Source organism: Acinetobacter sp. OYA S30 (assembly GCF_033599315.1).
In the GTDB taxonomy this organism is placed as follows: domain Bacteria; phylum Pseudomonadota; class Gammaproteobacteria; order Pseudomonadales; family Moraxellaceae; genus Acinetobacter; species Acinetobacter baumannii.
The window spans coordinates 1-57,671 of the sequence record NZ_JAWVAV010000008.1; the positions used below are offsets into that span (position 1 = coordinate 1).

Genomic DNA, 57,671 nt, shown 5'->3' on the forward strand with positions numbered 1-57,671 from the left:
TTTGATTGGCGCATGGACTAAATCAATGCAATGCCACATTTATATGAATGTGGCTACATTGAGGTGTGGAGGATAGGGTGCAATTAGAGAGGTTTATCGATAGAGAGCCTAAGCAGTTTGCATATTTTCATCGTTTGATGGGATATTCAATTCTGTCATTAATTTTAGTGATCTATGCTTTTACCTCACCTAATACAAATTATCAGATCTATGTTCCACCTTTTTTCCTATTCTTGCTTTTTATTAGTTCGAAGTTAGAACATTGGCTTCAGTACCAATTCGATAAAAAAACTCAAAAAAGTGTTTTCTTTGCAATCGATGCAATTGTTGTAGCCGTTACATTGGCTGGTCTGCATCTTAATTTAGTGCCTACATTTATTGCACTTTTTGCCTTGTTTTATTCAGCAATTAATAGTCGTATTTCTTTCGCAGTCATTTGTTTGACGAGTTTGTTAGGCGCGATTATTTTTTATTTAAGTACTTTCTTTTTATTTGGTTTTTATACATATTTTGAGCCTACTAGCCAAGAGTTGACTGTAATTACACTTCTTGGCTTGGTTATGTTTATTACTATCGGAAACTACTACCAGCATCGTTGGGTTAAAAAAATCAGTCAGCAGCGTCAACATTACTATGATCAAATGACCCGCTATATTGCTTTTGCTAATCAGTTAAGCCGTTATGCGCCATTACAGTTATGGCAGTCTATTATGCGCGGTGAAGCTGAAGCAAAGATTGAATATAAGCGTAAAAAAATGACGGTGTTTTTTTCTGATATTCAGGGTTTTACAGAGTTATCAGAAACTTTAATTCCAGATGATTTAGCATTCTTGCTTAATGATTATTTAAGTCATATGACGGAAATCGCTAAACAGTATGAAGCTACAGTTGATAAATTTATGGGTGATGCCATCCTCATATTTTTTGGTGATCCAAATTCACAAGGCGTGGAGCAAGATGCTAAAGCATGTGTAGAGATGGCAATCGCTATGCGTCAGCAAATGAAACTGCTGCGCGAGCGCTGGAAAAAAATGGGTTACTCAGCATTGCATATCCGAATGGGCATTAGTACTGGTTATTGCCACGTAGGAAATTATGGGGCAACCCATCGTATGGCTTATACGATTGTAGGTCGCGATGTAAATTTAGCGGCACGTTTACAGTATGCTGCTGAAATTGATGAAATACTCATTTCTGATGATACTTATCAATTGATCAAAAGTGATTTTCTATGTGCGCCTAAGACCCCAATTTATTTAAAGGGTATTCAAGGGGCAGTAAAAACATGGCAAGTCATGGAAAAATACACAGGAAATAAATCAGATCATCAACAATGGTTTGATTATGAATATAAAGGTTTCCATTTAGTTTTAAATTTAGAAGAAGTACAAAACTACGAATACCCTGAGTTGGTTGAAGTGCTTGAAAAAATGATTCAGCGCATTAAAGTTCAACAAACTTTGGTTAATACTCAAGGTGTTGCTCAGCTTAGACTTGAGGATGAAGTTAAGCCTATAAATATCGATGAAGAACAAGATCAGGTATAAATTATATAAATAAAAAAAGCTGCCTAAGCAGCTTTTTTTATTATTTATTAATGATTTTCCGAAGCGTGGTTAATTGTGTATTTCGGAATCTCAATTTCAAGATCTTCATCTACAACTTTAACCTGACATGAAAGACGTGAGTCAGGCTCCAACCCCCAAGCACGGTCTAGAAGATCGGCTTCAACATCATTCATTTCTTCTAAGCTATCAAAGCCTTTACGAACGATCACATGACAAGTTGTGCATGCGCAAGACATATCACAAGCATGTTCAATTTTGATTCCTTTGTTGAGCAAACTTTGGCAAAGATTTGCATTTTGTTCAACCTCAAATTCTGCTCCTTCTGGGCAAAATTGAGCGTGAGGAAGTACTTTAATACGTGGCATATTGATCACCTATACCTTTTAATTTGATTTTGACCAATCATCGAGCTTCGTGCCTTTTAAGGCATGGTCAATATGTCGATTCATCCGTAGTGCTGCAAAAGCATCACTATGTACTTTAAGTTGTTGAACTGCTTGCTCAATTGCTTGGATATCACTGCCTTCAAGCTGAGCTTTTAGTGATTCCTTAGCAGAGTTGAGTGCTTCAAGCTGCTTTTCATCAAGTAAATCCGCATCTACTTTTAATGCTTGCTCAAGAGCCTCAAGCTCACGTTCTGCTTCAACTTTAGTTTCTTTTAAATGACGAAGATTTTTGTCCTCTTCGGCATGTTGGAAACCTTCAATTAATAAGCGTTCCGTATCTGCCTCAGATAAACCATAAGATGGTTTGATATCGATATGAGCTTGCACGCCAGAAGTTGCTTCACGAGCAGAAACGGTGAGTAAGCCATCTGCATCAACTTGGAAAGTGACTTCAATACGAGCTTGGCCTGCAGTCATTGGTGGAATGCCATGAAGTACAAATCTACCTAATGAACGGCAATGTTCAACTAAATCACGTTCGCCCTGAACTACATGAATTAACATAGCAGTTTGGCCATCTTGATAGGTGGTGAACTCTTGACGACGTGCAACAGGAATCGCTGTATTACGAGATATCAGACGCTCAACGAGTCCTCCCATAGTCTCTAGACCAAGAGAAAGAGGGGTTACATCTAAAAGAAGAGAGCCATCTTGGCTATTACCGATTAACTGGTTGGCTGTAATAGAAGCGCCAATTGCCACCACTTCATCCGGGTTGATCGTGCAAAGAGGTTCTTGGGCAAAAACTTCCCGTACTGCTTTTTGAACAGCATAAGAGCGAGTAGAACCACCTACCAAAACAACATTTTGAATATCGGTTAACTCAAGTTTTGCATCACGCAGTACACGCTTACAAACACTAATCGTTTTATCTAATGCTACTTGAATAATGCTTTCAAATGTAGGGCGATCTAGTGTGAGAGTTGCTTCGAGTAACTTTAATTCAACTGAATCTTGAGTTGATAATTGTTCTTTAGCTTGACGTGCTGCCACAATAAATACGGCATAATCTTCATCGCTTAATACATCGATATTAAGCTGTTTTTTAGCCCATTTTACGATTAGACGGTCTAAGTCATCACCACCTAAAGCAGTGTGACCGCCAGTCGCTAAAACTTCAAATACGCCTTGTGAAAAACGTAAGATAGATACGTCAAAAGTACCGCCACCCAAGTCATAAATTACATAATTACGGTCGGTCGCTAAATTACTTTCTTGATCTAATCCATAAGCTACAGCGGCAGCTGTAGGCTCATTTAATAAACGTAATACATTTAAACCGGCAAGTTGAGCTGCATCGCGAGTTGCTTGACGCTGAGCTTCATCGAAATATGCAGGAACTGTAATTACTGCTCCATTAACAGGATTTTGTAAACTGTCTTCAGCGCGATCTTTTAATTGTTTTAAAATTTCAGCTGAGATTTCTACTGGTGTTTTGCGTCCAGCACGGGTTTCAAAAGCAGGCATTTCATTTTCTGAGCCTACTAATTCATAAGGGTGTTGAAATTTAATATCTGCCTTTGAACGGCCCATAAATCGTTTAACAGAAACAATTGTATTTTTTGGATCTGCAATGATAAACGGTTTAGCTTCTTCACCATAATGAGTTGTATTGTCCCCATAATGAACGATAGAAGGAAGTAATCTTCTATTTTGAACATCATTGAGTACTTTAGGTTTGCCTGATAACACTGTCGCAACTAATGAGTGTGTTGTTCCTAGGTCAATACCAATCGCAATGCGATGTTGGTGTGGGGCACTGGATTGACCCGGTTCAGCAATTTGCAAAAGTGCCATGAGTTAAATCCCTTGAAAATAAAGTAGAGAAAGCAAAATTAAAAATCGTCGTCTAAATCAAAACTGTCTTCATCATCTAACAGTTGATCTTCTGCTTTATCAATATCGTTTAAAACACGTTGAAAGAAACGTAACTTACGTACGGTATCGCGTGCTTCTGCCCAGTCTTCTTCACTGTAATCAATTTTGAATTCACGGACCAAACCATCAATCCATTGTTGTACTTCTAATCTTAAAGTACGTAAATGTTCAGATGATGTCGCTTCATCAAGTTGTTCACGAAGTTCTAAAGCGGATTGTAGAAATTCGAAATCACTAATAGATTGATCAAGATGATGATCTTGCTTTTTAAGAGCTAAAAGATAAGCAGCGCGGCTATCAACTTGAGAAAGCGTTTTAAAAGCTTGATTGATTTCACTTGATTTGATCAATGCTTGATCTTTATCTGCGGCTTTATCTGGATGATATTGTTGTTGCAAACTTAAGAAATTTGATTTCAAGCTTGCCAAATCGATATCGAGTGCCACAGGTAAATTGAACAACTCAAAATGATTCATTAGAAATGAGGTCCACATTAATTAAATACATTAAAACAGTGCTGTTAAAAGGCACTGTTTTAATGAGAAAAAGGAAAGGAGAGGATTAAACAGTGAATGACTCACCACAACCACATTCACCCTTTTTATTAGGATTGTTAAATTCGAACCCTTCATTAAGGCCATTTTTAACATAGTCCATTTCTAAGCCGTCTAAGTAAACTAAGCTTTTAGGATCTACAAAAACCTTAACACCGAATTGTTCGAAAATTTGATCATGTTCATCGATATCATCTACAAATTCGAGAACATAAGCCAACCCAGAACAACCAGAAGTTTTCACACCAACGCGAATGCCTTCACCCTTACCTCGGTTTTTAAGGTAATTGCTAATATGAGTCGCAGCATTTTCAGTTAAATGAATCATGAAAACTCCAACGTTTATAATGGTAACAAATTAAGCTTTTGATTTTTTACTACGATAATCTTCAATCGCAGCTTTAATTGCATCTTCAGCTAATACAGAACAGTGAACTTTTACTGGCGGAAGAGCTAGCTCAGTTGCAATATCAATGTTTTTGATTGCTTGAGCTTCATCAAGAGTCTTGCCTTTTAACCATTCTGTTACAAGTGAACTTGATGCAATTGCAGAACCGCAACCATAAGTCTTGAAACGTGCTTCTTCGATTACACCGTTGTCATTTACTTGAATCTGTAAACGCATTACGTCGCCACATGCAGGTGCACCCACCATACCTGTACCAACATTCTCAGAGTTTTTGTCTAAAACACCAACATTACGTGGATTTTCGTAATGATCAATTACCTTTTCGCTATAAGCCATTTCGCTTCTCCAAACCTCGGGGTCAGCCTAATATTAATATGAGGGTTAAAACACTAATTTCAATAATTAGTGTTCTGCCCATTCAACTGTAGAAAGATCGATACCTTCTTTGTACATATCCCAAAGCGGAGAAAGTTCACGTAATTTCTCAACAGCGGCTTTGGTAATTGTAAGCACGTGGTCAATATCTTCTTCAGTCGTGTATTTACCAAAACTAAAGCGAATTGAGCTGTGTGCTAGCTCATCAGATAAACCTAATGCGCGAAGAACATATGAAGGCTCTAAAGTAGCAGAAGTACAAGCAGAACCACTTGATACAGCAGCGTCTTTAAGCGACATCATTAAAGATTCACCTTCAACAAAGTTGAAGCTGACATTTAAATAGTTAGCAACGTTTTGAGTTGGGTGGCCATTTAAGAACACTTGTTCAAGGTCTTGTAAACCGTTCCAAAGTTTGTCACGAAGTTTACGAATACGTTCTTGTTCTGCATGCATTGTTTTGCCTGCAAGTTCAAAAGCTTCACCCATACCAACAATTTGGTGAGTCGCTAAAGTACCAGAACGCATACCACGTTCATGTCCACCGCCATGAATTTGTGCTTTTAGACGAACACGTGGGCTACGACGTACATATAATGCGCCGATACCTTTTGGACCATAAATTTTATGAGCAGAGAAACTCATTAGGTCAATTTTCATAGTAGATAAGTCGATATCGACTTTACCAGCTGCTTGTGCTGCATCTACATGGAAAAACGTTTTATTTGCACGTGTTAATTCACCGATCGCTGCTACATCTGTAACTGTACCAATTTCATTGTTTACCATCATAAGTGAAACAAGAATAGTATCTGGGCGAAGGGCAGCCTTAACCATCTCAGGAGTAATTAAACCTGTTTGTGGTTCTGGCTCTAAATAAGTGATTTCAAAACCTTGTTCTTCCAATTCACGGCAAGGATCTAGAACAGCTTTATGTTCAATTTTACTTGTAATGATATGTTTGCCTTTAGATGCATAGAATTGAGCAACACCTTTAAGAGCAAGGTTGTCTGATTCAGTTGCACCAGAAGTCCAAACGATTTCACGTGGGTCAGCTTTAATTAAGTTTGCGACTTGCTCACGTGCATATTCAACTTTTTCTTCTGCCTGCCAGCCATAAGCGTGGGAACGAGATGCAGCATTACCAAAGGTACCGTCGAAAGTTAAACACTCCATCATACGTTCTGCAACTTGCGGATCTACTGGAGTGGTTGCTGCGTAATCAAGATAAATTGGACGTTTCATATCAAATACCTGTACCCGATAAAAGAGCTGAATCTGTGCCAGTTACATTTTGGCGTAATGCAACAGTTTGAACGTTGTCTCGGCTAATGAGGTTGGCAAGAGTGATTTTAGCTAAATAGTCGGCAATATGATGAGAGAGTTCTTGCCATAAATCGTGAGTAAGACACATTGCACCATTTTGGCAGTTGCCTTTATGGTCACAACGCGTTGCATCAACGGTTTCATTTACGGCTTCAATGATTTCTAACACAGTAATTTCATCAGCGTTTCGAGCCAAATGGTAACCACCATTTGCACCGCGAACACTAGAAACTAACCCATGACGCTTAAGTTTTGCGAACAACTGCTCTAAATAAGCAACTGAAATAGATTGACGTGCGGCAATTTCGGCGAGCGTGATCGTTTGTTCAGTTGGCTGCAAAGCTAAATCAAGTAGAGCAGTCACTGCGTAGCGACCGCGAGTTGTAAGGCGCATGATTCGATACACATGTTAAGACTAGATAATAGGATTTTATGAATCCCGACTAAAATAGTCAAGTTTTTTTATTTTTAATTCAAGTGCAGGATCAAATTAGAAAAAATAAGTTAAGCTACCCACAAATTATATATGAAATAAACAATAAATATTAGGCTAATTATACCAAAGCACAAGTTAATGTTCCGTTGGCGCTGTTGTAAACGTGCAATTCGGTTTTGATACTGTTTAATTTCGACATGCAACGAATTTATTTCTGAGCGTTGTTGGTCGATTTTTTCAAGTAATGGAGCAATTTTTTTGCGAGAGGCTAGGGCTTCGGCTTCATCATCTGGTGCGTTGAACCACTGTTTCCAGTCTGCTAGAAGCTTAGGTAAAGTGAGATGCGAAATTAAATCGATAAGTTCTTTTTTAGTCTCTGCATCCCCATCAATTCGCATGTTATTCAGGCTACGTTGATTTGAAAAAACAAAAATTTTGATAAGGTCAACGAGAGTACTATTAATTTCTAAATCAATCCGACGGTCATATGAGTGAATATCAAATAGCAATCCTTTTTCCGTAAACTGCACATAGAAGTCGAAAAATGGCAAATAGCTATTAATACGGATTGTTATTTTATTGGCGATAAACTTTTTCGCTTGCAAGCGAAGAACACCATCGTGGGTGAGAATAAATGAGAAAAAAGTTTCTAAAATAATTAGAACAATATTCAGCAACAGACGTGGATGTTTTTGTCTTTGTTGCGTTTCACTCATAAAAGTTTATCCTTAAATATTAGAGATTAATTGAGAGAATGAGACATCCTATCTCAAACTTAACACAATGTCCTGTTAAATATATTTACATGACATGATTGTTTTGTAGAACAGTTTCATAAATGTATCAAGTCTTGACTTTGTTATTATAAGAATATTTTGTGGTTAAATAACACTTCGTCTCTCTCATCCGATCAGGAGCTTAGATCAATGGATAATGCAAACATAGAAACACAAGCAGAAGAGCAAGGAGAAAAAAATAAATCAAAATCAAAAAGTTCTAGAAAATCTGCATTAGATTTTAGAAAGTATACTAAACAAATCTGGTTGGCAGGTTTGGGTGCTTTTTCTCGTGCCGAAGAAGAAGGGAATAAACTATTTGACTCATTAGTCAAAGTAGGGGAAGAGTTAGAATCTAAAACAGGTGATTTAGCAGATACAACTGTTGGTAAAGTAACCGAAAAAGCAAAAGAGTCGGTTTCTGATACAAAAGACAAGGTCGAGAAAATTTTAGATACGAGTGTAAACCACTCTTTAAATAGAATAGGCTTGGTCACTCCGAAGGATTTACAGCACATTGAACAACTCCTAGTTCAACTGCATATAAAGGTAGATGCTTTAATTGAAGAAAATCAGAAATTGAAGGCAAAATTGAATGAAAAGTAAAAAAATGTAGGGATTTAGCAAATATATAACAGTTTTTTAGCATTTATTTTTGCTAAAAGCTCTGCTCTAGTATTGCGTTTTCCCCCAAAGCATTGCTATAAAGGCGTCATGGCCTTTTAAACTATAGCCTTGGACCTTAAACAAACGATATTAAGAGGATGTTTTATTCATGAATAAATCAGAATTAATCGATGCAATTGCTGAAAAAGGGGGAGTATCTAAGACTGATGCAGGCAAGGCACTCGATGCGACAATTGCGTCAATTACTGAAGCACTTAAAAAAGGTGACACAGTAACTTTAGTTGGTTTTGGTACTTTCAGTGTTAAAGAACGTGCTGCACGTACTGGTCGTAACCCTAAAACTGGTGAAGAGCTTCAAATTAAAGCAACAAAAGTACCTAGCTTTAAAGCTGGTAAAGGTCTTAAAGATTCAGTTGCTTAATCTTTTAAGATGATTAAACGCGCCAATATAGGCGCGTTTTTTATTAAAAATCTGAATTGACCAATATTGCTCATTCATTCATTGTGGTTTTTCAGTTAAAATTCTCCTCGAAATAAAATATTGGAATACTTATGGAATCGTTTCGTACAGTCATTAAGGGTTGGCTCGGCAAAGTCCTTTTAGTTTTGTTTTTGACCCCTTTAGCGCTTGTAGGTATTGAAGGATATTTTAATAGGGGAAACAAGGCAGATGTCGCAAAAACTGTAAATGGACAGGACATATCAAAAAAAGACCTTGAAACTTTAACGCAAAGGTATAAAGAACAATATTTAGCTGCTGTAAAGGGTGATGAAAGTTTACTTAATTTACCGGTAATTCAAGCCAAAGCTCTTGATATATTGGTATCCCGTAATTTGCTCATTCAACAAGCTGAAAAATTAGGTATTTCTTTAAGCGATGCTCAAATCGAGCAAATGTTAGCTCAGCAGCCAAGTTTGCAAGAAAATGGCCAGTTTTCACAAAAATTATATGAAAATTATTTGCGTTCGATTGGTATGACAAGCGAAGGCTTAATCGCTAGCTTACGTCAAGATCACGCTTTAAAAATGTTGACTTCAACTTTTGCAGATTATTCTTTAGTGAGTAAAGTTGATTTAATGCAAATTGCGAATTTGCAAACTGAACAGCGTACATTGCATTTGGCTAGTATTAAGTTAGACCCTTATAAAGCTGGTTTAACTGCATCGAACCAAGAGGCTACTGATTACTACAACAAACATCAGAATGAGTTTAAACAGCCTGCTTCTGTTGATGTAGATTATGTTGTTTTATCTCCGTCTTTAATGGCTAAGCCAGCTCCAGCCACAGATGCCGAGCTTAAACAAGCTTATGCAAAGTTCGTAGAAACTCAGCAAAAAGATGCTAAACGCATAGTGAAACATATCCTTATTACGACAGACGCTCGTGATGATGCGGCAGCTCAAAAACTTGCTAAAGATGTATATGCAAAAATTCAGGGTGGACTTTCATTTGCTCAAGCAGCAGCTCAGTTCTCTGAAGATCCAACTTCTAAAACGAAAGGTGGATTAGTTGAAGCATATGCACCTGGTGTTTTCTCTGATGCATTTGATAAAACTGTTTTAAGCTTGAAAAATGGTCAAATTTCTCAGCCAGTAAAAACACAATATGGCTATCATATTATTGAAGCGGAGACTCAGGCGAACCAAATTCCTTCATTTGAAGCTGAGAAACCACGTTTAATTGCAGAAGTTGAAAAGAATAAAGTTGCATCTGTTTATTCAGATACCGTAAATAGTTTGAATGAAACGATTGTTGGTAATGATTCTTTAGATGCTGTTGTACAGCAGGTTAAAGGTACAAAAATCGAATCATTAAATGGTGTAACTTTAGCTACTCAAAATCCATATTTAAGTGATCCTAACGTAAAAATTAAATTGTTTAATGATGATGTGAAAAATGGCGATCGTAATGCTTCATCTAATATTCAATTAGCGAACGGAGATACTGTTTGGGTTAAAGTACGTGACTATCATGCGGCTGGTGTTAAACCACTTGCCCAAGCAATGAATGAAGTAAAAGCTAAAGTAATTGATGAGAAAGCACGTAAAGCAGCTCAAGCGAAAATCGCTACAATGCTGACAGAATTCAAAACTCAGCCAGCTGAACAAGTTGTCGCGAGAAATAAAGTTGCTTTTGAATCAGCGGGTGTATTTACTCGTTCACAAGGTTTAAAACGTGCAATTGAGCGTGCAGCATTTAGTGTTCCTGCGCCAAAACCAGGTATGTGGTCTGTAACTACCGCGAACTTACCAAATGAGTTAGTGGTGGTGGCTGTTTCTAATGTAAATTCAGCTGCTGTTAATGCTATGCCTGCTGATCAATTGCAACAATTAAAACAGCTTTACCGCCAATCTCGTGGTCAACAGATACTTGAAGATTACAGCGAATACTTAAAGTCACATGCTAAAATCAAATAAAATCTATGTAATAAACAAAGCGCTTCGGCGCTTTTTTTATTATTCATCGAGATTAGTACCAATATAATTTTGTCTATATTGTTTAGGTGATAAATCAAATACTCTTTTAAATGCCTGACTAAATGCGGTTTCGGAAGAATAGCCCACTTTATTTGAAATTTGTTGTATTGATAAATTACTTGTGCGTAGATATTGGCTAGCTAAGCGGAAGCGATAATGCTGTAAATAAGTAAGAGGTGGTTCACCAATAATACTATTAAAAAGATTGGCAAACTTAGATCGTGACATGCAGCATTGTTCAGCTAATGATTCAACAGTCCAGCTTATTTCAGGTTGACTATGAATTGCGGATAAAGCATTACTTAATTCAGGATGTGTGAGGGCACCTAACCAATTTTGTTGATCTGACATTTGTTGAATATGATCACGAATACATTCAATTAAAAGAATACTGACTAAGTGATCAATAATTTTGTCATGACCTGGTTGGATTTTTTGTGTTTCGACCGCTAAAAAGTAGAGACCTATTTGCAACCATTCAGGAGGAGTGGCTTGGTTCTCATGTTGAATATGCATAATAGAGGGTAATGCATTAATAAGTGGCCCTGCCATATAAGTATCGACTTGACAGCGCAAGCAGAGTAATAGGGTATTTTCAGATGTTGATGAGCCTAACTCAATTGGATCGTGGCGATGTCCATTAAATAATGGGGTAATATCGACTGGATCTACAAGTTTACTCGCAGTAGCTTTTGAGTCTGTAGCATGATGCGCTTTTCCAGAAGGAATTAAAATAATATCTCCAGCTCTTGCTGTTATTTTCTCTGACACATTTAATTGGATATATACAGAACCCGTTAAAACGATATAAGCCAGTAAAGCAGATTGATCTTGTGTTTTAAAAGCCCATTCACCTTGTGCTTTTATATAAATATATTCAGACTTATTTAAGTGGATATCATCAAAAAATTTACTTAGTGCATCCATGTTTACGTGATCAATCATTATTTTAATAAAATTATAGTGAGCTATAAGAATAGATCAACATGTGTTTTTAGGACAAAAAAGTGGAAGAAAATGCCAAAGACTTTGAAATAGGTTTTTTGGACGGTTACAACTGTTAAGAAAATAGTATTTCTTTAACTATATAGATATATAGAAAAAGGAAATATGACTATGAATGCACCAGTAAATGTTCAGCAAGAACTTATGCCAGTGCCAGCGTCTATGCGTGAGATAGATCGTAAGCGCTATTTATGGATGATTAGTCCGGCTCTACCTGTAATTGGTTTAGGTATTTTAGCTGGATACCATTTTGGTCCACGCCCATTAAAGAAAGTATTTGCTTTAGGTGGCCCACTTTTATTACACGTTGTGATTCCTGCAATTGATACAATTATTGGTAAAGATGCGCGTAATCCAACCGATGAAGAAATTAAACTTCTTGAGAAAGATCCATATTATTCGCGTTTGGTAAAAAGTTTTATTCCATTACAGTATGCGGCAAATATTTATGCATGTTATTTAACAAGCCGTAAAGATACTTCATTTATTGACAAAATTTTGCTTGGTATTTCCATGGGTGCCATTAATGGTATTGCGATTAATACAGCCCATGAATTAAGTCATAAACATGATCGTATAGACCATATTTTATCTCATCTTGCTTTAGTGCCTACAGGTTACAACCATTTCCGTATTGAGCATCCATATGGCCATCATAAGCGTGCAGCTACTCCTGAAGATCCGGCATCTTCACGTATGGGTGAAACATTCTATGAATTTTGGCCACGTACAGTTGTTGGTTCTTTTAAATCAGCAATTGAAATTGAGAAAAATCGTTTAAAACGTAAAGGTAAAGAGTTTTGGTCACTCGATAATGAATTGCTGCAAGGCTGGGGTATGAGTGCTGCTTTCCATGCTTCTATGGTAGGAATTTTTGGTAAAGGTACGATTCCTTATTTAGCAACACAAGCATTTTACGGGATTAGTCTATTCGAAATTATTAACTATATTGAACATTATGGCTTATTGCGTCAGAAAAAAGAAAATGGTCAATATGAACGTACAATGCCAGAGCATAGCTGGAATAATAACAATGTAGTGACCAACTTATTCTTATATCAGTTACAGCGTCACTCAGATCATCATGCTTATCCAACTCGTCCATTCCAAGCGTTACGTCATTTTGATGAAGCACCAGAGTTGCCAAGTGGCTATGCAAGTATGCTGCTACCAGCCATGATTCCTTCATGGTGGTTTAAAATGATGGATAAGCGTGTATTTGATCACTACAAAGGGGATTTAAATAAAGCAAATATTTCACCAAAACGTCGTGCAAAAATCTTCAAAAAATTTGGTGTAGTCGATAAGTCCTTAGAAGCTACACAGGCTGAATAATTAAAAAATATATTCCTGAAATACCGAACCCTCTAATCATGTGATTAGAGGGTTTTATTTTTGCCGATAAATCATGGTGCTAAAAAGCAAGGAAGTTAAAAAACTCCCTCGCAATATTTCTATTTTAGTTCACTTGAAGATTTTCCAAGCTCACGTCGAGCAATAATAAGTTGCTGGATTTGTTGAGTACCTTCAAAAATATCAAGAATTTTTGAATCACGTGCCCACTTCTCAAGTAGTTCATCTTCGTTATAGCCAACACTTGCTGCTAACTCGACACACTTCAAAGTGATTTCATTGCCTACACGACCTGCTTTTGCTTTAGCGATGGAAGCTTCTTTTGAGTTTGGTTTTTTGTTGTCTGCCATCCAGGTGGCTTTCAGCATAAGTAACCGTGCAGCTTCCCATTCGGCTTCCATTCGGTAAATTTGTGCAGCAAGGTTGGAAGTTTGCAAATATGGAGTCGAGTAATTAGGGTCTAACTGGTCTTTAAAAATTTCTTTAATACGCTCTAAAGAAGCCTTGGCACAGCCAATTGCCATTGCTGCGACTAATGGACGTGTATTATCAAAGGTTTCCATTACACCGGCAAAACCTTTTGCAACATCAATTTCAGGGTTACCGAGCAAGTTTTCAGCCGGAACACGACAGTCAGTAAAACTAATAACGGCTGTATCAGAAGCTTTGATACCTAACTTATGTTCAAGTCGTTCAACCTTCATTCCGGGTGTACCCTTAGGCACTACGAATGACTTGATTGCTGCACGTCCAAGTTTTCGGTCAAGTGTAGCCCATACAACTACCGAGTCCGCACGTTCACCAGAAGTTACGAAAATCTTTTCACCATTTAAAATATAGTCATTGCCATCTTTAGTTGCCGTAGTACGGATCGCAGCAGAGTCAGAACCACAGCCTGGTTCAGTAATCGCCATAGCTGCCCAAGTACCTTTAAAACGTTCTAGTTGCTCATCATTTGCGACCGCGGCAATTGCAGAGTTTCCTAAACCTTGACGTGGCATGCTCAGTAATAGTCCAGTATCGCCATAACACATTTCAATGATGCCTAACGCTGTTGACATGTTGGTTCCATTACGGACTCCTTCATTATCAGTTTCACCACGTTTTCCTGCACCGGCAGCACCTGCATTAATTCCTTCACCACCTTCATTCATGCCATCAATGAGTGAAGCAAGCATATCCAGTTCTTTCGGATAAGCATGTTCTGCTTTATCGTATTTACGGGAAATAGGGCGTAATACATTGATCGCCACATCATGTGCCTGATCAATCATCATTTTGAATTTTTTTGGATTTTGTAAATTCATGAAAATATCCTCTGATTGATCTTAAGCATGTAGGCCAGAATGTAAAATTGCGGTTGCGCGTAAATCACGATACCAACGTTCAACAGGGTGTTCTTTTGTAAACCCATGACCACCTAAAATTTGTACGCCATCTGTTCCTATTTTCATGGATTTTTCTGCGCAAAGAAGACGAGCTAAATATGCTTCACGATGGAAAGGTTTACCTGCTTCGGCAAGACTTGCGGCATTTAGAATTAGCATGCGCATAGCATCAATTTCAATTGCCATATCTGCAATCATGAATGCGACACTTTGACGATGCGAAATTGGTTCTCCGAAAGCAGTTCGCTCATTGGCATATTTAATACAGTAGGCTTTTACTGCTTCACAGGTTCCTACAGCCATTGCACACCACATTAAGTTGCCTAAATCTAAAAAGGCGGTGTAATCAAAATCTGTTGTACCTAGTCGTAGAGCGGGTGTATGGCTGAATTTTAAAGTAGCTGTCTCTGTTGCTTTGAGACCCATTGCTGGAGTGTTCTTAATGGAAATAGTGTCACCCACTTGCACTACAAATACATCTGGTTTGCCATTAAAGTCAGCACTCACTAAGAACACATCAGCCAGATCACCTAAAATGACTAAGGTTTTTTCACCATCTATAAAATATTGATCATTTTCAAGAGAGGCTTTTGTTTTTAAAACATAAGGGTTGAATGCTGGAGTTGCTTCTTGTACTGCAAATGTTGCGGTAATGTCTGAGTCTTCAGCAAAGCAAGGCAGATACATTGACTGAACTTCAGTAGAGCCCCACCGTGTAATGGCATTAATAACACTAAACGTACTTAAGAGCCCTGCTGTAAGACTAAAATCACCTTCAGCTAGTTTCTCAGCAATCAATAAGTTACTTACAATATTTTGTTCAGCGGCGACACCACCTAGTGCTTCTGGAAGAGCGTAATAGTTTAATCCTAAATCTTCTACATATTGCCAAAGGCTTTCTGGAAATTGAGCTGTCTGATCAGCATCATGAGCTAATCCCAATAAAACTTCTTGAGCAAATTGAGACATTGCCTCTGAAGTCATCTGTTGTTCTTCAGTTAGGCTTAAATCAAATAGGTTTTTCTTCTGTTGAGGCAGACGTTGTTGGGGAATTTGCTTAGGTTTAAATGCTTTCTGAGTCTGACTTAATGCTCTAAAACCAGCTTTTGAACCTTGGTAAAGAGACCTTTCAAGAAATTTACGTAGTTTGAGTTGATCAAGTACATCGCTTCCAGCTAGTTTTGTGATCAGCGATAAACCCAACCCTTGGGCTTTATTGATCATATTTGTCATGATTATGGTGTCCTAACACATTGTTATTGTTTTATGCTGACACGCTGTATAAGAAAAAACTATGTCGTTGCTGACATTCAAAAAATGAGTAGATAAATGGTAAAAGCAAAAAAGGTTTTATTCTATATTTTTGATTTTATAAAATAAAATAAGTTTTTAAAAAGAACTATTTTGTTTGGATTGACTAGAATGACACGGAATCATTCTAGTCTTAATAATATTAAGCAAAGTTACGAATCATACGTCGTACATTTGTTTTGGCATCAATAACAGTCATAAATGTATATGCGCCAATAAACTTACGGCTAATAAACATAAATTCTTTTGGAGGAACCGAGAAATATCGAGACGCCATTGATTTGCTTGCTTGCTGCATAACACGACTATGTAACTGGCTTTTTTTCCAGTCATAACGTTCATGTTCATCCATCAGGCCTGCTGGCATATCTGGATTATTTGCAGGGGTACTGAATGCTTCTGTCGCAAGTAAAAATACATCGGCCATGCCTGGTTTAATACTTTCAGGCATTGCATCGAAAAACTCATATCCAGTCATTGCTTGGACCATCGCATGTTTATCATGCTGATAACCCGCTTGTATTAGATTACGCGCAACTGAGAGTAAATGTTCATTGAACTGACGGATCGCACCAAAGTCTAATAGTACAATTTTATCCTGAATATCTTGGCCATTACCTAAACGAACAAGGTAGTTACCAAAGTTAGGGTCAGTTTGCATTTCGCCCCATTCAAAAATCTCACGAACTGCAATCTCTAGTGAAGCTTCACCGAGCTGATTGCGGCGTTCTTGAGGAAGGGAAAGCATGACTGGACTATTGATAGGTACGCCACGTTCAAAGGTCATACATAAGACTTGATCGGTACAGTATTCATCTACAATTGTAGGGACGATATAGCGCTCATCATCTTTTAAACGCTCAGCAAAGCGACGTGTTGTGGCTGCCTCTACGTGATAATTGACTTCACGATGCATCATTTCACGTACTTCATCGAACCACTGATCAAACTCACGAGTTTGAGGAACCATACGTGTAAGCTTAAGCATGTTTTTAAACAGGCTCATATCGGAGTCAATTGCATTCGCAACACCAGGGTATTGAATTTTTAAAACTAACTCTAAACCGTCTGACTTACGTGTTGCGCGATGAACTTGTGCCAGAGAGGCCGTACCAATAGGCTCATGATCAATTGTTAGATCATTTAACTTAGAACCTAATTGTTCTTGTAAATGAGGTTTAATTGCTGGCCAGTCTAAAGCAACAGTTTGGTTATTTAAGGTATTTAAAGCTTGAGTAATTTCTTCAGGTAAAAAATGTTCACCATAAAGCGCCATCATTTGGCCAATCTTGACAATAGAACCTTTTAGTTTGCCAATTTCAGAAACAAGATAATTAGCTTGCTCGCTCATTGCCTTTTTACGCTTCTTCTCTTTTTCTTCTTCACTAGAAAAGAGGGAAGAGGCACTTGCAGTAGCCCAACGTGTTCCTGCCAGTAAAGAAGCTTTCGCGATTGATAAGCGTCGATCCATGGAAGAAGTTTTTAAACTCTTAAGCTTATCGTTCTGATTTGACATGAAAATAGAATCCTATGCGCATCATGCAGCCAAACGCTGGTGATCTAAAATTGTAACGAATATTACATGTTTTGAACGTATTAAAATAGTTCCCTCAGACTGAATGGTGAGTTGAAAGTCTCATTTTAGATTTTAATTTTCTAAAAATAGCCTAAGCGTTAGAGAGAAAATTAAAATATCCACCACTCAGAAAAATAAACCACTATAAAACGTCGTATCAGATGCTAACCGTAAAATTACATTTTAAACTGAATTTTCAATTCAGCCTTTTGCATTAAATGCATACGATTAGCTTGAATATGTTGAATAACCATTTGCTTGACGGAATCATGCATAAAACCAAGCGCATGAGCCTTTACAATAACGATGCTAGGCAGTGTATAGAAAAAGTACTTAACATCATCAAAAGTCGCATTATTAAAAATGCCTTGTTCGATTAAGGTCTGCTGTAAAAATTGCTTTTCATTTAATACATGATCTGAAGACTCATCCCAAAAACGGTGACGCATTGCCATCAGATTATTGTGTTTGTAACTCATAAATTCGCCAGTTCAGACTTTAAATCTCAACTAAATATATTGGAGTCATCTACTCAATATCAAGTTTAGATTGTTTTTTGTTCGGTGTAGGTTTGATTTTTCATGTAAATGATGTAAATAGCCTAAGCAAATTTTAAACTTTTCTTAAAATAAATATAATCAATATCATTTCATTAAAATTTAAACTCCTATGACTCCTGCATGTAGACTGTTAAAAAGTAACAAAATCGAATTTTCTATCCATGAATATGAACATGACGCAAATGCTAAAAGTTTTGGCTTAGAAGCTGCTGAAAAATTAAACCTTAATGTAAATGAGGTGTTTAAAACACTTCTGGTTACCGATGAGAAAAATTATTTTGTTGCGGTTATACCAGTTAACCATCAACTCAATTTAAAAAAAGTAGCTACGGCAGTGGGGTGTAAAAAACTACAGATGGCAAATCCTAAAGATGCCGAACGTTTAACAGGGTACTTAGTGGGCGGAATTAGTCCTTTAGGCCAAAAGAAACGTTTGAAGACAGTAATTGATGCCTCTGCACAAGAGCTCAGCAAAATTTATGTAAGTGGTGGTAAGAGAGGGTTAGATATTGGTGTAAATCCTAAAGATTTAGCACAAATATTAACGGCGCAATTTGTAGACGTACTTGATTAATTAAAAGTAGGGTATTATTAAGTTGACATCTTAAATGAAAATGATTATCATTATTAAGTATTGTTTGGTTCTACCAGAAAATAACAAGAATTATAGAAGTTTCTGGTATAGGTAGACCTGCAAGACATAATAAAACAATGCAGGTTTATTTAGCAGTAAATGGACCTAAGAAAAATAAACATGATCAGCGCATAAAAAGAAGAAGCAAAAGTAGTAAGCGAGGAAGGCTTGCTACTTTTGTGTTTAAACTCAGTTTCACAATTATCTATATTGTTCAACCTTTTTGAGTGTTTAACTCTTCTCAGTAACAGATTGCTTATATTTTTGATTAAAAAATAACCACTAATGTTTCATTTATTATCATCCTACCTTTTTTAGCAATTTTTTGTATACCCTGAATAAAACATGATCAAAAAAGAGGTAAAAACGTGCTTATTTTTCATGGAAAACCTGTTCATGGAGCTATCTTCGATATGGATGGGACAATGTTTGATACTGAACGGTTGCGGTTTCAAACATTGCAACAGGCATCTCAAGAACTCATTGGGCAGGAGTTTTCACACGAATATTTAATGCAATGTTTGGGGTTAAGTGCGACTACAGCGGAAAAGCTTGCACAACGTTTATACGGAGTAGATGTTCCATATAAGGAAATTCGAAAACGTGCCGATGAGATGGAACTAGAACATATTCGAAAACACGGCGTGCCTATTAAAAAAGGTTTGGTTCAAGTTCTAGAGCGTTTAAGAAAATCTGGTTTAAGAATGGCTGTGGCTACTTCAAGCCGCAGAGCAATTGCCGAAGAATATTTAATTAATGCAAATGTTTATAAATTTTTTGATGTCATTACTTGTGGGGATGAAGTAGAACAAGGGAAGCCACATCCAGAAATCTTTTTAAAAGCGGCTAGTCAACTTCATTTAGACGCTAACCAGTGTCTTATGTTTGAAGATTCGGAAAATGGTTTAACTTCAGCACATACATCGAAAGGTTTAACGATTTTATTAAAAGATATTAAAGAACCAAATGATGAAATGCTGGAAAAAGCGCATTTTTATTATGACCAGATGTATGACTTTTTAACCGACCTTGACCAATTTATTTCCGTTATGGATATGCCAGAGATACAGGAACCTTTTCCGCAAAGTCTGAATCAGCTTACTGTTGGAATACATGGTTTCGGTGCTATTGGCGGTGGTTATATAGCGCAGATCTTGTCGCATTGGGATGGATATACGAAACCAAAACGTATAATTGCGTCAACACGAAATAGTCTTTTCCGCGAAGCTGTAAATGCGTTTGGAACCTATAGTATTCGCTATGGGCAATTTTCTTATGATGAACGTATTGAGAATATGACCATTGTTGATTCTGACAATGAACAACAAATGTTAGAGATGTATACTCATTCAAGTTTGATTGCATTATGTTTGCCTGAGCAAGCGATCAAATCTGAATCAAAGATAATTGCAAAAGGGTTATATGCGCGTTTTAATTCGCAACTTGAAACATGTATAGAACCTTTAACCTTTCTAATTATTTTAAATAAGGTTGGTGCGAAATATTTGGTTATGAAGCATCTTAAAGAAGCTCTATTAGAGTTAACCAACGATGAAGATGTAACCGAGCATATTTTAAAAGAGCATTACTTTTGCGACACCGTAGTTAATCGCATGGTTTCAAAACTTTCTAATCAGAATTTATATCGTCAACTTCGTATTAAGCATAATTTTCTTGAACAGCATTTAGAAGATGTGGAGCAAGAAGACCAAATTGAAATTGAAGACTGTAATAAACTAACTCCAGATCAACTAAATCAGGCTTCTATCTATGTTGATAACATGCGCCGTAATTTCCAGCCGGGACATATCTTACAAAGCATGGATTTAATCTTGTTCCATAGTGAAACTGATATGCCAATCTATGTAGAGAAAGGCAGTCCTTTACTTGAAAAGTTGCGTCAGGTGGTATTGGTTGACCAAATTACTGACATTCAACTCATTAAAAATCGTTTATGGAATGGTGTACATGCGATGCTTGCTTGGTATGCATCTTTAATGGGTTATGAATCTATTGGTGTTGCCATGGGTGATCATTTAGTTAAAGCATTTGCAGAGAACTTAATTGCAGAAGTGAAGCAGGGACTTGCTATTGTATTACCTAACTATGCAAAAGATTTGGATCGAATGTCACAAAGTTTTCTAGACTCATGTGAATATGCATTTAAAGATCCTTGTCAACGCGTAGCTAGAGATCCACTACGCAAACTCAATCATAATGAACGTGTCATGGCATCAATTGCTGTGAATATTCGTCATGATTTGCCTTATAAGAACTTATTAAAAGGTGCTGCTTTAGGTTATGCCTATGCGATTCAATTTTTAGAAATTGAAGAGACTAAAGCTGTTGAACATCTGCAGCAACAAATTCAGAACCTAGACTTGAGTACAGCTCAAAGAAGACAGTTTGAAGCTGAATTGGTTCAACTTATCCAATATTTGTTTTCTGAACAAGGTAAACAACCTTTGGACATTAAGCTGAACAATACCAAAACTACATCAACTCAATATGTTTGAGCTTGCTTATTGAATTAACCTCAACAATTGAAAGGCAAACATGTTTTAATACAAAACTTGAATGATTTTGAATTAAAACTGTGCTGTTAAAACCCTCCACACTCATGGTGCCAACACCTATACGGGATTATCCCGAATGGCACCTTGGGCGTCAAAATTACACATTGTGGTATCTAGAAATTAATGATCAGAAATTAGTTCATTATCTAGATCAATTGCGTGCGTATTTTTCAGAATTTCTAGTAGAACCTAATCACCGTCAATATCATGTCACGCTGTTTATATGTGGATTCTTGACCCATGAAAATAAAGTTCATGGTGATGACTTTTGTTTTAGTGACTTTGTGCAGCAAAGGGAAATTTTAAGAAAAGAAGATATTGCACCATTTCAATTAAAAATTGGATCAGTTGATAGTTTTAGTAGTGCTTTATTTGTAGAAGTCCAAGACACCGAAAAGATCTTATCTCACATACGGCAAAAATTAGGCACAGTTTCTAATGAAATTGCCGCTTTAGATTATTGCCCGCACATTACATTGGGTTTGTATAAGAAAGACTATAGTAGTAATTTGATTTTACAAAAAATTTCTCAATTACCTGTACAATACACACAGGCTGAATTTGATCTTAAAGTTGAGCATTTAAGCTTTGGCTATTATCAAGCTCAAATTTTACAAGGTCAGCTGTATCCGTATCAGCATTTGTTTTTAGGTGATTCATGTTGCAATTGATTTTAGGTGGTGCCCGTTCTGGCAAAAGCCGATTGGCTGAACAAACGGCCATATCTATGCAATTAGCTGTCACTTATGTGGCTACGGCGCAAGCGCTTGATCCAGAAATGCAAAGCCGAATCGTCCATCATCAAAATCAGCGTCCTGCTCACTGGTCTTTGGTTGAAGAACCATTATTTTTAGCAAAAACTCTGCAAGAAATTGATCGACCTAACCAAATTATTCTGGTGGATTGTTTAACACTTTGGCTAACCAATTTGTTACTTTTAGAAGATCAAAACATTCAACAATTTGAGTGTGAGCAGCTGTTAAAAGTTTTACCCACACTCGAGTCAGAAATTATTTTAGTAAGTAATGAAACGGGGTTAGGCGTTGTGCCACTTGGTGAAATTAGCCGCCGTTTTGTCGATGAAGCAGGCAGACTACATCAAGCTCTAGGGCAAATTGCAAATAAGGTTGTGTTTTGTGTGGCTGGTTTTCCAATGATTTTAAAAGGTGAGAAATAAAAATGAACTGGTGGTTACAATCTGTGCAGCAACCTAATTTAGATACAAAACAACAAGCTGAGCAACATCAACTCCAACTTACCAAACCTACAGGTGCCTTAGGCGATCTAGAGCAAATTGCAATCACACTTGCCAGTTTACAGTCAAATGCTCACCCACAAGTTAGCCACCCATGGATCGCAATTTTTGCTGGTGATCATGGCGTAGTTGAAGAAAATATCTCTGCATATCCTCAAGCTGTTACTCGTCAAATGTTGCAAAACTTCACAACTGGCGGTGCGGCAATTAGTGTCATTGCTAAATATCATCAAGCTCATTTGCAAGTGATTGACTGCGGTACAGCAGGCGAAGCATACGAATATGCAGGTGTTGAACGTCAGTGTATTCGTGCCGGCACAGCAAATTTTGCTAAACAAGCTGCAATGAATGCTGACGAGTGTCGTGCTGCCTTAGAGTTAGGGAAAAAAAGTGTAGATACTGCTAAAGCGAATGGAGCAGATATTTATATTGCGGGTGAAATGGGGATTGGAAATACCTGTTCTGCCTCTGCTTTAGCATGCCTTTTATTAAATGATACTGCCGAGCAATTGACTGGAGTAGGTACAGGAATTGGTGCTGATCAGTTAAGACATAAAATTGAAGTAATTGAAAAAGCAATTGAACTTCATCATAAACATGTCATTGGTGATGTCTTCAAAACACTATGTGCTGTAGGTGGTTTGGAAATTGCGGCAATTGTCGGTGCTTACATTCGCTGTGCGCAGGTGGGTTTACCTGTGATTGTAGACGGTTTTATTAGTTCTGTAGCCGCTTTATGTGCTGTGCGGATGAATCTTCAAGTGCGTGACTGGATGCTTTTTGGTCATCAATCGGCTGAATATGGACACCGCCGTATTTTACAAGAACTCAATGCTGACCCAATTTTAAAAATGAATTTGCGTTTAGGTGAAGGTAGTGGTGCTGGCGCTGCTTTGGCATTGGTTAAAATGGCTTGCGCTTTACATAACCAAATGGCTACCTTCACTCAAGCGGCTGTAAGCGGAAATAAAATTGGCTAAATTTAGGATTGATTTGCTTAGACATGGCGAAAGCCAGTATAGCCATACTTTACGTGGCCATTTAGATGATGAGTTAACGGCAAAAGGTTGGCAGCAAATGCAGTCAACTATTGAGCAAGTCACAAACCAGACATGGGATGTCATTGTAAGTTCTTCATTAAAACGTTGTGCTTGTTTTGCCGAGCAACTGGCCAAAACAGCAGAACTCCCTTTACTTGTAAATCATGACTTAAAAGAAATGTATTTTGGTGAATGGGAAGGCGTCTCAACTCAGCAAATTTATGAAAATTCACCCGAATTACTGGCAAACTTTTGGCAAAAACCAAGTCAATATTGTCCACCTCGCGCAGAAACATTAAACCAGTTTCAAACAAGGGTTCTTAAAGGTTTTCAGGATTTGCTGGGGTATATGCAAAAGCAAAACTTACAGCATGCTTTAGTTGTTACTCATGGCGGTGTGATTAAGCTATTGGCTTGTTTAGCCAGACAACAGCCTCTAGATGACTTACTTAAAATGCCAGCAGAGCTTGGAAAATTATATTCACTCGAATTTTCTGAAACAGATGGTCAAGTAACTTTTAAGTTAAGATAGTAGTTTTATATTTTTATACACTTGTAAGTTATTATTTTTAAAATGTTATTTTAGCCTGTGTAATAGAACTGTCATTGCTAGTATCTAAGCTATTGGCATTTCTTATTAACCATACATCTGGCTTATGAATATTTTATTTAAAACAACTGTGCTTGCAGCATCATTATTACTCGCGGCTTGTAATAACAATGATGATCAAGAAGCTCAAACTGCACCATCTACAAACCCATCAAAATATTATCAAACGAAAACGCCTTACCAACCTCAACAAAACTTAAAAAGCTATGAACAAGCGCCGACTGGGTTCCAGCCAGTTTTTACAGAGTTAGTGGCACGTCACGGTTCGAGAGGTTTATCAAGTCTGAAATATGATTTAGCACTTTATAATTTATGGAAACAGGCGAAAGCTGAAAATGCCTTAACGGCACTAGGTGAGCAATTAGGTGCTGATTTAGAAGCAATGATGAAAGCGAATATTTTGTTAGGTTATGGTGTTGAAGGGATCCGTCAGTACGGTTATGGAAATGAAACCATGACTGGTATTTTAGAACACCGCGGTATTGCTGATCGATTATTACAGCGCTTACCAACTCTTTTAAATGCGCAGGCGTCTATATTGGTACAAAGTTCTGGAGTAGACCGTGCGGTAGATAGTGCTAAATTTTTCACTGCTGAACTCATTAAAAAACAACCCCAACTGAAAGATAAAATTGTTCCATTGTCTTATACCAATTTATCGAGTGAAAGCGTGCCAAGTGTTGAAGATGGTGGCGTTGATCGTTTTAAACTTTATTTTCATAGTTTGAATGCAGACGAAGACTTAGCTCAACCACTGAGTGATAGCCAACAAAAAATTTATGATGCAAGCCAGGCTTATCAAGATTTTGAAGAAAATAATAAAGATTTAGCTCAAAAGTTAGATGAGTTAACAAAAAATACTCAGGCTGAAAAAACTGCCCAACTGGTACTCAGCCCAATTTTTAAAGCTGACTTCATTAAAAAGCTCGGTACCACTGGTTATAGCTTTAGCAATACCGGATCATTTACAGTAACTTCGCCGAAAGGTGAGCAAATTACAGAAAAAGGTAAGGGGAAAAATACAATTGCCAGCGCAGTTGATGCAGCGGCTTATATTTATGAACTCTATTCAATTTCTGGTGGTATGAAAGATGAGTTAAAAGGTATTGATTTTGATAAATATATGCCTTTGGAAGCCGCAAAATTTTATGCTGAATTTAATGATGCCAATGATTTCTACGAAAAAGGTCCAAGCTTTACAGAATCAAATCAAGTCACCAGTGAAATCGCCCAAGGACTTAAACAGGATCTGTTCCAACAAGTTGATGCTGTGGTGAATAAAGCCCAGCCTTATAAAGCAGTTTTACGTTTTGCCCATGCTGAAATTATTATTCCTTTAGCAACCAGCCTAGATTTGCATAATATGATGCAGCCGTTACCACTACGCCAGACTTATAATTACTCGACAAGTGCATGGCGTGGTGAAGTAGTTTCACCTATGGCGGCAAATGTACAGTGGGATATTTACCAAAATAGCCAAGGCAATACTTTGGTAAAAATGCTTTATAACGAAAAAGAAACTTTATTTAAACCTACATGTAATTATGCACGTTATACACCAACCAGTTTTTACTATGACTACATGAAATTGAAACAGTGCTATCAAATGCAATAGATTTTCAGTTTTTGAAGTCTTTAATGGGAATAGGGATTGCTATTCCCATTTTTATTTCTTCATAATTCAATTTGTTTTTAAATATAGACCAGTTAGAGACTTGGATATGACACCTTTTTGGATAGCATTGCAATTTTTAACTGTTCTGCCTATTGAGCTAAAAACAATACCAACGGCGCAACAAAATAGTCGAGCTATTCTGTTTTATCCTCTAGTCGGTCTGATTATTGGGGGCATACTTTTTCTTGTTACCTGTATTTTTGTTAAATTACCCGCTCTTTTACTTGCGGCAATCGTACTCGCTTTATGGATCTGGCTAACGGGTGGATTGCATTTAGATGGGCTAGCAGATACTGCCGATGCGTGGGTAGGTGGTTTTGGAGATAAACTACATACTTTACAAATCATGAAGGATCCAAGTTGTGGTCCAATTGGAGTCCTCAGCTTAGTTATCATATGTTTGCTCAAATTTGCACTAGTTTATGTGTTGATTGAACAGCATCAATCTTTATTTTTAATATGCATTCCTATCCTTGGGCGTGTGGTGCCATCTATTTTGTTTTTAACTACACCATATGTCCGCGAAAGAGGCTTAGGCCGTTCTTTGACAGACCATTTACCCAAAACTGCTTCATGGATAATAACTGGGTTCGTTCTGTTGTTACCTTTGTATTGGGAGTGGCAAGGGCTTATTGCCATCATTAGTTTTTTAATCAGTCTTGTTTATTTAAGACATGTGTTTATAAAAAGGATTGGCGGTATTACAGGGGATACCGTCGGTGCAGCGATTGAAATAGGAGAAACTGTACTGATGTTTACTTTTGTCGTAAGTTATTTTTATTTAGTTTGATGTTAAATTCCACCTCAATAAAATAAAAAAAGCCCTCAAAAAATGAGGGCTTAATTTTCAATCTCAAAAAGATGAATTAGCGGTTTGGTAAAACTTCTTTTAAAGCTTCATGCATTTCAAGCAATGTCTTTTCAGTAGTTTCCCAGTCAATACAACCATCAGTTACTGATTTACCATATTCAAGGTCACAAAGATTGTCAGGAATATCTTGGCGGCCGCCTTTTAGATGGCTTTCAACCATAATACCTACAATTGACTTATTGCCGTCTAAAATCTGTTCAGTAATGTTTTTAAGAACAAGCGGCTGTAAGTAAGGGTCTTTATTCGAGTTAGCGTGGCTTGCATCAATCATAATTTTGTTGCTCACTTTTGCTTTCGCTAAAGCGTTTTCTGCTTCTGCAACAGAGCCAGCATCGTAGTTTGGTTTACCATTACCGCCACGTAATACCACGTGTGCATAAGGGTTACCTTTTGTATTAATGATTGAAACCTGACCATCTTCATTTAAGCCTAAGAAACTATGGCCATATTTAACAGACTGCATGGCATTGGTTGCAACAGTTAAACCGCCGTCTGTACCATTTTTAAAACCTACTGGTGATGATAGACCAGAAGACATTTCGCGGTGAGTTTGGCTTTCGGTTGTACGTGCACCAATCGCAGACCAAGAAATTAAGTCTTGATAGTACTGTGGAGAGTTAGGGTCAAGTGCTTCAGTTGCACAAGGTAAACCTTTTTCATTTAACTCAAGCAAAAGTTTACGGCCAATACGTAAACCTTTTTCGATGTTAAATGAGTCATTCATATCCGGATCATTAATTAAGCCTTTCCAGCCAATTGTGGTACGTGGTTTTTCAAAATAAACACGCATAACCAGATATAAAGTATCTTTAACCTTTTCGCTTAGCGCTTTTAGGCGATCAGCATATTCGTGAGCAGCTTTTGGATCATGAATAGAGCAAGGACCAATAACGACAAATAAACGTTTATCTGAACCATCTAAAATATTACGAATAGTTTCGCGGCCTTTTAGAACAGTTTGTGAAGCAACATCAGATAACGGAAGTTCTGATTTAAGCTCAGCTGGTGTTACAAGAGTTTGGATGCTTTTAATGTTAACGTCGTCGATATCTGGCTTGGAAACGGAATTTGAATGTGTAGTCATTGCTGTCACTGGTTCGATCATACTAAAGGTTGTTTTGTGTACTGAATATACCATGAAATAATTATGAAAATACTACATCTCATGGCAATTCAGTTTGGAAAAATCCCATTGATTTTACTATCTTTCGGTCGAGTTGCCTGTTTTTTCAGCAACTACTGCTTGTTGTTGTACCACAGCTGCTTTTGGTTTGGCTTTGACTGGGTGGACCATAAAGTTAACACCAAGAGCAAATAGTGTAATACCCAAAATTTTACGAATTAAACGTTCCGGCATACGTGAGCTAATTAATGTGCCAATAATAATTGCCGGAATTGAACCTACTAATAACCACATAAGCAGCACAAAGTCGACATTACCGGCACTCATATGCCCAAGACCTGCGACTAGGGTTAAGAGTACAGCGTGTACGACATCGGAACCAATAATACGAATCATTGGTAAGTTAGGGAACATGATTACAAGTGCCATAATTCCAAAGGCACCAGCGCCGACTGATGATAGTGTTACGAATACACCCAAAATAATACCCATAATCACAATATAGGTGCGCTTATTTTGAACAGCTAATTGCTCATTTTCAGTTTGAGTATTCTCTTTATTTCGGAATTTATTAAAGAACTTTTCAATACGAGTACGGAAAATGATGGAAACACCAGTTAAGGTCAACATAAAGCCTAATACCATGGTTAATACAGCTTTATAATGAGTTGACTGACTTAAATAATGCTCAAGTACCCACGCAGTACCAAAAGATGCAGGAATACTGCCGACGGCTAGCCATAAAACAATCGGCCACACGATATTAAGTTTTTTTGCGTGAACCATCGATCCACAGAACTTAGAGATCGCGGCGTAAAGTAGATCAGTACCAATTGCGATATGCGGTTCAATCCTAAAAAGACCAATTAAAATTGGTGTCATTAATGATCCACCACCAACTCCTGTAATACCTACACAGAAGCCAACTAACATACCTGCCAAGATAAATTCAAAAGCACCAGACATCTTTATCGCCACTTATCACGAAACGCAGATATCTTATTCCTTTTAGAGATAAACAGTTGTCATGAATAATGATTTACTTATGCAAAAAAAAGCTAAGCAATCAAAATCATGCTTAGCTTGAGGAAATTTTATTCAAATTGATGACTTAGAGGAAGTTTTTGATGGCTTGAGCGGATTAAGCCAAAGTATCAGCAAAAAGGTTAAGGGTGTTGCAAAGATCCACCAGCTGACAAAACCAATTGAAAAACCATATTTTTTGATGAGAATAAACCCGCTCAACGCAAATAGTAAAAAGGCCAATATCCTCAACAATGAATAATATTTTTGAGCTAAAGGTTTGAAATGACCAGTTGATTTCGGTGAGCGATATTTTTCAGTCGATATGAATAGTAAATACATGCCTAGTAAAGTCAGGATAAACACAAAGAACATCATGAATTCACCTCAATATTTAACTTACTCAGCTTTTTTTGAATTTTATCTGAAGCTTTATTTTGAATAGGCTTAATTTTAAGAAATATAAAAAAGGCTAGAGCTGCAAATAACCAGAAAAATATATCTATACATGCAAAATCCCAATAACTACTAAAGTTTTGAATATAATTATTTTTCAGTAAATAACTTATATTCAAGATAGGGAGTGCAATACTAAGCAGAATAAAAATACCTAACTGAGTTTGCCATAAATATTGTTTTTTAGTGATGAGCGCAATAATAAAGCTCATGAGCCACACGAAGAAGAAACTATAAATTTCATAATTAACAGTGGTGGCCGTGACAGTAAACAATCGATTCGCATACAAATAAGCAAGAGTTGCACAAGGCAAACCTACAAAGGTAGCAACATTTAAACGGTCAACTAAATAGTACCCGAAATGAAACTGACTATTTTTACTTTGAAGTTGGCGTTTAAGACTCCAAAGCAACAAGCCAGAGGCAATCATTACACACCCTAAAATGCCAGAGAAAAACAATCCTAAGCGAAGTAGAGGCTGAGCAAAAGTTGCCATATGGAGGCCATATACTCCCGCATAAAGTGTGGCAATAGGACTATGATTACGTGTATCACCCAAGACTTTAGCATTTGTAGCATCTAATGTGATTTGTGCTTGATTACGGGTAATAGAATGGTCTTCTTGCTGAATAAACGTAATTTGAGCCTGATTCGTATTTGGATTTTTAACACTCATAATTGCTAAAGTTTGATTTCCCCAACGCTGTTTAAGTTGAGCTAATAGCTTTTCAACTGGTAAATTCTGTGCAGGATGCGGTGTTGTACTTTCTGTGACCGTTTTTGTACGAATATCATTGAAATATTGATATGGATTCTCTGGATAGAGTTTTTGCATTCCCCAAGGTAAATATAAATAGAAGAAAATAGCCAAGCCAGTAAAAGTAACTGTTAAAAAGAAGGGCAGTGCAATAACAGATGAAATATTATGAAAATCTAACCATGAGCGCTGCGATTTAAAGGTACGCAAGGTAAAAAAATCGGTGAAGATTTTTTTATGAGTAATAATGCCTGAGATTAAGGCAATCAACATAATAAAAGCTGCTAAAGATACGACCAACCGCCCAATTAATATCGGGACACCAAAAAGTTGATAATGGAAACGGTAGAAAAAGTCACCTCCTTCAGTCGCAGAAAGTTTTAATTCTTGACCAGTGTTTGCATCGAGGGTTGCATTCCCATAACTACCATCTGGTTTTTCCCAATACATCGTATTTACCGGACTTTCAGGTGTAGCAACAGTTAAATACCAAGATTTAGCATCTGAAGCATGTTTTTGTAAGTATTGATATGCTGTTTTAATTGCCACATCTTGTTTTATTTCAAATTGTGCAAGGGGTGGTTGCATCCACAAATTAATTTCATGGCGGTAATAAGACAAACTTCCCATTAAAAAAATAGCAAATACGAGCCATCCAAAAATTAAACCAGTCCACGAGTGGAGCCATGCCATAGATTGACGTATACCTTTATGCATAACCTACCGTCCGTGTCACAATAAAGAAAAGGGCAAATAATGCGATTGATAAAATGGTCAGTCGCAATAATGATTGGATGCAGAAACCAACAATCACGAAAAATACATAAAACAAAATAGAAATAAAGGCCGCCAAATAGATAGCTTCTGGTTTGTCTAAGTTCAAATGGAAAATTTCAGTTAGTCCAAGACTTAAGTACACCATACAGGCATAACCCATACCGAAAACAACTAAGAATCGATAGAAAACTTTTATGCGATATAACATGGGAAGATTTAAAGTTTTGGACATATTTACTGACACATAAAAAAATAAAAAGAAAGCCAACCCCAAAATTGGGATTGGCTACGCTATTAATATTTAAACTTTACAGCAACTGTATAGTTGGCTGGGGCACCATAGTAACCCTGACCACCAGATAAACCTGTCAAATACTTTTCATTTGTTAGATTATTGCCATTCACTTGGAACATTACATGTTCGTTTAAATCATAGCTGGCCATAACATTAAGCAATGCGTAAGCATCTTGTTTTACAGTTGAATAAGAGGTGTCATGTATATCATCTTGCCATTTAATGCTTGCACCAACTTTCAATTTTGGAATTTGGGGAACAGTATAAGAAGCTAAAACGTTAAGTGTTTGAGTTGGGATATTTGGTCTACCTCTTTCACCTGATTCCATATTTTTTAGACTAAATGTTGAGAAACCAAAAACTAAATCTAAGTTATCAGTTAATTTTCCAGTTAATCCAACTTCAACCCCTTGCGATCTAATCGTTCCTATTGGTGACGAGTATTTATTATAGAGCGGATCCCATAATGGGTTTAGTGCAAAGTTATCTTCGTCTGTTCTAAAGATAGCGATATTTCCAGTTAAAGCACCATCTAACCAAGAGCTTTTTACACCTACTTCATAACTTTCACCCTCTACTGGTACAGCGGTTTGTTTAGTAGAAAGATCGATAACCGTTTGTGGCCTAAAAATAGAGGTATAACTCATATAACCTGTGTATTCAGGAGTAAAGTTATATGTAATACCCGCATACGGGGAAACTTTATTCTTTTTATAATCCAAAGTTTCGATTTCAGTATAGTTAGCACCTAAGATAAATTTCAGATCCTCACCTAAATGAAGACGTGTGGCACCGTAAACAGACTTCATTATTCTTTCTTCTGGGTCAGCATAGGTAAAGTCTCCCCAAGTCGGTTCTTCAGGTGTCCAGCTTGGTAAGTCTGTAGTAATAACGCCTAAACTACTACCATACGAATAAACACTTTGTGCATTATACTTTGACCAGTTATAACCAATATTTGCTTCGTGTTGCTGCCCTAATAAATTAAACGTACCTTGAATATCTGCATTTGCTGTAGTTTCTTTAAATTTTTGATTATAAATTTCTGGTAATAGTGAAATACCAGATGTATTGTCTGTAGCAGAAGGAGAACCATTGAGATAAAGCATTTTATCTTTAACCTCTGATTTTTTAAGGTTATAACCTAACCTTAGCTTCCAGTCTCCCCATAAATTTTGTTCAATATTGGCAAAATAATTATCAATTTCCCAATCGTAGTATGTCCATGATGGTGCATAATTATAGTTGCGTGAATAATTTAATGGTTCTCCTTTTGAGTTAACTAAGGGTAGTGCACCCCATTGCGAACCATTAGCGTATTGACGAGTTTTTGAATATCCTGCTGAAATATTTGTAGTGTCTGTAACGTCAGCTTCTAAAATTCCTTGAAATCCGTTTTTTTCTTCTGAATAGCGGTCAAGATAAGAATCTCCGACTTTCTCATAACCTACGAGACGTCCTCGTACTCGCCCATCTTGTGTAAGAGAACCTGAGATATCAGCTTCATAGCGCTGCGTATCCCATGAACCATAGCTCACCCCAGCATTTGCTTGAAATTCTTTAGTAGGGCGTTTACGGATATAGTTAATTGTAGCCCCAGGATCACCTAGAGCATTTGTTAGAGCATCAGCACCTTTTACAATTTCAATGCGATCATAGAAATAGCTATCTGCATCACTATTATTATAATTATAGCTATCAACTTGAGGGATACCGATTCCGTCAACCAAAATATTTGAAATATCAAAACCACGAGCAGTATAAGTTGTTCGGTTTGTTTCTAATCCAGTTACTGTCACACCTGGTGTATTACTTAAAACATCACGAGTACTGGTAAGGCCAAAATCTTCAATTTGCTGACGAGTAACGACATTAATGGTTTGGGGTGTTTCCTTAGCCTCAATATTAAGCTTGGTTGCACTACTTGAGTTTTTAACATTATATGCCTTGGTCTGTTCAGAAGACTGCTCTGCATTTGATGCTTTGACTTGAATCGTTTGCAAAGCTTGTACCTGTGCATCTTGGGCATAGGTGAGGTTGGCATAACAAATCGCGCAGGCGATTACAGACAACTTAAATGGTCGAGGTGGGATATTCATAAGATTAAAGATAATGTAAATAATTCTCATTTATTTTATTGTTTGTAAATGTAAGCTACAATTCAAATAACATTGTTAATTTAGATTAAAAGATAGTGTATGAATGTAATTTTAGATAGTGATGTGCTAGGGCTAGGTTTAGCTGGGATTGATTAGGTAAGTTCAAGATTAATAAGTCTCTATGCTAGAATGCGTTATTTCAAATTCTTGGGTAAATCGCCTTGGCAAACCGAAAACTTAAAATAGGCATTGTAGTTGGAGAAGTTTCTGGAGATACGCTCGGCGTAAAACTTATGCGTAGTTTTCGCGAGCAGGGAAACGATGCTGAGTTTGAGGGAATCGGTGGCCCTCAAATGATTGCGGAAGGTTTTAACAGTTATTACCCAATGGAAACTCTGTCTGTGATGGGCATTGTTGAGGTATTAAAAGACTTAAAAAAACTATTCGCCGTACGTGAAGGCTTAATTAATCAATGGACTCAGCATCCAGTTGATATTTTTATTGGTATTGATGCACCAGACTTTAACCTCAGACTTTCGAAAAGTATCAAAGAAAAGAATCTTCCAATAAAAACAGTTCAATATGTGAGTCCATCAGTTTGGGCATGGCGCCAAGGGCGAGTACATGGCATCAAACAAAGTATAGATTTAGTACTTTGCTTATTTCCTTTTGAAAAAGTTTTTTATGAACAATATGAAGTTCCAGCGGCATTTGTAGGCCATCCATTAGCTAAACAATTACCGCTTGAGAACCCTATTCAAATTGCTAAACAAGAATTGGGTGTTGATGAAAATCAAAAGCATATTGCTTTGTTGCCTGGTAGCCGCAAAGGTGAAGTAGAAAGACTTCTTCCTATGCTATTGGGGGCAGCCAATATTTTGTATACAAAATATCCAGATATTCAGTTTTTAATTCCGGCAATTAATGATGCGCGCAAACAGCAGATTGAGCAGGGGGTTGAACAATTAGCACCGCAGTTAAAAGCAAAAATTCATATTTTAGAAAATACGGATAGTGAATCGAAAATTGGTCGTATGGTCATGAACGCGAGTGACATTATTGCTTTAGCGTCTGGAACGGCGACATTAGAAGCCATGCTCATGCATAGACCAATGGTTACTTTCTATAAACTGCATTGGCTAACTTATTTAATTGCTAAATTCTTGGTGAAAATACCTTATTACTCTTTGCCAAATATCATCGCGGGTAAAAAAGTAATTGAAGAGCTGATTCAGGCAGATGCAACACCTGAAAATTTAGCGGCTGAAATAGAAAAACTAATGAATGTTGAAACCGCTCAAATTCAAGTAATGCAACATTTAACTATGCATAAACAGCTTATTTCTGGAAATACAGAAGATCCGGTTCAAGCCATTTTGCAATGTTTGAATAGCTAATTTTTAAGATTTGATTGGCTAATTGCTTTTAATCCAGCTAATGAAAATTTTTTAAAGTGTTCAACTAAATCATGTAATGGCATCTGAGCAATATTTTTAAGTGGCTCAGGTGCTTGAGCATTAGGTCCGGCAATAATAAGCATCATGCAAGGCGTCATCACGCTTAAAATACAAGGTAAAACGGCCGGATCATTTTCATCTAAGTTCGCCACTTGACTAATCAACTTTCGAATAAGAAAAAATTTTCTCATTCCAGTTAATTCAATAAAACTTAATAAATGCTCAGACGGTGAAAACAGTTCGCGAATAAAAACTTTGCCATGCCAAACATCTTTTTCCGTCAACTTATGTAATAAAGTTTCAAGTAATAAACTCAATTTTTCTTCGGGAGAGTAAGTACTTTCAACAAGTTCTAGTAAGTATTGTTCATCTAGATAATGGGCATGAGCTTCCATTAACACTGCTTGGTATAGCCCATCTCGGCCATCAAAGTGATAATTAATTGCTGCTAAATCGACATTTGCTACTTTGGCAATTGTTTTGTTTGCTGTTTTTGCAAAACCATATTGGGCGATTAAGGGTCCTGCTGCCTCAATAATTTTAGTCTTTGTCAAATCACCATCACTTCGTCTAGATCTGGACATATTTAAACCTAATTTTATTTCATCATAAAAGTATATCTTTTATTCAAAGATTAAGGTAATTTAAATTTAAATTGAATTTAAACTATGTAAATTTGAATTTAATAAGAAGGCCAAAAAGATGAATAAAAAAGTGATTGCCGGCATTTTAGTGGTTATAGCTGTAGTTGCCATCGGCTTTTGGGTATGGGGATATAATCATAAAAAACAATTAGATAATAATGTATTAACTTTATATGGAAATGTGGATATCCGCCAAGTTTCACTTGCATTTGAACAGTCTGGCCGTATTCAGAAACTTTTAGTTCAAGAGGGCGATAAAGTTCAAGCAGGTCAAGTACTGGCGACTCTTAATACTAATGCATTACAAATTCAGGCAAAGCAAGCTCAAGCACAACTTAAAGCTCAACAAGAGGCAATTATTAAACAAGAGATTGGAGCTCGCCCTGAAGAAATCACCCAAGCAAAAGCTCAACTTGCGTCTGCCCAAGCTGAGCTTGATAAAACCAATAAAAACTTGCAACGCTTACAAATTTTGGTAAGTAGTACCGATGGTCGAGCAATTAGCCAACAAGAACTCGACTATGCCAAAAGTAATCAACATAGTGCTGAGGCAGCGGTCCGTGAAAGACAAGCCAATTTAGAATTATTAATTAAAGGTGCACGAAAAGAAGATCGTGAAGCAACCAGAGCACAATATGAAGTGACTAAGGCTAATTTAGATTTAATTAACTATAACCTTACTCAAGCAGAACTAAGGTCTCCTGTAAATGCAGTGGTACGAGCTCGGTTGCAAGAAGTTGGCGACATGACAACTGCTCAAAAGGCCGTTTATACATTAGCCTTGACCAATCCAAAATGGATTCGTGTGTATGTAAATGAACAAGATTTAAGTTCAATTAAAATGGGAGGCACGGCTCAAGTCATTCGTGATACTTATCCGAATCAGCCTATGAATGGAAAAATTGGCTATATATCTTCAGTGGCTGAGTTCACACCTAAAACAGTACAGACAGAAGAGATTAGAACAACACTTGTTTACGAAGTTCGGGTGTATGTAAATGATCCGAATGATCAATTAAAAATGGGTCAACCCGTGACAGTAAAAGTCCCACTTGCTTTAAGTGAGAAAGCCCATGATTGATAGTAAAGCAGTGGTTCAAGCCCTTAATTTATTCATGACTTTTAAAGCCGAAAATAAAAATTCAGCAGATATTAGTGCAATTGTTGATTTGAATATGCAAATCAAAAAAGGAGAACTTACCGCTTTAGTCGGTCCAGATGGTGCGGGTAAAACAACTTTATTAAGGTTAATTGCAGGATTATATAAAGCGAGTTCAGGTTCTCTTCATGTGCTTGGGTTTGATATTGAAAAACATCCTCAAGTTGTCCAAGACCGTATTAGTTATATGCCACAACGTTTTGGACTCTATGAAGACTTAAGTGTACAAGAGAATCTAAATTTATATGCCGACTTACACGGCGTTCCAAAAAATGTACGTAACCAAAGATTTAAACGTTTATTGGAGATAACGGATCTTACTCAGTTTACTCAACGTCTAGCAGGACAACTTTCTGGTGGAATGAAGCAAAAGCTAGGATTGGCATGTACTCTAGTTCGTTCCCCAGAGTTACTGTTGCTCGATGAACCTAGTGTTGGAGTAGACCCTTTATCACGACGGGATTTATGGATCATTATTGAACAACTTGTTCAGGAAGAAAATTTAAGTGTAATTATAAGTACCGCTTATATGGATGAAGCAGAAAAGTGCGCTTACGTGTATATCATGCACGAAGGCAAAATTTTAAGACAAGGTTCACCTGAGCAATTAAAAGCGTTAGTACATGAGCAAACATGGAAAATAAAACCTTCAGAGCAGATTAAGACTCGGATTGTACAAGCCCAGTTACTTGGAAATTCTGGAGAGATTATTGATGCAGTGCCAAGAGGAGAGCAAGTAAACTTTATTAGTCGCCAAAAAGAACTATCAACAGATATTTTACCTCTGGGACTAGTGGCAAATAGGCGACCACCTGAACTCGAAGATGCTTTTATGATGTTGTTACAGCAAAATCAAAAACAACAAATCTCTATTTCTCAGCAGGCTTTTCGATCAGAACAAAACAATAATTCGCAATCAGACCAAGCGGTCATTGTAGTTAAAGATTTGGTCAGAACTTTTGGAAATTTTACTGCTGTTGCCAATACGTCATTTACTGTACAGCGTGGAGAGATCTTTGGGTTACTGGGGCCAAATGGAGCTGGTAAAACCACGACATTTCGCATGTTATGTGGATTACTACCGGCAAGTAGCGGTTACCTAGAAGTTGCAGGTAAAAATTTACGGACGGCCCGTGCTGAAGCAAGAGCTAAAGTAGGCTACGTCTCTCAAAAATTTGCACTGTATAGCAATTTAACGGTGTTGGAAAACTTAAAGTTTTTTGGTGGAGCCTATGGTTTATCGGGCAAAAAACTAAATCAACAAATTGATAAAGCTTTACAGCAATATGATTTAAAGCCGCAAATTAAAAGTGGTGATTTACCTGGTGGTTATAAACAGCGCTTATCTATGGCGGCTGCATTATTACATGAACCAGAAATTTTATTTTTAGACGAACCTACGAGTGGAATAGACCCGCTTGCACGGCGTTCATTTTGGTACAGCATTGGTAAACTCGCAAATCAAGGCATTACCATCATTATTACCACCCATTTTATGGAGGAAGCAGAATATTGTGACCGCATTGCCATACAAGATGCAGGAAAGTTACTAGCCCTAGGTTCTTCTCAACAGGTCCGCGAATTGGCAAGTAAAGATAAACATATTGTTGATATGAATGAGGCTTTTATTGCAATTGTGGAACAAGCACGTGCATTAAGGCATGCGGGTTAGGAGACCTACAATGAGCTTTGCATTTTGGAGTCGCTTGAAAGCCTTAGTTCGGAAAGAAACTAAACAGCTTCTTCGTGACAAAAGCAGTCTCGGAATTGGCCTAGTTTTGCCTGTTATCTTAATTTTACTGTTTGGTTATGGACTTTCTTTTGACTTGAACCAAGCACGAGTTGGTGTTGTAGTTGATCAGTCCTCGCCGCAGGTCAATCAGGTCTTAGCTGGCTTAAATGGATCACGATATTTAACCAGTCTAGAATTTCATAATTTGCCTGAAGCAGAACAGGCCATTCGAAATGGCAAAATTGATGCGATTTTGCATTTGCCTTCCGATTTTGCAAGTCAGGCCCAACAAGGTAACGCAAAGGTTCAATTGCTATTAAATGGTAGATCGACTACCATAGCAACTGCTTTAGAGGGGTATGTCGCGGGTGCTTTGGCTACCGCGCCATCAATACAAATTGATCGTAGCCCAATATTAGCATCTGCAAGCGCCGTTAAAATTGAACAAAGAATATGGTTTAACGAATCTGGTAACAGTACTTGGTTTTTAGTACCGGGTTTAATGGTACTCATTTTAACTTTAATTGGCGCATTTTTAACGGGTCTGCTTATTGCCCGTGAAAAGGAACGGGGAACATTAGAAGCCTTATTTGTCACACCAGTACGGCCATTTGAAATTGTGTTGGCAAAACTCATTCCGTACGTTGTTGTCGGCATGATTGATATCGTTATTTGTATTGTTGCTGCACATTTTATTTTTGAAGTACCTATGCGCGGTTCATTATTCTCAATTTTATCTGCTTCATTTCTATATTTAATCGTTTCATTATTACTTGGTTTAACTATATCTGGCTTTGCCCAAAGTCAGTTTCAGGCGAGTCAAATTGCTTTGTTGGCAAGTTTTATGCCAGCGCTGATGCTTTCCGGATTTGTTTTTGATACACGCAACTTGCCTTTGGTTGTGCAAATTATTAGCCAGTTACTTCCAGCGACGCATTTTATGGTTTTAATTAAAACTTTATTTATGGGTGGGGATGATTGGAAGCTATGGTTTAAAGAGTGCGGTATTTTATTGGGATATATCGTTGTTTTGATATGTGCTGTGAACTTTTCACTGAAAAAACGGTTGAGATAAAGTTATGTGGCAGCAATTAATCACGTGGCTGAAACAATTAAGTTTTTTAGTCAAAAAAGAATTCTTAACCATTTTTAGTGATCCTGCAAATAGGGCTATTCTATTTGTACCCGCTCTGATGCAAGCACTTTTATTTGGCTATGCGGCTACTTATGACGTTAACCATGTAGATTATGCAATTTTAGATCAGAGCAACGGACAGATTTCACATGAGCTGATCTCGAAGCTCGATGGCTCTGGTATTTTTAAGCGTGTTGCAACACTGGAATATACCGAACAAATCAAACAGGTCATTGATAACCGTCAGGCATTGCTCATAATTGCGATCCCTAATGATTTCGAGAGTAAATTAAACAATAACCAAAGCGTTCCTATACAGGTCATTGTTGATGGTAGAAATTCATCTACAGCTATGGTTGCAGGATCATATCTAAATAAAATTATTGGTCAGTTCAATCAGCAAAAGTTTAATTCAGCTTTACCGATTAGCCTTGAAACAAGAACATGGTACAACCCAAATCAGGAGTCTCGTTGGAGCTTAATGCCTGCATTAATTGCAGCATTAAGTATGATGCAGACATTACTTTTATCTGCTTTATCAGTTGCGCGTGAACGTGAGCAGGGTACGTTTGATCAATTATTAGTGACGCCCTATACGCCATTACAAATTATGATTGGTAAGGCTTTGCCGCCGATTTTTGTAGGTTTGATGCAATCGACCATTATTTTATTGATTATTTTGTTCTGGTTTAAAATTCCAATGAATGGCTCTATTGGACTGCTTTATTTTGGATTATTCAGCTTTAACGTGGCTGTAGTTGGTGTGGGCTTATCAATTTCAGCTTTATCTTTAAATATGCAACAAGCTATGCTTTTTACATTTTTATTGATTATGCCTTTGATGTTACTTTCAGGCTTACTGACACCTGTAGAAAACATGCCAAAAGCATTACAAGTAGCAACTTATGCAAATCCATTAAGATTTGGAATTAACTTGGTACAGCGGGTTTATTTGGAAGGTGCAAGCTTTGCACAAGTCAAATTGAACTTTTTACCAATGATTGTGCTGGGGATAGTAACTTTACCTTTAGCAGCTTGGTTGTTTAGAAATAGATTATCTTAGTTATATTAATTAAAAAGCCCCATTTTTATGGGGCTTTTTTTAAAGCGACTTATGCACGTACAATCAGCTCGTAACCTGTATATTTACGGATATTAATAACACCAATATCAAAAATTAAATATTGGCCTTTAATACCTTGCAATACACCACGAATTTTTGGTGTTTTATCTAAGTTTAAAGACTTAATTTTTTCAGGATATTGTTCAACTGGATAAACAAACTCACGTGGCAATTCATTTTCTAGTAATTCAACCGTTTCGTTAAATTCAAGATTTTGGCTAAATTCTTCACGAATAGTTTGAATTTTAGGAGCGAATTCTTCAATTAACTGATCACGTTGTTCAATCAGATTTAGAGGCTCAGCTTCGCCTTTGAGAAGTTTACGCCAATCTGTCTTATCCGCAATTAAGGAACCAAACATGGTTTCAAGCTGACCAGATAAACGACGTGAACCAACTTTTAAAATAGGTAAGGCCTGAGTTGCCCCTTGATCTAACCAACGACCAGGCATATGGCTAACGCGAGTAATACCTACTTTTAAAGCACTTGAATTTGCTAAGTAGACAATATGAGGCTGGAAACATACGCTGTGGGCAAAATCATCTTCACGACATGTACCCAAATGGTGGTGGCATGTTTCAGGTTTCATAATGCAAAGGTCACATTCCGCTTTCGTTTTAAAGCATTTAAAGCAGTGGCCTTGAGAATAAGACTTTGGTGTTTTAGCACCACAAGAAGTGCAATAAATATTACCTGTCCATTCGATTTCTAGTTCTTGTCCTAAATTAAAAGGAAGATCAATTTCTGAACGGTCTAATACAAATTTGTATTCAACATTTGCCTTGGTTGTCTGTTGATCAGTTACACTAGCATCTTTTAGGCCTGCATGCATTTTATGGCAAATGCCTTGTAGTTCCATAAAGTTTAAACTCACATCTTTCAATTAAGGGTTGCAGTTATGGCTGAACAAAATGTCATCACTTCTATGCTAGACGATTTATCAAACGAACAGCCTATTCATACTGCACTTTGTATTGGCCAGAAAATTGACCAGAATAACGCAATTCAATGGCACTATTTTACCGTAACTGAGCTATTAAGTCTGCCTTTTACTCAGCGTTATGATTTGGGTTTTGTATTGTTTGATACTGACGAAATGCAGGACATCAGCGATGTGCAAAAATCACAATTATTAGTAAAGCTAAGAGATTTATTAGCAAAACGAATTGTTGTTGTAAGCAAACGCAGTGATGAACAGCTTCTGCGTTCTTTAGGTTTTACCCAACTTATTGATAAGACTTCACATGATAGTGATTTTGCTTTATGGCAATTTAATATTTTGACCTATAAGCATGTCCCAGACTGGTTTAATTCAAAATTTTGGGCAAATCCAGAAAATTGGAATAAATTCCGTTGGTAAAAGACCTTGCAATCTCTTTCAAAATTTAACAATTTGATTTTTGCTGTCTTAACAAAAAAACGCGTATGCTCATGTATAAACCATACATAAGAGTTACTCATGACAAATTTAAGCAACATTGTAGAAGTTTTGGCTAAGCAAGCTTTAGGTGGGAATCAGTAAGCGTCAGGTCAAGGTGGTTTAGGTGGAATTTTAGGTTCTGTATTAGGACAAATGGGTGGTAATACTTCATCTGGTGCCCAAGGTGGTCTTGGTGGAGTATTGGGTTCTGTATTAGGACAAGTCACTGGTAATAACAACACACCTCAAGCTGGTGGCGGTGTACAAAGTTTATTAATTGCAGTGGTACCTTTAATCTTAGGTTGGGTTCAGCAACAAGGTGGTTTACAAGCTGCTCTTGAGAAGTTAAAAGGCGCTGGCTTAGGTAGCCAAGTTCAAAGTTGGGTTGATCCAAACCAAAGTAATAGTGAAGTTCCGACCCAGCAATTACAAAGTCTGTTTAATCCAGCAGACATTGAACAAGTTGCTCAGCAAGCTCAAGCACCTAAAGAACAAGTTTATGGTGCAATCGCTTCTGTCTTACCTCAGGTCATTGATTCTTTAACACCTCAAGGTGAGAGTACAGATCATCAAGAAGCTAACCAAGATATTCAAAATGTGATGAATCTTGTAAGTGGTTTCTTAAAATAAAATATAAATTTTTTAAAAGCCGATATTTTTGTATCGGCTTTTTTTGTTGGCATAACAAAATAAAAGGGCATAAGCCCTTTTATTTTAGATCTGAATCGAACATAACTGATTAGAAGTTATATTCAATACCAGTACCTACAACAGTTTGTTTGTCGTCGTCGTTCAACCAGTCACGTTTTTGTTGAGCAACGATACCGTAGAAGCGAGCTTGTTTATTGATTTGATAATCAAGACCTAAACCATACAAGTCAATTTTACGATCTGCCTGACCACTTACTTGTGTTTCAGCAGAAGCATATTCTGCTTTTACTTTAAGTTTAGTGTTAGGAATTTTATAAGCAGCAGTTACCGCGTATGCTTCTTCTTCTAAACCACGGTAAGCTTTACCAGCTTTATCGATTGAGCCATCTGATTTATATGTTTGACCATATGCAGTCAAGTCATCAGTAGGTTCAGCATGTTGCCATAAAGCACCTACTACAAAGCCAGATTTAGCAATGTCATAAGAACCAGTTACACGGTAAGCGTCTGTATAAACATCTTTCAAACCGTAAGCAGCATATTTACCTTTGATACCGAAGTCACCTGCAGCAGCGATTGCTAAACCTAAGTCTTTATTTTCATAACCTAGAGAAGTTGAAACTGAATCGAAGCTATCATTTTTGCTGTCTTTACCAGTTTCGCCTTTTTTGCTATCAGAAGTGCTTTCACCAGTTTGAGCCATGATATTGAATGTTAAACCAGCTAATAATTTAGGGTCTAATTCAAAACCAACCACGTTATCTAAACGGTTTTCACCGTACATAATATTTGTAATATCTAAACGTGTGTCATCGTTAAAGATGTCTTGGTTGCTACCAGCAGAGGTTTTGAAGTAAGAGTCATATTTACCTACTTTTAACGTACCGACGCCTTCAGTTTTTAAACCGATAAAACGGTTACGGGCGCTAAGGTCAGTATCTGAACCAGAACCATCAGTAGAAATTGCCCATTCAGCTAAATAAACAGCAGATAGCTTATCAGTCAACTTCTCTTCGCCTTTTACCCCAATACGAGAAGAGTTTGAGTTAACTTCGGTAACGTCACTTTTACCATCGAAATTTTTGTTGTCAACTTGGTTAATGGAAACGTTTAGTTTGCCGTACAAAGTTGGCGCTGCTTGCACCGCGTTTACGCTCAAAGTTGCAACTGCGGCAGCGAGAAGCAATTTCTTCATTGAGATTTCTCCAAAAGGTATTTTTAAATGGCGTATGCCTAGCTAACTTTTATTTTTTAGTTGGCTTATGTACAAAAAGTTACAGAAGCTCACCAACTTGCTAAGAAGTATCTGTAAACTTTGTGACAATGGAGTGAAGAAGAAATGACAGTTTTATGACAATTAAAAATTGGAAATACTTTATTTTCTTTTGATTTTATTACACTTTTTAAATAAAAAAAGCGGAGTTTAAACTCCGCTTTTATCTCTTAAAATCAAAGTGCTGCTTTAATTTTCTCAGCCAAAGCTTTGATTTTATCTTGGTCTCCTAATTGCGCCGCATGTTTGCCAAGTTGGTGAACATTTGTCGGAATTAGGTGAAAATGAACATGAGGGACAGTTTGTCCGGCAGCTGCTCCTGATAACTGCATGAGCACAATTCCATCCAAATTTAATGCAGTTTCCATTGCCTTAGCAATTTTTTGCACGATCTGGATGGTATAAGCTGCCGCTTCAGGAGGTAAATCAAGTAAAGTTACTGCAGGAGTTTTTGGAATAACTAATGCATGACCATCGGCTTGGGGCATAATATCCATAAAAGCTAGAACTTGATCATCTTCATAGAGTTTTATCGCTGGAAGTTCACCACGTAAAATTTTTGCGAAGATATTTTGATCATCATATGCCATGTATTATTCCTTTAAATACTATTTACACTTCAATTCTTTTTGACGTTCTTTAATTGCGTCTAGACGTTGCTGCTCTTTATCAGAGAATTTTGGCTTAGTCGTATGACAGTTTTCATTACCATATTTTTCTTTAGCATCTTGGTCTTTAAAACAAAAGCCTTTTGACGCATAAATCAAATTGTAATCATCTTGCAATTTTTGACATTCTTGCTCAGGTGTTGCAGCTTGAGCACTGAAACCGGCAAGGGTCACCATTCCAGCGAATACCGCAACCATTAATTTATTCATGAGCTTTTCCTCAGTTAAAGGTATGAACCTGTACTCAATATAAGGTTTATTCCCAATATTTCAATGACTATTAATTACTCAAGTGTTATTTAAAGTCACATTTCACCTTATAATATAAAAAAGCTTTATATATCAAGATCTTTTTTATAATCTGTTTTAAATCAAAAGATTAGATATATTTTATATTAAACAATTAAAATATATACTTAACCAATATTTAAAGTCATGATTAAAATTTTTATAGTAATGAAATAAGTACGTTATATGAGTAACCTCGGTTCTTGTTTATGCCATAAAGTAAAATTTTCTGTACCTTGTGAAATCAAAACGGTTTATCACTGCCATTGCAGCTTATGCCGAAAACAAACAGGTACTGGAGCGAATGCAGCTACTTTAGTAAAAGAAAATCAGTTTAATTGGTTGATGGGTAAGGAATATGTGGCTACCTATAAAAAAGAAACTGGTTTTACTTCATCATTTTGTAATAGATGTGGTTCGCCTGTCCCTAATAAAATTAATGGTACAAACTATATGTGGATACCGTTGGGGCTTCTCGAACAACCGTTTAAACCAGATTTAAAACTTAATTTTTGTATAGAGTCAAAACATGATTGGGTTGTGTTAGGGGATGCTCATAAAAACTTTGCACATTTACCTGAGTTAGAAGAGTTTTTAAAATATTTTGAATAACACTATTTAACTTTTTATATATTTTAATAATTTTTAAGTATTCTTTACATAAATGATGTGTGTTCACTGTTGAATATATCCGATATTTATTTGAGCATGAAATCACCTAGCTTAAAAAGGATGGTTCACATGATAGATGAAGAAAAGCCTTTAAATTTTGAAGATGATGACGAGCCTCTTGATTTTGAAGATGAAGAATTCATAGACGATAAAAAAGAGGACGAAATGTATAACTCGATTACTAAAGATGGCTCTAGTGTCGATCCTGCTGATGATGGGACACGACATATTCGTCCTGAAGACGGTGATCCGATTGAAATTGATGAGTAAATGCATCAGTTTCAAAAAGATTAGTCTTTTTAATCTTTAAGTATAAGTGTAATATCCGAGCGCTGTCACAAACAGCAAAAAGTCCTGAATGATCAGCGCAAAAAATCAAAAAGGGTAAAGCCTGCTTACAAAGCGGGCTTTTTTTATATTTATAAAAATCTACACTAAAGAAAGTAAGTAAATGCTTTTAAGAAAATAATTAATTTTTCAAAAATATTTAGCAGATGAGAAGAACAGATACAAATACTTAGTGTTTGTAATGAGCATTTAAGAGGAGTACAAAGGTAAATAACAAAAATAAGAAAAGTAAAAAGATCATAAGTTAAAACATATCATTAAATTATTTAGGTATTTTACACAATTTAACACTTTATGCAAATTACTTTACATTTCATTGAGTTTTTGTAAAGAATTGGCTTAGTCCTAATCGTTTTAAAAATGTGACAATCAGTGGATAATTTGTTAGATTGTTTGATTTTTATAATAACAGGTGAGACAGATGAAGAGATTGTTACTTGTATTGGCTACAGGATTTGGTTTAGATGGGTGTGCATCGTTAACACAAAAAGCAGATGAAAATTATATTACTAAATCGCCTGTTACTCCGGTCAATACTGCCTTTAATGCCAATAAAGTACTTGAACATGGAATTTTTACTGAGCAGGATATTGCTGATATGCCTGAACACTCAAGTATAAATTCACATTATAAAATATCTTTTTAAAACGATGCTGAAAATTATAATTAAATAGTTAAACTAAATAATCCTCGTAAATTAGCTAAAATCTAGAATTTGCTAAGAACATATTTAGTAGTAGCTATTTAGCATAAAACCACCATTTAGGTGGTTTTTAAAAAGATAAAATGTTAAATTTTAATCGTTGAAAAAATTGGTTTTATAAATGAAAAACGTCATTATTTTAACTTCTATATTGTTATTAAGTGGGTGCACAATTAATTCTAAGTTATTATCACCAGCAAAAAGTGATGATGACAAAATTATTGTAGAAGCAGAAAAGTACAAGCAACAATATCAAAAAAAGATCTTTAAAATTTGGAATGTTCCGCCTTCTTCAGTGGGAATGAGTGCTAGCGTTAAAGTCTTTTTAAGTGATACTGGTGAGATTGAGCAAATTATTTTTCTAGATAAAGAAGACCAAAAGTTTAAGTCGAGTATTGAAAAGGCGATATGGCGTGCAAGTCCCTTTGTTTTACCTTCTAATCCGGAAGTTAGAAAACAAGTAAGAAAGTTCAATATTAAATTTACTGCAAAGTAATTTTTAAATATGAACTTGGCCTTACATAAAAAAACCACCATTGGGTGGTTTTTTATTAAGAATTGATAAAGATACGAATTATAACTTTATTTTATTAATTATTGAAAAACTAATCATTATTTTTTATCTACTTTTTCTTTTATGGTTAACTCATCAAAGAAGAGGAATAAGCCATGTTGAATCAACATGAGATAAATTTAAAACAGTATCAAAATAAATCTTTAAGTTATTTGAATAGCACCGCTCACTCTGAAGGGGTCGAGTTTGATAAATTCATTAAAGAAATTGATGAATATCCAAATGCTGTTGTTTTAGATTTAGGTTGCGGTGGTGGTCATGTAGCTTATAACGTTGCTCGCCATGCAGATCTGGTTTTTGCTTATGATTTATCTCATGAAATGCTCGATACAGTGTCAAAAACTGCCAATGCTCGAAAAATAAAAAATATTTTTGTACAACAAGGCATTGCTGAAGATATGCCTTTTACTGATGAACAATTTGATGTAATCATTAGTCGATATTCTGCCCATCATTGGCAGCATGTCCCAACAGCAATGAAAGAAATAAATCGTGTATTAAAGCCAAATGGCACTGTTATTTTTGTTGATATTATTAGCTCAAGTTTCCCTATTTTAGATACATTTTTACAGACTATAGAAGTGATTCGAGACCCTAGTCATGTAAGAAATTACAGTATTAAAGACTGGGTTCACTTTATTGAAGATGCTGGTTTTGAATTAACAACTTTAGAGAAACAAACCCTCAAACTAGATTTTGATAGTTGGGTACAGCGCATGAAGACACCTGAAGATCAAATAAAAACGCTTAGGTATCTCCAAGAAAATGCAGCAGATGTTGTTAAAAAGTATTTTAATATTCAAAAAGATGGAAGTTTTGAAAGTAAGGTCGGATACTTTGTATTTAAAAAACTATCCTTCTAGTGAGTCTAAGCTTGGATTTGTGTTTATAGAGAAAACGTTAGATAAAAGCCCTCATATAGAGGGCTTTATTATGCCTAAATTTAGATTTTTGTTGAACGCTTACTCAGCCATGTTGCTAGCTTTGGCCAGAATTCCTGCGCACTTGCTTGGCTTGACATTAGACCTAAATGACCACCAGGAATAAGAGTAAACGTAACATCTTGGCTACTGGTTAACTGACTTAATGGCTGAGCTGCATCTGCCGTGACCAGTTGATCACTACGACCAGCTCCAACTAAGAGTGAACAGTCGATATTTTTTAATTCGATTTTTTTATCTTTTAATTGAATAGAACCTTGTCTTAATGGATTTTGCAGCCAAACATTAAATAACATGTCCTGATTAATACCTCCTGGATAATCAATCATATTGTTTAAAAAACTGCTTAATGTGGCATGTTCTTGTACGAACTGAAGATCATTAAGGTTCTTAAGTAATTGAATATGACCATCGAACCAGCCTTTAGGGTCAAGAATTTTAAAGCCTAAGGAATTTAAAATGCCCGGAGTATGAATCAAATGCTTCGGTAAACCTGAGTAAATACGTTCCTGAAGCTTTTTATTGCGGGCAATAGTGTTGTTTATGGTTCGGTAGAGTTTTCCAATATAACCAGAAGCATAGCTATCGATTGGGCTACCTAAAACTATAAGGTTTTTGACATAATTTGGGTGATTATACGCTGTATATAAAGTAACGAATATGCCAGCCATACTCCATCCGTGTAGAGAAATTTGATCACTGCCTGAATGTGTGCGAACAAGCTCTATAGCTTTAGGAATAAAATCTTCAATAAACGATAAAAAGTTAAGATGTCTATCTTTAAAGCCTAAACGCCCCCAATCGACAAGGTATACGTCAAAACCTGCATTTTGGAAGTATTTGATAAGAGAACGATATGGATATAAATCATAAATCGCCATATTAATAGCTAAAGGTGCCACAAATACTAATGGTTCTCTAAAGCTCTTTTCTGTAGCTGCATAATAACGAACGCGGGTTTGATTGAATTCACCAATCACTTCAAACGGAGTGCTTTGTGACAATACTAATGTTTGAGGACGAAATAGTCGGGTAGAGAGGTGCTTGATTTGACTTTGTTCTGAGACAAGGGACTTTAAGCGTTTCATCTTGTTTTACCAACTATACTAAAGATTGATTGAAGTCTAAGCGATAATTTTCAGGTTTACCTTGACCTTAAATACCTTAGGCACTCAAAATGATGATAGTTTTTAGTACATGACCAGTAAAGGCGAACATTTAATGAACCAGTCTGATGATTTAGAATACCAACTTGATACTTTAGCCATTCGTACCGGACACACTCGTAGTTTTGAAGGTGAGCATGGCGAACCAATTTTTTTGACTTCATCTTTTGTATATGAAAACGCTGCTGAAGCAGCTGCAAAATTTTCTGGTCAGGTTCAAGGAAATATCTATTCTCGTTTTACTAATCCGACTGTATCGATGTTCGAAAAACGTTTAGCAGCTTTAGATGGGGCTGAACGTGCCGTGGCTACAAGCTCAGGTATGGGAGCAATTCTATCGATTGCGATGGCGTATCTAAAAGCAGGTGATCATGTTATTTGCTCAAGAGCAGTTTTTGGTTCTATTGTTGCTTTATTTGAAAAATACATTGCCAAATTTGGTGTAGATATCACATTTGTTGATCTACGCGATTTAGATGCATGGAAAAATGCAGTACGTCCAGAAACTAAACTATTATTTGTTGAGTCACCGTCTAATCCATTAGCTGAAATCGCAGATATCCAAGCACTTGCAGATATTGCGCATGCAAATGGCGCATTACTTGCTGTTGACAATAGTTTCTGTACACCTGTTTTACAGCAACCGTTAAAGTTGGGTGCAGATCTCGTGATTTACTCTGCGACTAAATATTTAGATGGTCAAGGCCGTGCGTTAGGTGGCGCAGTGGTAGGTAAACATCAACTCCTAGAAGAAGTTTTTAGCGTAGTGCGTACTTTAGGACCATCTATGAGTCCGTTTAATGCATGGGTTTTCTTAAAAGGATTAGAAACCTTACGTTTACGTATGAAAGCGCACTGTGAAAATGCTCAAAAACTTGCCGAGTGGTTGTCTACCCATGAAAAAGTAGAAAAGGTCTATTATGGCGGGCTTCCAACTCATGAAGGTCATGAACTTGCAGCAAAACAGCAAAATGGCTTTGGCGGGATTGTTTCTTTTGTAGTTAAAGGTGAGCGTGAAGGCGCATGGAAGGTTATTGATAACACCAAATTTATTTCTATCACGGGTAATTTAGGTGATGTGAAATCAACAATTACGCATCCTGCTACAACCACACACGGCAAACTTTCTGCTGAAGCAAAACAAGCTGCTGGTATTGAAGAAGGCTTAATCCGCGTTTCGGTTGGCTTAGAAGATATTAACGATATTATTGGTGATATCTCACGTGGATTAGATTTGATCTAATAAAATTTATATATCTAAGAATTAAGCCACACTCATTTTAGTGTGGCTTTACTTTAAGGGAAGTTACTCACAAACAACGATTGAAATAAAAAAGCTACATTTTGTTGTAAATGAATTAAAAATCACAACGTATAAAAGTTCTAAATTTAATAAAAATAACAAAGTGAGTTTTTAACCATGCTTAAGCCTATAATTATTTTAGTTGCTATAGGGGCAATTGGTTTGGTTGGATACAAAGTATTTGCCCAAAAGGATGAACCGACTCAAATTAACGAAACTGTTTTATTGATTAATGATGCAAATAAATCAGTTGAAGAAGCTGATCATACAATAGAAAAAGCGAATGCCTCTTTTCAGAAAATTCCTTTAAATGAATATAAACCCGACAATAGCACCCTCCAAGCTTCGCAGTAGCTTAACTTAAATTTTAGAACCGGCCTTCACAGTAAAAAGTTTCGTATAGAAAGCTTTAAATGGATGAGTTACCTAAAAGAGTTTCATAGATACCAATAGAAAACATTAATTTATTGTGTCAGAATTGCGGATTAATTTTGATTTAAACGTACTGACCTCAATGATCTTACTGATCGATAGGGGCGTTCAAAGAGTTTAAGTTCCGAAGTGTTATATGACTATCAATAATACTTGAAATATTTGATAGAGATACGGAGTTAGGTTTATGAATATCAATATGCTCATGCAGCAAGCGCAGCGCATGCAAAAAGATATGGAATCAAATATAAAAAAGGCTAAAGAAGAGCTTGCTCAAACTGAAGTACACGCTGAAGCGGGCGGTGGTTTAGTTAAAGTAACAATGACTGGCCGTTATATCGTAAAACGTATCGAAATTAATCCAGAATTACTTCAAGACGAACCAGACATGATTGAAGATTTAATCGCAGCTGCGGTGAATGATGCTGTGCGTCAAGCTGAAGTAGTTTCTGAAGAAAAAATGCAAAAAGCTAACTCAGGTATGGGTTTACCTCCTGGTTTAGCAGGCATGTTCTAAGGAAAATCAGTGTTTAGCGATAGATTTGAACAACTCGTTCAAGCTTTACGTATTTTGCCTAGCGTTGGACCGAAGTCGGCCCAACGTATGGCTTTACATCTCTTGATGAAAAATCGTGAAGGTGCATTTGCTTTAGCACATGCTCTACATGAAGCATCAAGTTATATTCATGAATGTAGTGTTTGCCACTCTTTAACAGAGCATGAAATTTGTGATATTTGCGCTTCAACAGAAAGAGATGACCAGTTGCTTTGTGTAGTTGAGTCTCCGGCAGATGTTATGGCAATCGAGCAAAGTGGTAGTTTTCGTGGCAAATACCATGTGTTGGGTGGGCACCTTTCTCCATTAGATGGAATCGGGCCAGAAGAAATAGGTATTCCTTATCTAATCCAACGTTTAAGCCAAGGTACGATCGAAGAAGTCATTTTGGCAACTAATGCTACTGTGGAAGGTCAGGCGACAGCGCATTATTTGGTTGAAGCGACGAAGCATTTACCTATTCACATGACACGTATTGCTCAAGGCGTACCACAAGGTGGCGAGCTTGAATATGTGGATAGCCATACCTTAAGTCAGGCTGTTCATAACCGTATGCGTATGAAATAAGTACCTCGGTGCTTATTTCAAATATTTTTTGAATAATATCGTATTATTAAAAAATCTTTTAAAAGACAAAAACATATTTTTAAAAATGACTCAGTGAATATATAAATTAAAAAAAAGCTTTTGTAAAAAATAAACATTTAGAAGGACATTAAATTTGAAAAATTTAAAATAATGATCAAAAAATTATCTCTTTTTTGGAAAATTGTTCAAAAATAGACTATTCATCAAGGATTCAGTAGCATTTTTCTAATCCTATGTTATATATACCAGAGTTTAAAGCACTCTTTGCATTTACTTGAGAAAGCATGTTTCAGTTTATCCAACAGCAAACCGAATTGGTTGATGTTCTTCAACAAATGGATCAATGTTCAACTTATGGGCTTGATACAGAATTTATTAAGGTTGATACCCTTTGGCCTAAACTTGGAGTATGTCAAGTCAATGTCAACGGAAATGTATATTTGCTGGATGGAGTGTCTTTAGATTTAAGCGAGTTTTGGAAAAAAATCTTTCTTGCTCAACAAAATATTTTTCATGCATGTGGTGAAGATATTGATTTAATCTATCACTATGCCGATGAACAAAACCTATTAAATGTTTTTGATACTCAAGTTGGATTATCCTTTTTGGGACATGGTTTACAAGTAAGTTATCAAGGTGCATTAAAGCTTTGTTTAGAGATTGATATTGAAAAGGATCAGACTCGATCAGACTGGTTGGCACGTCCTTTATCTCCGCAACAGCTATGCTATGCGGCAAATGATGTTTTATACCTTATGCAATTGGCTAACCATATTAAAGATCAGCTTAAACAAAAAGGGCTTTATGAGTATGTTCTTGAGGATTGTAGTAGCTTAACCAAAGAAATTATTAGTGAAACACCAACCCCATTGTTATATACAGATGTGGGTAATTATCGTCATTCACGCCGCCAATTAATGCAATTGCAAAATTTAAGTGAGTGGCGTGAAGAGGTGGTTAGAGCAACAAACCAGCCACGTAGTTTTATCCTTAGAAATTCGACGATGATTGATTTAGTCGAAAAAAATCCACGCAATAGTTTCCAATTATCTCAAGTAAAAGATATTCGTCCGAATGTTGTCCGTGAATACGGTAAGATTATTCTTGATCTTTTAAAAGACTTACCTGTTGAAGGACACTGGCCAGCTAAAATTGCTAAACCTTTTAAAATTACATCCAAAGAAACCCTAAATAAAATGGATGCATTGATTGCTAAAGCGATAGAACAAACCTCTATACCAAAAGAAGTTTTACTTCGTAAGAAATGGTTAAATGCGATTCATCAGCATGTGCTTACTAAAGGTGATGAACAGGATCTCCCAGATTATTTATTGGGTTGGCGCTATGAGCTTTTAACTAAGCCGCTTATTCAGTTATTTAAAGAAGAGAAAGCCAATCTTTTATTTTAGGTTTATGTATTAAGAAAAATTTTCAGTTAAATTGAATTTTAAGATTCAAAATAACTTATCTGATTAATAACTGATCATTTGGTGTTCGTTAATATAACTTTAAAATAAAGTCATTTAATAAGTTAGCCTTTATAAGATTAACTTTTTGTTTAGTTTGAGTTTACATTTTACTGATTTTATAAAGTTTAAATTATAAAAAGATGATTTAATCTTAATTATAGAAAGTCATGCTGAATTAAATTAACTTTATTAATGAGAAAAATTCAATTGTGTATATATACAGGTCTGTATATTCTTGGTAGCAAGAAAAACAATTTCAAAATAAACAATATATAACTATAAGTTTGTTTCGGTGCAGAAATATAGAGGCCTTCTCGGGGAGAGGAGGCCTCTAATTTTATATATGGAGGTGTAAAAAGTTTTTAAAATCAATAATAAGCTAATATTGAGATCAATTTTTTTATGTTATAAATGAAAACTACTAATAATTAGAGATATAAATATGACGAATAATTTTAATGCTGAACAGGCAAGAAAAAATGCGAAAGACGTAAAAATAGATCAAGCACTATTGTTAGAAAAAATTTTATCTGGAACCGAGGAAATCTCGAAAGAAGGTAAACGACGGGCAGTTTTTCAATTTCCAATAGATGCTTTGCATCCTGAACATATCACACAGGTAGAGGAAGAGTTAAAAATACGAGGTTTTAATGTTTCAACCAATATTGAGCAATCTGGTACAACAGTCAATATTGAAGTCAGTTTCTAAGCTTTTGTTTAATGAAAACGCCCATAGTTTTGGGCGTTTTTTATAATTTTTTACAATCTAAATTTATAATAATCAACATATTGTTTGACAGGTTTATCCTTCTTCTGTAGCTTTACTTTTTGAGTGGAATATGGATATGAACTTCCAAACAATACTTTCATCTTTCAAAAATCAATCTACTGCTACAGATGCATTTAAGAATTTAAAAAGTGCCTGTGAACACCATCTCAAACATTCATCACACCTAAACGAAAAAGCTGTAATTTATCTCATTTATGGGTTTGCCCGTAGTTATGTCATCTTATATGAAGATGAAGCGGTAACTACCGAGTTCGCTCAAGCTTCGAAAGAAATGTTAGTGAATTACATGAATCGCTTAAATGAAGCCTTACGTACTCAAGATGACCATATAATCTTAAATACTCTAAATCAGGTAAGTAATGATTATATGCAAGGCTCAAGAATCTTTTAATGCTTGCGTTAACATGTTGATAAGATACTTCTTTAGTCATAGGCCAACTAAAGAAGTATCCAGTGGTAGTTTTAATGTGATTTTTTCTTGCCGCCGCCATCTTGTTTATTGACGGTAGACCATGCAATACGTTCAGCTTCTTCTTGAGAATGACCTCTATCTACTTCACTCTCAACAATATGTTTCGCCTGACGTTTTTGTTTTGCTGTATAAGATGATTTGTCGCCACGAGACATAGCATAGACCTCCATATTTTCTTTTAAGATCTTCTATTATTGAATCATATTAAAAATCAAAAACGGTTAAATAATGTCTTATCCTGTATACATAAGTTGAATCTTATTTAGAGCTTATTTAACTTTATACTTAACCGTAAATTTATAAAATTCAATAAATTAAATCAAAGCTAGTCTGCTTTAGTTCAAATTTTATTGTTTTTAAAATGTAAAATTTTTATTTTATAAAAGTCGACAAAAAGATTTTTTATGTAAAATTAAAGAGTTAATGAAGGTTGAAAATTTAAAACTTTGGAAAATTAAAAGTTATTTATCGACCTTAATGATTGTTGTAGGTTAATATTTCGCAAGAAAAGAAAAAACGACTGATGCGTAAACAAACCTGCGTGTGTCTGTCGTTTTTTTTCATGTATGCTGTCCTTAGTTCAAGAGTTGATTTGAAATGCACTGTGATATTTATAGATCGAGCAAAAAAGATGAAATGTACATTTATATTGCTCGTCCAAACTATCCTGATGAAACGGAGCAAGCCGATCCGTTTGAAAAAGTTCCAGAAGCTGTTTTACAAGCCTTTGGCCGTGCAACATTTGTCATGCATTTAGAATTGGCTCCAACACGTAAATTAGCGCGTGTAAATGTTTTACATGTTCTAGACTCATTACAAACAAAAGGCTTCTTTATTCAGATGCCGCCAGAAGGGTTAATTAACCCAAATGCAGTTGAACCAGAGGGCTTACGTGGTGCGTGAAGATCAAGCTGGAATTTTAAATCAATTACTTTCTTCTCTCGATGCAATTCCTGAAGAGATTATTGCTTTAACAGCTTATGGCGTTGGCGCTATTATTGCCTTGTGGTGCTGGTGGCGTTTAATGCGCCGCTTACCTACCACTTTGGGCGCAATAAGCTGGTTAGTTGTTTTTGCTATTTTGGTGACACCGACTGTTTCGGAAGGGCCTAATGCATCTGTAGCGCCAGCTATTTTTGGACTACTATTTGGTGTTTTAACTAAAGACAGTCCTTTAATCTGGTCAAATTTATCCTTAATTCTGTTTGTAATCGGTCTAGGTTTGGTTATTGGCTATTGTTGGTCAAAATATATAACAAACAAAAGCATGCGTTCCATCTAACCATTGAAATAGAAAAATAAGGTCTCTACATGTCTGCTGATACCCAACATTTTACCGGTACAGATCAATATATCGCGACTGATAGTCTTAAACTTGCTGTAAAAGCAGCTCGTGCTTTGCAAAAGCCTTTATTGGTTAAAGGTGAGCCGGGTACAGGTAAGACTTTACTTGCCGAGCAAGTGGCAGAAAGTCTTGGTTTAAAACTCATTACTTGGCACATCAAGTCAACGACTAAGGCACAGCAAGGCTTATATGAATACGATGCTGTGTCTCGTTTGCGTGATAGCCAACTTGGTGATGATCGTATTTACGATATTAAGAACTATATTAAGCCCGGTAAACTGTGGGAAGCTTTCACCAGTGAAGAGCGCTGTGTGCTTTTAATTGATGAAATTGATAAGGCAGACATTGAATTTCCAAATGACCTGTTACATGAACTTGATAAAATGTCTTTTTATGTTTATGAAACAGGCGAAACAATTACGGCTACTCAACGTCCAATCGTAATTATTACTTCAAATAATGAAAAAGAATTACCAGATGCTTTCTTGCGTCGCTGTTTCTTCCATTACATTGAGTTCCCAGATGAAGCAACGATGCGCGAAATTATCTCGGTACATTTCCCGAATATCTCTGCAACTTTGGTAAATGAAGCGCTTCAAGTTTTCTTCAAGCTCCGTGAAATTCCTAACTTGAAGAAACCACCATCTACATCTGAACTGATCGATTGGTTGAGTCTGCTTATGGCAGATGATATGCCTGAAGATGTACTACGTAATCGAGATACATCAAAAGCTATTCCACCTTTGTATGGCGCACTCATTAAAAACGAACAAGATGTGCAACTGCTTGAACGTTTGGCTTTCATGTCGCGACGTTAAAGGAGGGAATAACCCATGTTTGTGCGGTTATTTTACACCTTACGAAAATATGGTGTTCCAGTCACGACTCGTGAACTGATTGACTTAAATCGTGCAGTAAGCGAAGGGCTAGTTTTTGCCGATCAAGAAGATTTCTATCAACTTGCTAAAACCATTTTAGTTAAAGATGAACGTTTTTTTGATAAGTTCGATCGTGCCATGAAAGATTACTTTGATGGCATAGAAACCTTTGATATTGATGAGTTACTCAAGCAAGTCCATAAACTTCCAAAAGACTGGTTCGACTTAGAACTTCTAGAAAAGCATTTAACACCAGAGCAAAGAGCTGAACTTCAAAAAGCAGGTTCTTTAGAAGAACTGATGAAAATGCTAGAAGAGCGTTTACGTGAACAGCATAAAAAACATCAAGGTGGTAACCGTATGGTTGGCACGGGTGGAACTTCACCTTTTGGTGCTTTTGGTGACCATCCGGAAGGCGTCAGAATTGGTGGGCCGGGCCGTAAACGTTCAGCGGTTAAAGTTTGGGAACAGCGTAAATACCAAAATCTAGATGATGACCAAGTTCTTGGTACCCGCCAAATGCAAATTGCTTTACGACGTTTACGTAAATTTGCAAGACAAGGTGCTGCCGAAGAGTTAGACGTTGACGGTACAATCCGTGAAACGGCCAAGCAGGGTATTCTTGA

The 57,671-nt window shown here is 36.5% G+C and carries 61 protein-coding genes and 1 pseudogene (1 of these 62 running past the window's edge); 36 read left to right on the plus strand and 26 right to left on the minus strand.

Annotated elements, in window-relative coordinates:
• Positions 1-77: 77 nt before the first annotated feature.
• Positions 78-1,547 carry an adenylate/guanylate cyclase domain-containing protein gene (locus R5R67_RS05920; protein ID WP_318754781.1) on the plus strand — a complete coding sequence of 490 codons (1,470 nt, stop codon included), beginning with the start codon at positions 78-80 and terminating at the stop codon, positions 1,545-1,547.
• 47 nt (positions 1,548-1,594) lie between these two features.
• On the opposite strand, the gene fdx is transcribed toward R5R67_RS05920, so the two are convergent.
• The 8 genes from fdx to R5R67_RS05960 all read right to left on the minus strand — a co-directional run bounded on the left by fdx (position 1,595) and on the right by R5R67_RS05960 (position 7,708).
• Positions 1,595-1,933, minus strand: coding sequence for an ISC system 2Fe-2S type ferredoxin (gene fdx / locus R5R67_RS05925; RefSeq protein WP_001137383.1), 339 nt, complete (start codon positions 1,931-1,933; stop codon positions 1,595-1,597).
• A gap of 18 nt (positions 1,934-1,951) precedes the next feature.
• A complete protein-coding gene (gene hscA, locus R5R67_RS05930; RefSeq protein WP_001196574.1) occupies positions 1,952-3,811 on the minus strand; it encodes a Fe-S protein assembly chaperone HscA in 1,860 nt (619 codons plus the stop codon).
• A 38-nt stretch (positions 3,812-3,849) separates the two neighbouring features.
• Entirely contained in the window at positions 3,850-4,368 is a 519-nt protein-coding gene (gene hscB, locus R5R67_RS05935) for a Fe-S protein assembly co-chaperone HscB (RefSeq protein WP_001015254.1), read from the minus strand.
• 85 nt (positions 4,369-4,453) lie between these two features.
• Positions 4,454-4,774: an iron-sulfur cluster assembly protein IscA gene (gene iscA, locus R5R67_RS05940; RefSeq protein WP_000581597.1), complete on the minus strand. Its 321-nt coding sequence runs from the start codon at positions 4,772-4,774 to the stop codon at positions 4,454-4,456.
• A 30-nt stretch (positions 4,775-4,804) separates the two neighbouring features.
• Positions 4,805-5,191, minus strand: a complete 387-nt coding sequence (gene iscU, locus R5R67_RS05945; RefSeq protein ID WP_000331712.1) for a Fe-S cluster assembly scaffold IscU — start codon at positions 5,189-5,191, stop codon at positions 4,805-4,807.
• A 66-nt stretch (positions 5,192-5,257) separates the two neighbouring features.
• On the minus strand, positions 5,258-6,475 hold the full coding sequence (locus tag R5R67_RS05950; RefSeq protein ID WP_000828390.1) for an IscS subfamily cysteine desulfurase: 1,218 nt from the start codon (positions 6,473-6,475) through the stop codon (positions 5,258-5,260).
• A gap of 1 nt (position 6,476) precedes the next feature.
• Complete coding sequence (locus R5R67_RS05955; protein ID WP_001241480.1) at positions 6,477-6,950, minus strand: Rrf2 family transcriptional regulator; 474 nt, start codon at positions 6,948-6,950, stop codon at positions 6,477-6,479.
• A gap of 110 nt (positions 6,951-7,060) precedes the next feature.
• The gene (locus R5R67_RS05960; RefSeq protein ID WP_000005343.1) at positions 7,061-7,708 is read right to left on the minus strand and encodes a hypothetical protein; all 648 of its coding nucleotides are present in this window, start codon (positions 7,706-7,708) and stop codon (positions 7,061-7,063) included.
• Positions 7,709-7,918: 210 nt separating this feature from the next.
• On the opposite strand from R5R67_RS05960, the gene R5R67_RS05965 reads away from it, so the two are divergent.
• From R5R67_RS05965 to R5R67_RS05975, 3 genes are all read left to right on the plus strand, one after another.
• The gene (locus R5R67_RS05965) at positions 7,919-8,374 is read left to right on the plus strand and encodes a phasin family protein (protein ID WP_000368000.1); all 456 of its coding nucleotides are present in this window, start codon (positions 7,919-7,921) and stop codon (positions 8,372-8,374) included.
• Positions 8,375-8,543: 169 nt separating this feature from the next.
• Positions 8,544-8,816 carry an HU family DNA-binding protein gene (locus tag R5R67_RS05970; RefSeq protein WP_001043034.1) on the plus strand — a complete coding sequence of 91 codons (273 nt, stop codon included), beginning with the start codon at positions 8,544-8,546 and terminating at the stop codon, positions 8,814-8,816.
• Positions 8,817-8,947: 131 nt separating this feature from the next.
• Entirely contained in the window at positions 8,948-10,813 is a 1,866-nt protein-coding gene (locus R5R67_RS05975) for a SurA N-terminal domain-containing protein (RefSeq protein ID WP_000443423.1), read from the plus strand.
• Positions 10,814-10,852: 39 nt separating this feature from the next.
• On the opposite strand, the gene R5R67_RS05980 is transcribed toward R5R67_RS05975, so the two are convergent.
• On the minus strand, positions 10,853-11,800 hold the full coding sequence (locus R5R67_RS05980; RefSeq protein ID WP_000339569.1) for an AraC family transcriptional regulator: 948 nt from the start codon (positions 11,798-11,800) through the stop codon (positions 10,853-10,855).
• A gap of 189 nt (positions 11,801-11,989) precedes the next feature.
• Between R5R67_RS05980 and R5R67_RS05985 the strand changes: the two genes are divergently transcribed.
• A complete protein-coding gene (locus R5R67_RS05985) occupies positions 11,990-13,213 on the plus strand; it encodes an alkane 1-monooxygenase (RefSeq protein ID WP_000993550.1) in 1,224 nt (407 codons plus the stop codon).
• A gap of 119 nt (positions 13,214-13,332) precedes the next feature.
• On the opposite strand, the gene R5R67_RS05990 is transcribed toward R5R67_RS05985, so the two are convergent.
• The 4 genes from R5R67_RS05990 to R5R67_RS06005 form a co-directional block, all read right to left on the minus strand.
• Positions 13,333-14,538: an acyl-CoA dehydrogenase family protein gene (locus R5R67_RS05990; protein ID WP_001053243.1), complete on the minus strand. Its 1,206-nt coding sequence runs from the start codon at positions 14,536-14,538 to the stop codon at positions 13,333-13,335.
• Between the two features lie 21 nt (positions 14,539-14,559).
• Positions 14,560-15,843 carry an acyl-CoA dehydrogenase family protein gene (locus R5R67_RS05995; protein ID WP_171061219.1) on the minus strand — a complete coding sequence of 428 codons (1,284 nt, stop codon included), beginning with the start codon at positions 15,841-15,843 and terminating at the stop codon, positions 14,560-14,562.
• Positions 15,844-16,072: 229 nt separating this feature from the next.
• On the minus strand, positions 16,073-17,446 hold the full coding sequence (locus R5R67_RS06000) for an ABC1 kinase family protein (protein ID WP_000070801.1): 1,374 nt from the start codon (positions 17,444-17,446) through the stop codon (positions 16,073-16,075).
• A gap of 236 nt (positions 17,447-17,682) precedes the next feature.
• On the minus strand, positions 17,683-17,985 hold the full coding sequence (locus R5R67_RS06005; RefSeq protein ID WP_000120631.1) for a hypothetical protein: 303 nt from the start codon (positions 17,983-17,985) through the stop codon (positions 17,683-17,685).
• 190 nt (positions 17,986-18,175) lie between these two features.
• Between R5R67_RS06005 and ybaK the strand changes: the two genes are divergently transcribed.
• The 8 genes from ybaK (at position 18,176) to R5R67_RS06045 (ending at position 26,646) form a co-directional block, all read left to right on the plus strand.
• A complete protein-coding gene (gene ybaK, locus R5R67_RS06010; RefSeq protein WP_000186520.1) occupies positions 18,176-18,640 on the plus strand; it encodes a Cys-tRNA(Pro) deacylase in 465 nt (154 codons plus the stop codon).
• A gap of 428 nt (positions 18,641-19,068) precedes the next feature.
• Positions 19,069-21,216, plus strand: a complete 2,148-nt coding sequence (gene mtlD, locus R5R67_RS06015; protein ID WP_031950217.1) for a bifunctional mannitol-1-phosphate dehydrogenase/phosphatase — start codon at positions 19,069-19,071, stop codon at positions 21,214-21,216.
• 104 nt (positions 21,217-21,320) lie between these two features.
• Positions 21,321-21,947, plus strand: a complete 627-nt coding sequence (locus R5R67_RS06020; protein WP_009518679.1) for a 2'-5' RNA ligase family protein — start codon at positions 21,321-21,323, stop codon at positions 21,945-21,947.
• A complete protein-coding gene (cobU, locus tag R5R67_RS06025) occupies positions 21,935-22,453 on the plus strand; it encodes a bifunctional adenosylcobinamide kinase/adenosylcobinamide-phosphate guanylyltransferase (RefSeq protein ID WP_000939710.1) in 519 nt (172 codons plus the stop codon). Before R5R67_RS06020 ends, cobU begins: the two co-directional genes overlap by 13 nt.
• 2 nt (positions 22,454-22,455) lie before the next feature.
• On the plus strand, positions 22,456-23,511 hold the full coding sequence (gene cobT / locus R5R67_RS06030; RefSeq protein ID WP_001104732.1) for a nicotinate-nucleotide--dimethylbenzimidazole phosphoribosyltransferase: 1,056 nt from the start codon (positions 22,456-22,458) through the stop codon (positions 23,509-23,511).
• Positions 23,504-24,103 carry a histidine phosphatase family protein gene (locus R5R67_RS06035; RefSeq protein ID WP_001051579.1) on the plus strand — a complete coding sequence of 200 codons (600 nt, stop codon included), beginning with the start codon at positions 23,504-23,506 and terminating at the stop codon, positions 24,101-24,103. The genes cobT and R5R67_RS06035 overlap by 8 nt, the downstream gene beginning before the upstream one ends.
• Before the next feature lie 124 nt (positions 24,104-24,227).
• A complete protein-coding gene (locus R5R67_RS06040) occupies positions 24,228-25,796 on the plus strand; it encodes a histidine-type phosphatase (protein ID WP_001023045.1) in 1,569 nt (522 codons plus the stop codon).
• A gap of 106 nt (positions 25,797-25,902) precedes the next feature.
• Entirely contained in the window at positions 25,903-26,646 is a 744-nt protein-coding gene (locus R5R67_RS06045; protein WP_000187513.1) for an adenosylcobinamide-GDP ribazoletransferase, read from the plus strand.
• A gap of 76 nt (positions 26,647-26,722) precedes the next feature.
• Here the strand turns inward: R5R67_RS06045 and R5R67_RS06050 are convergent, their stop codons facing one another.
• The 6 genes from R5R67_RS06050 to R5R67_RS06075 form a co-directional block, all read right to left on the minus strand.
• A complete protein-coding gene (locus R5R67_RS06050) occupies positions 26,723-27,832 on the minus strand; it encodes a 3-deoxy-7-phosphoheptulonate synthase (RefSeq protein WP_000572397.1) in 1,110 nt (369 codons plus the stop codon).
• 96 nt (positions 27,833-27,928) lie between these two features.
• Complete coding sequence (locus R5R67_RS06055; RefSeq protein ID WP_000011876.1) at positions 27,929-28,816, minus strand: sulfite exporter TauE/SafE family protein; 888 nt, start codon at positions 28,814-28,816, stop codon at positions 27,929-27,931.
• Positions 28,817-28,948: 132 nt separating this feature from the next.
• Complete coding sequence (locus R5R67_RS06060; RefSeq protein WP_000971114.1) at positions 28,949-29,251, minus strand: hypothetical protein; 303 nt, start codon at positions 29,249-29,251, stop codon at positions 28,949-28,951.
• Entirely contained in the window at positions 29,248-30,804 is a 1,557-nt protein-coding gene (locus R5R67_RS06065; protein ID WP_000548748.1) for a PepSY-associated TM helix domain-containing protein, read from the minus strand. The genes R5R67_RS06060 and R5R67_RS06065 overlap by 4 nt, the downstream gene beginning before the upstream one ends.
• Entirely contained in the window at positions 30,797-31,096 is a 300-nt protein-coding gene (locus tag R5R67_RS06070) for a hypothetical protein (RefSeq protein ID WP_000047700.1), read from the minus strand. Before R5R67_RS06070 ends, R5R67_RS06065 begins: the two co-directional genes overlap by 8 nt.
• Positions 31,097-31,158: 62 nt before the next feature.
• Complete coding sequence (locus tag R5R67_RS06075; RefSeq protein ID WP_001025126.1) at positions 31,159-33,258, minus strand: TonB-dependent siderophore receptor; 2,100 nt, start codon at positions 33,256-33,258, stop codon at positions 31,159-31,161.
• A gap of 221 nt (positions 33,259-33,479) precedes the next feature.
• On the opposite strand from R5R67_RS06075, the gene lpxB reads away from it, so the two are divergent.
• Positions 33,480-34,655, plus strand: coding sequence for a lipid-A-disaccharide synthase (gene lpxB / locus R5R67_RS06080; protein WP_318754784.1), 1,176 nt, complete (start codon positions 33,480-33,482; stop codon positions 34,653-34,655).
• On the opposite strand, the gene R5R67_RS06085 is transcribed toward lpxB, so the two are convergent.
• Positions 34,652-35,299 carry a CerR family C-terminal domain-containing protein gene (locus R5R67_RS06085; protein ID WP_000091623.1) on the minus strand — a complete coding sequence of 216 codons (648 nt, stop codon included), beginning with the start codon at positions 35,297-35,299 and terminating at the stop codon, positions 34,652-34,654. The two genes, lpxB and R5R67_RS06085, sit on opposite strands and share 4 nt — an antisense overlap.
• Positions 35,300-35,417: 118 nt before the next feature.
• Between R5R67_RS06085 and R5R67_RS06090 the strand changes: the two genes are divergently transcribed.
• From R5R67_RS06090 to R5R67_RS06105, 4 genes are read left to right on the plus strand one after another with little or no spacing between them, the layout of a single operon-like run.
• On the plus strand, positions 35,418-36,440 hold the full coding sequence (locus tag R5R67_RS06090; RefSeq protein WP_001036892.1) for an HlyD family efflux transporter periplasmic adaptor subunit: 1,023 nt from the start codon (positions 35,418-35,420) through the stop codon (positions 36,438-36,440).
• Entirely contained in the window at positions 36,433-38,190 is a 1,758-nt protein-coding gene (locus tag R5R67_RS06095; protein ID WP_000567299.1) for an ATP-binding cassette domain-containing protein, read from the plus strand. Before R5R67_RS06090 ends, R5R67_RS06095 begins: the two co-directional genes overlap by 8 nt.
• A 10-nt stretch (positions 38,191-38,200) precedes the next feature.
• The gene (locus R5R67_RS06100) at positions 38,201-39,325 is read left to right on the plus strand and encodes an ABC transporter permease (RefSeq protein ID WP_000006396.1); all 1,125 of its coding nucleotides are present in this window, start codon (positions 38,201-38,203) and stop codon (positions 39,323-39,325) included.
• Positions 39,326-39,329: 4 nt separating this feature from the next.
• The gene (locus R5R67_RS06105) at positions 39,330-40,448 is read left to right on the plus strand and encodes an ABC transporter permease (protein WP_000267846.1); all 1,119 of its coding nucleotides are present in this window, start codon (positions 39,330-39,332) and stop codon (positions 40,446-40,448) included.
• A gap of 49 nt (positions 40,449-40,497) precedes the next feature.
• Here R5R67_RS06105 and R5R67_RS06110 read toward each other — a convergent pair whose 3' ends face one another.
• Positions 40,498-41,367 (minus strand): DUF2797 domain-containing protein, encoded by an 870-nt coding sequence (locus R5R67_RS06110; RefSeq protein ID WP_000422831.1) that lies wholly within the window; start codon positions 41,365-41,367, stop codon positions 40,498-40,500.
• A 39-nt stretch (positions 41,368-41,406) separates the two neighbouring features.
• Between R5R67_RS06110 and R5R67_RS06115 the strand changes: the two genes are divergently transcribed.
• Both R5R67_RS06115 and R5R67_RS06120 read left to right on the plus strand, forming a co-directional pair.
• On the plus strand, positions 41,407-41,868 hold the full coding sequence (locus R5R67_RS06115; RefSeq protein ID WP_000840537.1) for a DUF6231 family protein: 462 nt from the start codon (positions 41,407-41,409) through the stop codon (positions 41,866-41,868).
• Between the two features lie 99 nt (positions 41,869-41,967).
• Positions 41,968-42,558 (plus strand): annotated as a pseudogene (locus R5R67_RS06120) (YidB family protein).
• A gap of 109 nt (positions 42,559-42,667) precedes the next feature.
• On the opposite strand, the gene R5R67_RS06125 reads toward R5R67_RS06120, so the two are convergent.
• From R5R67_RS06125 to R5R67_RS06135, 3 genes are all read right to left on the minus strand, one after another.
• Entirely contained in the window at positions 42,668-43,774 is a 1,107-nt protein-coding gene (locus R5R67_RS06125; protein WP_000734917.1) for a porin, read from the minus strand.
• 254 nt (positions 43,775-44,028) lie between these two features.
• Positions 44,029-44,442: an HIT family protein gene (locus tag R5R67_RS06130; RefSeq protein ID WP_000312749.1), complete on the minus strand. Its 414-nt coding sequence runs from the start codon at positions 44,440-44,442 to the stop codon at positions 44,029-44,031.
• Positions 44,443-44,460: 18 nt separating this feature from the next.
• Positions 44,461-44,730 (minus strand): YARHG domain-containing protein, encoded by a 270-nt coding sequence (locus R5R67_RS06135; protein ID WP_001037927.1) that lies wholly within the window; start codon positions 44,728-44,730, stop codon positions 44,461-44,463.
• 264 nt (positions 44,731-44,994) lie between these two features.
• On the opposite strand from R5R67_RS06135, the gene R5R67_RS06140 reads away from it, so the two are divergent.
• The 5 genes from R5R67_RS06140 (at position 44,995) to R5R67_RS06160 (ending at position 47,968) form a co-directional block, all read left to right on the plus strand.
• A complete protein-coding gene (locus R5R67_RS06140) occupies positions 44,995-45,420 on the plus strand; it encodes a GFA family protein (protein WP_000067238.1) in 426 nt (141 codons plus the stop codon).
• Positions 45,421-45,549: 129 nt separating this feature from the next.
• Positions 45,550-45,750 (plus strand): hypothetical protein, encoded by a 201-nt coding sequence (locus R5R67_RS06145; RefSeq protein ID WP_000564581.1) that lies wholly within the window; start codon positions 45,550-45,552, stop codon positions 45,748-45,750.
• Between the two features lie 499 nt (positions 45,751-46,249).
• On the plus strand, positions 46,250-46,474 hold the full coding sequence (locus tag R5R67_RS06150; RefSeq protein ID WP_000826146.1) for a hypothetical protein: 225 nt from the start codon (positions 46,250-46,252) through the stop codon (positions 46,472-46,474).
• 178 nt (positions 46,475-46,652) lie between these two features.
• Entirely contained in the window at positions 46,653-47,027 is a 375-nt protein-coding gene (locus tag R5R67_RS06155) for a TonB C-terminal domain-containing protein (protein WP_000800035.1), read from the plus strand.
• Positions 47,028-47,200: 173 nt separating this feature from the next.
• Positions 47,201-47,968 (plus strand): class I SAM-dependent methyltransferase, encoded by a 768-nt coding sequence (locus R5R67_RS06160; RefSeq protein WP_000934180.1) that lies wholly within the window; start codon positions 47,201-47,203, stop codon positions 47,966-47,968.
• Between the two features lie 80 nt (positions 47,969-48,048).
• On the opposite strand, the gene R5R67_RS06165 is transcribed toward R5R67_RS06160, so the two are convergent.
• Positions 48,049-49,134 carry an alpha/beta fold hydrolase gene (locus R5R67_RS06165; RefSeq protein ID WP_000825840.1) on the minus strand — a complete coding sequence of 362 codons (1,086 nt, stop codon included), beginning with the start codon at positions 49,132-49,134 and terminating at the stop codon, positions 48,049-48,051.
• A gap of 133 nt (positions 49,135-49,267) precedes the next feature.
• Between R5R67_RS06165 and R5R67_RS06170 the strand changes: the two genes are divergently transcribed.
• From R5R67_RS06170 to R5R67_RS06200, 7 genes are all read left to right on the plus strand, one after another.
• The gene (locus R5R67_RS06170) at positions 49,268-50,455 is read left to right on the plus strand and encodes an O-succinylhomoserine sulfhydrylase (RefSeq protein WP_002077867.1); all 1,188 of its coding nucleotides are present in this window, start codon (positions 49,268-49,270) and stop codon (positions 50,453-50,455) included.
• A 177-nt stretch (positions 50,456-50,632) separates the two neighbouring features.
• Complete coding sequence (locus R5R67_RS06175; protein WP_000917295.1) at positions 50,633-50,869, plus strand: hypothetical protein; 237 nt, start codon at positions 50,633-50,635, stop codon at positions 50,867-50,869.
• 265 nt (positions 50,870-51,134) lie between these two features.
• Positions 51,135-51,464, plus strand: coding sequence for a YbaB/EbfC family nucleoid-associated protein (locus R5R67_RS06180; RefSeq protein WP_001024697.1), 330 nt, complete (start codon positions 51,135-51,137; stop codon positions 51,462-51,464).
• 9 nt (positions 51,465-51,473) lie between these two features.
• Positions 51,474-52,070 (plus strand): recombination mediator RecR, encoded by a 597-nt coding sequence (gene recR / locus R5R67_RS06185; protein ID WP_000490551.1) that lies wholly within the window; start codon positions 51,474-51,476, stop codon positions 52,068-52,070.
• Positions 52,071-52,375: 305 nt separating this feature from the next.
• Complete coding sequence (locus tag R5R67_RS06190) at positions 52,376-53,500, plus strand: ribonuclease D (protein WP_000486119.1); 1,125 nt, start codon at positions 52,376-52,378, stop codon at positions 53,498-53,500.
• Between the two features lie 502 nt (positions 53,501-54,002).
• Positions 54,003-54,269 (plus strand): hypothetical protein, encoded by a 267-nt coding sequence (locus tag R5R67_RS06195; RefSeq protein WP_000183702.1) that lies wholly within the window; start codon positions 54,003-54,005, stop codon positions 54,267-54,269.
• Between the two features lie 130 nt (positions 54,270-54,399).
• On the plus strand, positions 54,400-54,741 hold the full coding sequence (locus R5R67_RS06200; RefSeq protein ID WP_000367431.1) for a hypothetical protein: 342 nt from the start codon (positions 54,400-54,402) through the stop codon (positions 54,739-54,741).
• Between the two features lie 71 nt (positions 54,742-54,812).
• On the opposite strand, the gene R5R67_RS06205 is transcribed toward R5R67_RS06200, so the two are convergent.
• Positions 54,813-54,977 (minus strand): hypothetical protein, encoded by a 165-nt coding sequence (locus tag R5R67_RS06205; protein WP_000086293.1) that lies wholly within the window; start codon positions 54,975-54,977, stop codon positions 54,813-54,815.
• A 442-nt stretch (positions 54,978-55,419) separates the two neighbouring features.
• Here R5R67_RS06205 and R5R67_RS06210 point away from each other — a divergent pair, with 442 nt between their 5' ends.
• The 4 genes in view from R5R67_RS06210 to R5R67_RS06225 are tightly spaced (at most 29 nt apart) and all read left to right on the plus strand, a layout consistent with a single transcriptional unit that may run on beyond the window.
• Entirely contained in the window at positions 55,420-55,725 is a 306-nt protein-coding gene (locus R5R67_RS06210; RefSeq protein WP_000543500.1) for a YcgL domain-containing protein, read from the plus strand.
• Positions 55,718-56,104 (plus strand): hypothetical protein, encoded by a 387-nt coding sequence (locus tag R5R67_RS06215; RefSeq protein WP_001206390.1) that lies wholly within the window; start codon positions 55,718-55,720, stop codon positions 56,102-56,104. The genes R5R67_RS06210 and R5R67_RS06215 overlap by 8 nt, the downstream gene beginning before the upstream one ends.
• Before the next feature lie 29 nt (positions 56,105-56,133).
• Positions 56,134-56,985, plus strand: coding sequence for an AAA family ATPase (locus R5R67_RS06220; RefSeq protein ID WP_001271632.1), 852 nt, complete (start codon positions 56,134-56,136; stop codon positions 56,983-56,985).
• A gap of 15 nt (positions 56,986-57,000) precedes the next feature.
• On the plus strand, positions 57,001-57,671 hold the 5' portion of the coding sequence (locus tag R5R67_RS06225) for a vWA domain-containing protein (protein ID WP_000498051.1). 517 nt of this gene lie beyond the right edge of the window; the window shows 671 of its 1,188 coding nt (coding positions 1-671); it begins with the start codon at positions 57,001-57,003; its stop codon lies off the right edge, out of view.

Coding starts and splice junctions, on each gene's coding strand:
- R5R67_RS05990 (WP_001053243.1), bottom strand. CDS start 14,538: ATGAATTTACAAAATCCAAAAAAATTCAAAATGATGATTGATCAGGCA.
- R5R67_RS06130 (WP_000312749.1), bottom strand. CDS start 44,442: ATGGCATATGATGATCAAAATATCTTCGCAAAAATTTTACGTGGTGAA.
- R5R67_RS06050 (WP_000572397.1), bottom strand. CDS start 27,832: ATGATCGAACCAGTGACAGCAATGACTACACATTCAAATTCCGTTTCC.
- R5R67_RS06140 (WP_000067238.1), top strand. CDS start 44,995: ATGAGTAACCTCGGTTCTTGTTTATGCCATAAAGTAAAATTTTCTGTA.
- cobT (WP_001104732.1), top strand. CDS start 22,456: ATGAACTGGTGGTTACAATCTGTGCAGCAACCTAATTTAGATACAAAA.
- ybaK (WP_000186520.1), top strand. CDS start 18,176: ATGACTCCTGCATGTAGACTGTTAAAAAGTAACAAAATCGAATTTTCT.
- R5R67_RS06160 (WP_000934180.1), top strand. CDS start 47,201: ATGTTGAATCAACATGAGATAAATTTAAAACAGTATCAAAATAAATCT.
- R5R67_RS05950 (WP_000828390.1), bottom strand. CDS start 6,475: ATGAAACGTCCAATTTATCTTGATTACGCAGCAACCACTCCAGTAGAT.
- R5R67_RS05975 (WP_000443423.1), top strand. CDS start 8,948: ATGGAATCGTTTCGTACAGTCATTAAGGGTTGGCTCGGCAAAGTCCTT.
- fdx (WP_001137383.1), bottom strand. CDS start 1,933: ATGCCACGTATTAAAGTACTTCCTCACGCTCAATTTTGCCCAGAAGGA.
- R5R67_RS06085 (WP_000091623.1), bottom strand. CDS start 35,299: ATGTCCAGATCTAGACGAAGTGATGGTGATTTGACAAAGACTAAAATT.
- R5R67_RS06165 (WP_000825840.1), bottom strand. CDS start 49,134: ATGAAACGCTTAAAGTCCCTTGTCTCAGAACAAAGTCAAATCAAGCAC.
- R5R67_RS06105 (WP_000267846.1), top strand. CDS start 39,330: ATGTGGCAGCAATTAATCACGTGGCTGAAACAATTAAGTTTTTTAGTC.
- R5R67_RS06175 (WP_000917295.1), top strand. CDS start 50,633: ATGCTTAAGCCTATAATTATTTTAGTTGCTATAGGGGCAATTGGTTTG.
- R5R67_RS06090 (WP_001036892.1), top strand. CDS start 35,418: ATGAATAAAAAAGTGATTGCCGGCATTTTAGTGGTTATAGCTGTAGTT.
- R5R67_RS06000 (WP_000070801.1), bottom strand. CDS start 17,446: ATGTCAAATCAGAACGATAAGCTTAAGAGTTTAAAAACTTCTTCCATG.
- R5R67_RS06100 (WP_000006396.1), top strand. CDS start 38,201: ATGAGCTTTGCATTTTGGAGTCGCTTGAAAGCCTTAGTTCGGAAAGAA.
- R5R67_RS06155 (WP_000800035.1), top strand. CDS start 46,653: ATGAAAAACGTCATTATTTTAACTTCTATATTGTTATTAAGTGGGTGC.
- R5R67_RS05985 (WP_000993550.1), top strand. CDS start 11,990: ATGAATGCACCAGTAAATGTTCAGCAAGAACTTATGCCAGTGCCAGCG.
- R5R67_RS06125 (WP_000734917.1), bottom strand. CDS start 43,774: ATGAAGAAATTGCTTCTCGCTGCCGCAGTTGCAACTTTGAGCGTAAAC.
- R5R67_RS06055 (WP_000011876.1), bottom strand. CDS start 28,816: ATGTCTGGTGCTTTTGAATTTATCTTGGCAGGTATGTTAGTTGGCTTC.
- R5R67_RS06135 (WP_001037927.1), bottom strand. CDS start 44,730: ATGAATAAATTAATGGTTGCGGTATTCGCTGGAATGGTGACCCTTGCC.
- R5R67_RS06200 (WP_000367431.1), top strand. CDS start 54,400: ATGGATATGAACTTCCAAACAATACTTTCATCTTTCAAAAATCAATCT.
- cobU (WP_000939710.1), top strand. CDS start 21,935: ATGTTGCAATTGATTTTAGGTGGTGCCCGTTCTGGCAAAAGCCGATTG.
- R5R67_RS06190 (WP_000486119.1), top strand. CDS start 52,376: ATGTTTCAGTTTATCCAACAGCAAACCGAATTGGTTGATGTTCTTCAA.
- R5R67_RS06115 (WP_000840537.1), top strand. CDS start 41,407: ATGGCTGAACAAAATGTCATCACTTCTATGCTAGACGATTTATCAAAC.
- R5R67_RS06205 (WP_000086293.1), bottom strand. CDS start 54,977: ATGTCTCGTGGCGACAAATCATCTTATACAGCAAAACAAAAACGTCAG.
- R5R67_RS06065 (WP_000548748.1), bottom strand. CDS start 30,804: ATGCATAAAGGTATACGTCAATCTATGGCATGGCTCCACTCGTGGACT.
- R5R67_RS06005 (WP_000120631.1), bottom strand. CDS start 17,985: ATGAGTTACAAACACAATAATCTGATGGCAATGCGTCACCGTTTTTGG.
- R5R67_RS06095 (WP_000567299.1), top strand. CDS start 36,433: ATGATTGATAGTAAAGCAGTGGTTCAAGCCCTTAATTTATTCATGACT.
- R5R67_RS06210 (WP_000543500.1), top strand. CDS start 55,420: ATGCACTGTGATATTTATAGATCGAGCAAAAAAGATGAAATGTACATT.
- iscU (WP_000331712.1), bottom strand. CDS start 5,191: ATGGCTTATAGCGAAAAGGTAATTGATCATTACGAAAATCCACGTAAT.
- R5R67_RS06145 (WP_000564581.1), top strand. CDS start 45,550: ATGATAGATGAAGAAAAGCCTTTAAATTTTGAAGATGATGACGAGCCT.
- R5R67_RS05955 (WP_001241480.1), bottom strand. CDS start 6,950: ATGCGCCTTACAACTCGCGGTCGCTACGCAGTGACTGCTCTACTTGAT.
- R5R67_RS06075 (WP_001025126.1), bottom strand. CDS start 33,258: ATGAATATCCCACCTCGACCATTTAAGTTGTCTGTAATCGCCTGCGCG.
- R5R67_RS06170 (WP_002077867.1), top strand. CDS start 49,268: ATGAACCAGTCTGATGATTTAGAATACCAACTTGATACTTTAGCCATT.
- R5R67_RS06040 (WP_001023045.1), top strand. CDS start 24,228: ATGAATATTTTATTTAAAACAACTGTGCTTGCAGCATCATTATTACTC.
- iscA (WP_000581597.1), bottom strand. CDS start 4,774: ATGATTCATTTAACTGAAAATGCTGCGACTCATATTAGCAATTACCTT.
- hscA (WP_001196574.1), bottom strand. CDS start 3,811: ATGGCACTTTTGCAAATTGCTGAACCGGGTCAATCCAGTGCCCCACAC.
- R5R67_RS06180 (WP_001024697.1), top strand. CDS start 51,135: ATGAATATCAATATGCTCATGCAGCAAGCGCAGCGCATGCAAAAAGAT.
- R5R67_RS06195 (WP_000183702.1), top strand. CDS start 54,003: ATGACGAATAATTTTAATGCTGAACAGGCAAGAAAAAATGCGAAAGAC.
- R5R67_RS06150 (WP_000826146.1), top strand. CDS start 46,250: ATGAAGAGATTGTTACTTGTATTGGCTACAGGATTTGGTTTAGATGGG.
- R5R67_RS06220 (WP_001271632.1), top strand. CDS start 56,134: ATGTCTGCTGATACCCAACATTTTACCGGTACAGATCAATATATCGCG.
- hscB (WP_001015254.1), bottom strand. CDS start 4,368: ATGAATCATTTTGAGTTGTTCAATTTACCTGTGGCACTCGATATCGAT.
- R5R67_RS05970 (WP_001043034.1), top strand. CDS start 8,544: ATGAATAAATCAGAATTAATCGATGCAATTGCTGAAAAAGGGGGAGTA.
- R5R67_RS06060 (WP_000971114.1), bottom strand. CDS start 29,251: ATGATGTTCTTTGTGTTTATCCTGACTTTACTAGGCATGTATTTACTA.
- R5R67_RS05980 (WP_000339569.1), bottom strand. CDS start 11,800: ATGGATGCACTAAGTAAATTTTTTGATGATATCCACTTAAATAAGTCT.
- R5R67_RS06110 (WP_000422831.1), bottom strand. CDS start 41,367: ATGGAACTACAAGGCATTTGCCATAAAATGCATGCAGGCCTAAAAGAT.
- R5R67_RS06070 (WP_000047700.1), bottom strand. CDS start 31,096: ATGTCCAAAACTTTAAATCTTCCCATGTTATATCGCATAAAAGTTTTC.
- R5R67_RS05965 (WP_000368000.1), top strand. CDS start 7,919: ATGGATAATGCAAACATAGAAACACAAGCAGAAGAGCAAGGAGAAAAA.
- R5R67_RS05995 (WP_171061219.1), bottom strand. CDS start 15,843: ATGATCAATAAAGCCCAAGGGTTGGGTTTATCGCTGATCACAAAACTA.
- R5R67_RS05960 (WP_000005343.1), bottom strand. CDS start 7,708: ATGAGTGAAACGCAACAAAGACAAAAACATCCACGTCTGTTGCTGAAT.
- R5R67_RS06020 (WP_009518679.1), top strand. CDS start 21,321: ATGGTGCCAACACCTATACGGGATTATCCCGAATGGCACCTTGGGCGT.
- R5R67_RS06045 (WP_000187513.1), top strand. CDS start 25,903: ATGACACCTTTTTGGATAGCATTGCAATTTTTAACTGTTCTGCCTATT.